At 54.7% G+C, this 56068-nt stretch carries 60 protein-coding genes and 1 pseudogene (2 of these 61 running past the window's edge); 29 read left to right on the top strand and 32 right to left on the bottom strand.

From position 1 onward, the window contains the following. The 9 genes from ACX9GU_RS03170 to mlaF form a co-directional block, all read right to left on the bottom strand. Positions 1 to 266, bottom strand: partial view of a hypothetical protein gene (locus ACX9GU_RS03170; RefSeq protein ID WP_473193820.1) — the start only. Its footprint begins 880 nt before the window's first position; the window shows 266 of its 1146 coding nt (coding positions 1–266); it begins with the start codon at positions 264 to 266; its stop codon lies off the left edge, out of view. Between the two features lie 21 nt (positions 267 to 287). Further along, positions 288 to 1004, bottom strand: coding sequence for a DUF4123 domain-containing protein (locus tag ACX9GU_RS03165; protein WP_473193819.1), 717 nt, complete (start codon positions 1002 to 1004; stop codon positions 288 to 290). 354 nt (positions 1005 to 1358) lie between these two features. Continuing rightward, complete coding sequence (gene murA / locus ACX9GU_RS03160) at positions 1359 to 2618, bottom strand: UDP-N-acetylglucosamine 1-carboxyvinyltransferase (protein ID WP_021180688.1); 1260 nt, start codon at positions 2616 to 2618, stop codon at positions 1359 to 1361. Between the two features lie 53 nt (positions 2619 to 2671). Then, the gene (ibaG, locus tag ACX9GU_RS03155; RefSeq protein WP_021180689.1) at positions 2672 to 2926 is read right to left on the bottom strand and encodes a BolA family iron metabolism protein IbaG; all 255 of its coding nucleotides are present in this window, start codon (positions 2924 to 2926) and stop codon (positions 2672 to 2674) included. 155 nt (positions 2927 to 3081) lie between these two features. After that, positions 3082 to 3384 carry a lipid asymmetry maintenance protein MlaB gene (gene mlaB, locus ACX9GU_RS03150; RefSeq protein WP_368438435.1) on the bottom strand — a complete coding sequence of 101 codons (303 nt, stop codon included), beginning with the start codon at positions 3382 to 3384 and terminating at the stop codon, positions 3082 to 3084. Further along, positions 3384 to 4013 carry a phospholipid-binding protein MlaC gene (gene mlaC / locus ACX9GU_RS03145; RefSeq protein ID WP_046808023.1) on the bottom strand — a complete coding sequence of 210 codons (630 nt, stop codon included), beginning with the start codon at positions 4011 to 4013 and terminating at the stop codon, positions 3384 to 3386. Before mlaC ends, mlaB begins: the two co-directional genes overlap by 1 nt. Positions 4014 to 4027: 14 nt before the next feature. Further along, positions 4028 to 4576, bottom strand: a complete 549-nt coding sequence (mlaD, locus tag ACX9GU_RS03140) for an outer membrane lipid asymmetry maintenance protein MlaD (protein ID WP_473193818.1) — start codon at positions 4574 to 4576, stop codon at positions 4028 to 4030. A 4-nt stretch (positions 4577 to 4580) separates the two neighbouring features. After that, a complete protein-coding gene (mlaE, locus tag ACX9GU_RS03135) occupies positions 4581 to 5363 on the bottom strand; it encodes a lipid asymmetry maintenance ABC transporter permease subunit MlaE (RefSeq protein WP_021180693.1) in 783 nt (260 codons plus the stop codon). A gap of 4 nt (positions 5364 to 5367) precedes the next feature. Then, a complete protein-coding gene (gene mlaF, locus ACX9GU_RS03130; RefSeq protein WP_473193817.1) occupies positions 5368 to 6183 on the bottom strand; it encodes a phospholipid ABC transporter ATP-binding protein MlaF in 816 nt (271 codons plus the stop codon). Positions 6184 to 6563: 380 nt separating this feature from the next. Here mlaF and ACX9GU_RS03125 point away from each other — a divergent pair, with 380 nt between their 5' ends. The 11 genes from ACX9GU_RS03125 (at position 6564) to npr (ending at position 14652) form a co-directional block, all read left to right on the top strand. Beyond that, positions 6564 to 7541, top strand: a complete 978-nt coding sequence (locus ACX9GU_RS03125; RefSeq protein WP_021806956.1) for a calcium/sodium antiporter — start codon at positions 6564 to 6566, stop codon at positions 7539 to 7541. A gap of 15 nt (positions 7542 to 7556) precedes the next feature. Next, entirely contained in the window at positions 7557 to 8543 is a 987-nt protein-coding gene (gene kdsD / locus ACX9GU_RS03120) for an arabinose-5-phosphate isomerase KdsD (RefSeq protein ID WP_024530620.1), read from the top strand. 17 nt (positions 8544 to 8560) lie between these two features. Then, complete coding sequence (gene kdsC / locus ACX9GU_RS03115) at positions 8561 to 9115, top strand: 3-deoxy-manno-octulosonate-8-phosphatase KdsC (protein WP_473193816.1); 555 nt, start codon at positions 8561 to 8563, stop codon at positions 9113 to 9115. Then, a complete protein-coding gene (lptC, locus tag ACX9GU_RS03110) occupies positions 9112 to 9690 on the top strand; it encodes an LPS export ABC transporter periplasmic protein LptC (protein ID WP_473193815.1) in 579 nt (192 codons plus the stop codon). The genes kdsC and lptC overlap by 4 nt, the downstream gene beginning before the upstream one ends. Beyond that, entirely contained in the window at positions 9659 to 10198 is a 540-nt protein-coding gene (gene lptA / locus ACX9GU_RS03105; protein ID WP_473193814.1) for a lipopolysaccharide ABC transporter substrate-binding protein LptA, read from the top strand. Before lptC ends, lptA begins: the two co-directional genes overlap by 32 nt. A 6-nt stretch (positions 10199 to 10204) precedes the next feature. After that, on the top strand, positions 10205 to 10930 hold the full coding sequence (lptB, locus tag ACX9GU_RS03100) for an LPS export ABC transporter ATP-binding protein (RefSeq protein ID WP_021806959.1): 726 nt from the start codon (positions 10205 to 10207) through the stop codon (positions 10928 to 10930). A 51-nt stretch (positions 10931 to 10981) separates the two neighbouring features. Then, positions 10982 to 12418 carry an RNA polymerase factor sigma-54 gene (rpoN, locus tag ACX9GU_RS03095; protein WP_021180701.1) on the top strand — a complete coding sequence of 479 codons (1437 nt, stop codon included), beginning with the start codon at positions 10982 to 10984 and terminating at the stop codon, positions 12416 to 12418. Between the two features lie 23 nt (positions 12419 to 12441). After that, complete coding sequence (gene hpf, locus ACX9GU_RS03090) at positions 12442 to 12729, top strand: ribosome hibernation promoting factor (RefSeq protein ID WP_021180702.1); 288 nt, start codon at positions 12442 to 12444, stop codon at positions 12727 to 12729. 205 nt (positions 12730 to 12934) lie between these two features. Further along, the gene (gene ptsN / locus ACX9GU_RS03085) at positions 12935 to 13396 is read left to right on the top strand and encodes a PTS IIA-like nitrogen regulatory protein PtsN (RefSeq protein ID WP_024483720.1); all 462 of its coding nucleotides are present in this window, start codon (positions 12935 to 12937) and stop codon (positions 13394 to 13396) included. Positions 13397 to 13525: 129 nt separating this feature from the next. Then, a complete protein-coding gene (gene rapZ / locus ACX9GU_RS03080; protein ID WP_021180704.1) occupies positions 13526 to 14383 on the top strand; it encodes an RNase adapter RapZ in 858 nt (285 codons plus the stop codon). Further along, positions 14380 to 14652 (top strand): PTS phosphocarrier protein NPr, encoded by a 273-nt coding sequence (npr, locus tag ACX9GU_RS03075; protein ID WP_473193813.1) that lies wholly within the window; start codon positions 14380 to 14382, stop codon positions 14650 to 14652. Before rapZ ends, npr begins: the two co-directional genes overlap by 4 nt. Before the next feature lie 38 nt (positions 14653 to 14690). On the opposite strand, the gene ACX9GU_RS03070 is transcribed toward npr, so the two are convergent. The 4 genes from ACX9GU_RS03070 to ACX9GU_RS03055 all read right to left on the bottom strand — a co-directional run bounded on the left by ACX9GU_RS03070 (position 14691) and on the right by ACX9GU_RS03055 (position 19147). Continuing rightward, a complete protein-coding gene (locus ACX9GU_RS03070; RefSeq protein WP_473193812.1) occupies positions 14691 to 16184 on the bottom strand; it encodes an aldehyde dehydrogenase family protein in 1494 nt (497 codons plus the stop codon). Positions 16185 to 16204: 20 nt separating this feature from the next. Further along, entirely contained in the window at positions 16205 to 16570 is a 366-nt protein-coding gene (locus ACX9GU_RS03065) for a cupin domain-containing protein (protein WP_202671964.1), read from the bottom strand. Between the two features lie 408 nt (positions 16571 to 16978). Then, positions 16979 to 18280, bottom strand: coding sequence for an NAD(P)/FAD-dependent oxidoreductase (locus ACX9GU_RS03060; protein ID WP_021806964.1), 1302 nt, complete (start codon positions 18278 to 18280; stop codon positions 16979 to 16981). 99 nt (positions 18281 to 18379) lie between these two features. After that, on the bottom strand, positions 18380 to 19147 hold the full coding sequence (locus ACX9GU_RS03055; RefSeq protein ID WP_021806965.1) for a response regulator transcription factor: 768 nt from the start codon (positions 19145 to 19147) through the stop codon (positions 18380 to 18382). Between the two features lie 286 nt (positions 19148 to 19433). Between ACX9GU_RS03055 and ACX9GU_RS03050 the strand changes: the two genes are divergently transcribed. Continuing rightward, complete coding sequence (locus ACX9GU_RS03050; RefSeq protein ID WP_473193811.1) at positions 19434 to 20561, top strand: iron-containing alcohol dehydrogenase; 1128 nt, start codon at positions 19434 to 19436, stop codon at positions 20559 to 20561. Positions 20562 to 20729: 168 nt separating this feature from the next. Here the strand turns inward: ACX9GU_RS03050 and ACX9GU_RS03045 are convergent, their stop codons facing one another. The 10 genes from ACX9GU_RS03045 to ACX9GU_RS03000 all read right to left on the bottom strand — a co-directional run bounded on the left by ACX9GU_RS03045 (position 20730) and on the right by ACX9GU_RS03000 (position 29956). After that, complete coding sequence (locus ACX9GU_RS03045) at positions 20730 to 22646, bottom strand: BglG family transcription antiterminator (protein WP_473193810.1); 1917 nt, start codon at positions 22644 to 22646, stop codon at positions 20730 to 20732. A 50-nt stretch (positions 22647 to 22696) separates the two neighbouring features. Beyond that, the gene (locus ACX9GU_RS03040) at positions 22697 to 23926 is read right to left on the bottom strand and encodes a lactonase family protein (protein ID WP_473193809.1); all 1230 of its coding nucleotides are present in this window, start codon (positions 23924 to 23926) and stop codon (positions 22697 to 22699) included. 425 nt (positions 23927 to 24351) lie between these two features. Next, a complete protein-coding gene (dagF, locus tag ACX9GU_RS03035) occupies positions 24352 to 25092 on the bottom strand; it encodes a 2-dehydro-3-deoxy-phosphogluconate aldolase (protein ID WP_473193808.1) in 741 nt (246 codons plus the stop codon). Beyond that, positions 25089 to 26207 (bottom strand): DgaE family pyridoxal phosphate-dependent ammonia lyase, encoded by a 1119-nt coding sequence (locus tag ACX9GU_RS03030; RefSeq protein ID WP_473193807.1) that lies wholly within the window; start codon positions 26205 to 26207, stop codon positions 25089 to 25091. Before ACX9GU_RS03030 ends, dagF begins: the two co-directional genes overlap by 4 nt. Continuing rightward, positions 26191 to 27330 (bottom strand): amidohydrolase/deacetylase family metallohydrolase, encoded by a 1140-nt coding sequence (locus tag ACX9GU_RS03025; protein ID WP_473193806.1) that lies wholly within the window; start codon positions 27328 to 27330, stop codon positions 26191 to 26193. The genes ACX9GU_RS03030 and ACX9GU_RS03025 overlap by 17 nt, the downstream gene beginning before the upstream one ends. Positions 27331 to 27384: 54 nt before the next feature. Next, positions 27385 to 28035, bottom strand: coding sequence for a DUF4310 family protein (locus tag ACX9GU_RS03020; protein WP_037376237.1), 651 nt, complete (start codon positions 28033 to 28035; stop codon positions 27385 to 27387). Positions 28036 to 28046: 11 nt separating this feature from the next. Further along, positions 28047 to 28823 carry a DUF4311 domain-containing protein gene (locus ACX9GU_RS03015; RefSeq protein ID WP_473193805.1) on the bottom strand — a complete coding sequence of 259 codons (777 nt, stop codon included), beginning with the start codon at positions 28821 to 28823 and terminating at the stop codon, positions 28047 to 28049. A gap of 86 nt (positions 28824 to 28909) precedes the next feature. Continuing rightward, a complete protein-coding gene (locus ACX9GU_RS03010; protein ID WP_024483731.1) occupies positions 28910 to 29206 on the bottom strand; it encodes a DUF4312 family protein in 297 nt (98 codons plus the stop codon). Beyond that, positions 29206 to 29571: a glycine-rich SFCGS family protein gene (locus ACX9GU_RS03005; protein WP_021180720.1), complete on the bottom strand. Its 366-nt coding sequence runs from the start codon at positions 29569 to 29571 to the stop codon at positions 29206 to 29208. Before ACX9GU_RS03005 ends, ACX9GU_RS03010 begins: the two co-directional genes overlap by 1 nt. Positions 29572 to 29608: 37 nt before the next feature. Beyond that, positions 29609 to 29956 carry a glycine dehydrogenase gene (locus tag ACX9GU_RS03000; protein ID WP_473193804.1) on the bottom strand — a complete coding sequence of 116 codons (348 nt, stop codon included), beginning with the start codon at positions 29954 to 29956 and terminating at the stop codon, positions 29609 to 29611. A gap of 421 nt (positions 29957 to 30377) precedes the next feature. On the opposite strand from ACX9GU_RS03000, the gene rnk reads away from it, so the two are divergent. Next, on the top strand, positions 30378 to 30788 hold the full coding sequence (rnk, locus tag ACX9GU_RS02995; protein ID WP_021180723.1) for a nucleoside diphosphate kinase regulator: 411 nt from the start codon (positions 30378 to 30380) through the stop codon (positions 30786 to 30788). A 66-nt stretch (positions 30789 to 30854) separates the two neighbouring features. Here the strand turns inward: rnk and cybC are convergent, their stop codons facing one another. Beyond that, positions 30855 to 31241 (bottom strand): cytochrome b562, encoded by a 387-nt coding sequence (cybC, locus tag ACX9GU_RS02990; RefSeq protein WP_473193803.1) that lies wholly within the window; start codon positions 31239 to 31241, stop codon positions 30855 to 30857. Positions 31242 to 31557: 316 nt separating this feature from the next. Next, positions 31558 to 32898 carry a metalloprotease PmbA gene (pmbA, locus tag ACX9GU_RS02985; RefSeq protein WP_473193802.1) on the bottom strand — a complete coding sequence of 447 codons (1341 nt, stop codon included), beginning with the start codon at positions 32896 to 32898 and terminating at the stop codon, positions 31558 to 31560. 201 nt (positions 32899 to 33099) lie between these two features. Here pmbA and yjgA point away from each other — a divergent pair, with 201 nt between their 5' ends. Continuing rightward, positions 33100 to 33648 carry a ribosome biogenesis factor YjgA gene (yjgA, locus tag ACX9GU_RS02980; RefSeq protein ID WP_021180727.1) on the top strand — a complete coding sequence of 183 codons (549 nt, stop codon included), beginning with the start codon at positions 33100 to 33102 and terminating at the stop codon, positions 33646 to 33648. A 33-nt stretch (positions 33649 to 33681) separates the two neighbouring features. Here yjgA and ACX9GU_RS02975 read toward each other — a convergent pair whose 3' ends face one another. From ACX9GU_RS02975 to aaeX, 5 genes are all read right to left on the bottom strand, one after another. After that, the gene (locus ACX9GU_RS02975; RefSeq protein ID WP_021180728.1) at positions 33682 to 33981 is read right to left on the bottom strand and encodes a barstar family protein; all 300 of its coding nucleotides are present in this window, start codon (positions 33979 to 33981) and stop codon (positions 33682 to 33684) included. Between the two features lie 4 nt (positions 33982 to 33985). Then, positions 33986 to 34435 (bottom strand): ribonuclease, encoded by a 450-nt coding sequence (locus ACX9GU_RS02970; protein ID WP_473193801.1) that lies wholly within the window; start codon positions 34433 to 34435, stop codon positions 33986 to 33988. Between the two features lie 206 nt (positions 34436 to 34641). Continuing rightward, positions 34642 to 36609: a p-hydroxybenzoic acid efflux pump subunit AaeB gene (gene aaeB, locus ACX9GU_RS02965; protein ID WP_473193800.1), complete on the bottom strand. Its 1968-nt coding sequence runs from the start codon at positions 36607 to 36609 to the stop codon at positions 34642 to 34644. Continuing rightward, a complete protein-coding gene (gene aaeA, locus ACX9GU_RS02960) occupies positions 36609 to 37544 on the bottom strand; it encodes a p-hydroxybenzoic acid efflux pump subunit AaeA (protein WP_021806979.1) in 936 nt (311 codons plus the stop codon). Before aaeA ends, aaeB begins: the two co-directional genes overlap by 1 nt. Positions 37545 to 37551: 7 nt before the next feature. Then, positions 37552 to 37755 carry a p-hydroxybenzoic acid efflux pump operon protein AaeX gene (gene aaeX / locus ACX9GU_RS02955; protein WP_021180732.1) on the bottom strand — a complete coding sequence of 68 codons (204 nt, stop codon included), beginning with the start codon at positions 37753 to 37755 and terminating at the stop codon, positions 37552 to 37554. 326 nt (positions 37756 to 38081) lie between these two features. Between aaeX and aaeR the strand changes: the two genes are divergently transcribed. Beyond that, the gene (gene aaeR / locus ACX9GU_RS02950) at positions 38082 to 38993 is read left to right on the top strand and encodes an HTH-type transcriptional activator AaeR (protein ID WP_024483740.1); all 912 of its coding nucleotides are present in this window, start codon (positions 38082 to 38084) and stop codon (positions 38991 to 38993) included. 104 nt (positions 38994 to 39097) lie between these two features. On the opposite strand, the gene ACX9GU_RS02945 is transcribed toward aaeR, so the two are convergent. Next, positions 39098 to 39388, bottom strand: a complete 291-nt coding sequence (locus ACX9GU_RS02945) for a hypothetical protein (protein WP_473193799.1) — start codon at positions 39386 to 39388, stop codon at positions 39098 to 39100. A 13-nt stretch (positions 39389 to 39401) separates the two neighbouring features. On the opposite strand from ACX9GU_RS02945, the gene ACX9GU_RS02940 reads away from it, so the two are divergent. From ACX9GU_RS02940 to ACX9GU_RS02875, 14 genes and pseudogenes are all read left to right on the top strand, one after another. After that, positions 39402 to 40304, top strand: coding sequence for an acetamidase/formamidase family protein (locus ACX9GU_RS02940; RefSeq protein WP_473193798.1), 903 nt, complete (start codon positions 39402 to 39404; stop codon positions 40302 to 40304). A gap of 10 nt (positions 40305 to 40314) precedes the next feature. Further along, entirely contained in the window at positions 40315 to 41658 is a 1344-nt protein-coding gene (locus tag ACX9GU_RS02935) for an APC family permease (RefSeq protein ID WP_065684759.1), read from the top strand. 130 nt (positions 41659 to 41788) lie between these two features. Then, positions 41789 to 42733: a uridine-preferring nucleoside hydrolase UriH gene (gene uriH, locus ACX9GU_RS02930; RefSeq protein WP_473193797.1), complete on the top strand. Its 945-nt coding sequence runs from the start codon at positions 41789 to 41791 to the stop codon at positions 42731 to 42733. Positions 42734 to 42834: 101 nt separating this feature from the next. Further along, the gene (locus ACX9GU_RS02925; protein ID WP_473193796.1) at positions 42835 to 43563 is read left to right on the top strand and encodes a MerR family transcriptional regulator; all 729 of its coding nucleotides are present in this window, start codon (positions 42835 to 42837) and stop codon (positions 43561 to 43563) included. A 97-nt stretch (positions 43564 to 43660) separates the two neighbouring features. Beyond that, the gene (gene uraH / locus ACX9GU_RS02920; protein ID WP_098929702.1) at positions 43661 to 44071 is read left to right on the top strand and encodes a hydroxyisourate hydrolase; all 411 of its coding nucleotides are present in this window, start codon (positions 43661 to 43663) and stop codon (positions 44069 to 44071) included. Between the two features lie 168 nt (positions 44072 to 44239). Next, positions 44240 to 44464, top strand: a pseudogene (locus tag ACX9GU_RS02915) (nuclear transport factor 2 family protein); the annotation flags it as partial. A gap of 10 nt (positions 44465 to 44474) precedes the next feature. Next, complete coding sequence (locus ACX9GU_RS02910) at positions 44475 to 45434, top strand: YbgA family protein (RefSeq protein ID WP_473193795.1); 960 nt, start codon at positions 44475 to 44477, stop codon at positions 45432 to 45434. 426 nt (positions 45435 to 45860) lie between these two features. Next, positions 45861 to 47402 (top strand): class I adenylate-forming enzyme family protein, encoded by a 1542-nt coding sequence (locus ACX9GU_RS02905; protein WP_473193794.1) that lies wholly within the window; start codon positions 45861 to 45863, stop codon positions 47400 to 47402. A 139-nt stretch (positions 47403 to 47541) separates the two neighbouring features. Beyond that, positions 47542 to 48897: an MFS transporter gene (locus ACX9GU_RS02900; RefSeq protein ID WP_024527954.1), complete on the top strand. Its 1356-nt coding sequence runs from the start codon at positions 47542 to 47544 to the stop codon at positions 48895 to 48897. 51 nt (positions 48898 to 48948) lie between these two features. Next, the gene (locus tag ACX9GU_RS02895; RefSeq protein WP_473193793.1) at positions 48949 to 50526 is read left to right on the top strand and encodes an acyl CoA:acetate/3-ketoacid CoA transferase; all 1578 of its coding nucleotides are present in this window, start codon (positions 48949 to 48951) and stop codon (positions 50524 to 50526) included. Between the two features lie 65 nt (positions 50527 to 50591). After that, the gene (gene fabG / locus ACX9GU_RS02890; RefSeq protein ID WP_473193792.1) at positions 50592 to 51329 is read left to right on the top strand and encodes a 3-oxoacyl-ACP reductase FabG; all 738 of its coding nucleotides are present in this window, start codon (positions 50592 to 50594) and stop codon (positions 51327 to 51329) included. A 10-nt stretch (positions 51330 to 51339) separates the two neighbouring features. After that, positions 51340 to 52524: a thiolase family protein gene (locus tag ACX9GU_RS02885; protein WP_473193791.1), complete on the top strand. Its 1185-nt coding sequence runs from the start codon at positions 51340 to 51342 to the stop codon at positions 52522 to 52524. 218 nt (positions 52525 to 52742) lie between these two features. Beyond that, a complete protein-coding gene (locus ACX9GU_RS02880) occupies positions 52743 to 53903 on the top strand; it encodes a CdaR family transcriptional regulator (RefSeq protein ID WP_473193790.1) in 1161 nt (386 codons plus the stop codon). A gap of 189 nt (positions 53904 to 54092) precedes the next feature. After that, positions 54093 to 54551, top strand: a complete 459-nt coding sequence (locus ACX9GU_RS02875) for a GNAT family N-acetyltransferase (RefSeq protein ID WP_473193789.1) — start codon at positions 54093 to 54095, stop codon at positions 54549 to 54551. 85 nt (positions 54552 to 54636) lie between these two features. Here ACX9GU_RS02875 and tldD read toward each other — a convergent pair whose 3' ends face one another. Next, positions 54637 to 56068, bottom strand: the 3' portion of a protein-coding gene (gene tldD, locus ACX9GU_RS02870; protein ID WP_021807011.1) for a metalloprotease TldD. Its footprint extends 14 nt past the window's final position; 1432 of the gene's 1446 nt are visible here — the last part of the coding sequence; its start codon lies off the right edge, out of view; the stop codon is at positions 54637 to 54639.

Raw genomic sequence — 56068 nt, 5'->3', positions numbered from 1 at the left:
GTCATGGCGACACTGATCGTGCCCTGTGTCAGTCCGGCATCCCGGCTTTTCATATCACCAATGCGGAGCCTCTGGTTCATGTTGAGCAATGGCCCATAAAACCAGTCGCCGTTTTCCTTCTTATAGCGTTCTATAACCTGGCTAAAATCGGCGATCATCGCCACATAGTCGTCCTCTTTCTGCGGCATTGTGGGTAGTGGGGGATTTCCGCGCATTGCACTGCGACCAGCGCTCAGCTTACGTTGCAATTCGAACATGTTATCCATGACATTGGCTCTCCATGATAATTATGATCCTTCGAGGGTGCGCAGGATCTCGGCCAGGATCTGGGGATCGTGACGCCGCTGCGGAGTCAGCAGGCGGCGTATTTTTTTATCCAGTATCGCGTTGGGCCAACGGGCAACCACTTCGGGATAGTTCTGACGCAGGGTCTGGCGGATATTAAGCACCAGAGGCAAGACGCTTTCGTCCAGCAACGCATCCAGTAATCCTTGCGGAATCTGCCACCAGGGGAATGCCTGTAACACGGCATCGGGCTTAACCGGGCAGGTAAAGGCTCGGCCATTGATCCAGTAATCGGAGAATACCGGCAGAATATCGCGCCACTGGTTGCCGTAATAATCAATATGGCCCGGCAGATATTGGCCATCCCAGTAGCGGAAAAACACGTCTTTGCCGTCAGGGAGGAGCACTTTGGTCAGGCCGCGAAGATGGTCCGTGATGGTAGCCTGCGGCAGCGGCGAACGCGCCAGCCAGCCCCAGTTGCGCAGGGGCGTTTCCGCTACCCAGCGCAGGAACGGGCTGCCGTCATCAAGCGCTACCAGCACCGGCATCACTTCAAACCAGTTGGCGTATTGCGTGTTGGCATAAAGCCCGAAAGGCGTGCGGCTGCCGTCCTCACGGTAATAGGCTTTGATGCCTTCAGCACCGTTGGTATTGGCCAGAACGGCGTATAACGGCGTGCCAGCAGTGTTCCTCAGCCAGTCCGGTAAGGTCTGTTGCATGTCTGTTCTTCCTTGACGACGCAAATAATGAGTGTGGCGGCCACGCAAATGGCAATGACCCGTCTTTCGCGGTTAAAACAGACCGAACTGGCGCTTTTAGCGGGAATAGCATTAGCATGACTGGAGTATTTGTCGCGAGCGTAGAGTAATGAGGATAAGAGCTGATATCAATGTTTCCAGACACTTAATAGCAAAAATGTCGTTGTAAACATTGAAATTTTTTATAGTAAAATTTTAATCATAAACCTGATTAATGATTTGAATCGGGCAATCAAAGAAAGATTGGGGAGAGGCACTAAGATGGTGAAGTACCTACGCCCCACTGCAGGGGGCATAGGTTATTAGCTGCTACAATTACTCGCCTTTCACACGTTCGATATTGGCACCCAGCGCACGCAGTTTGTCTTCAATGCGTTCGTAGCCACGGTCGATGTGATAAATACGATCCACCACCGTTACGCCTTCGGCAATACAACCTGCCAATACCAGGCTGGCAGAGGCACGCAGATCGGTCGCCATCACCTGTGCACCAGAAAGTTGCTCTACGCCGTGGCAAATCACGGTGTTGCTCTCGATTTCCGCGTGTGCGCCCATACGGATCAGCTCAGGCACGTGCATAAAGCGGTTTTCGAAGATCGTCTCGGTGATCACGCCGGTCCCTTCCGCTACCAGATTCAACAGGCTGAACTGCGCCTGCATATCGGTTGGGAAACCAGGGTGTGGAGCCGTGCGCAGGGTTACCGCTTTCGGGCGTTTGCCATGCATGTCCAGGCTGATCCAGTCTTCACCGACTTCGATATCGGCCCCTGCTTCACGCAGTTTGGCCAACACCGCATCCAGCGTATCTGGACGGGTATTGCGGCACAGCACCTTGCCACCGGAAACGGCAGCGGCAACCAGGAAGGTACCGGTTTCGATACGGTCTGGCAGCACACGGTAAACCCCGCCACCCAAGCGCTCAACGCCTTCGATGGTGATCCTGTCCGTGCCCGCGCCGCTGATTTTGGCACCCAGCGTGTTGAGGAAGTTGGCGGTATCGACGATTTCCGGCTCACGTGCCGCGTTCTCGATGATAGTGGTACCGGTCGCCAGGGTTGCAGCACTCATGATGGTGACGGTTGCGCCTACGCTGACCTTATCCATCACGATATGTGCGCCCTTCAGGCGCCCTTCCACAGAGGCCTTGACGTAGCCCTCTTCCAGTTTGATTTCCGCACCCAACTGCTCCAGGCCGGTAATGTGCAGGTCAACCGGACGTGCGCCGATGGCACAGCCACCTGGCAGCGATACCTGGCCACGGCCAAAGCGCGCTACCAGCGGCCCCAATGCCCAAATGGAGGCACGCATGGTTTTCACCAGATCGTAGGGAGCGCAAAACTCGTTCACGCCGCTGGCATCAACATAGACCGAGCCATTACGCTCGATCTTGGTGCCCAACTGGCTGAGCAGTTTGATGGTGGTGTCAATGTCCTTCAGCTTCGGGACGTTTTGCAGTTCGACAGGCTCTTCCGCCAGCAAGGCGGCAAACAGGATCGGCAGGGCGGCGTTTTTCGCCCCGGAAATGGTCACTTCACCGCTAAGACGGGTCCGGCCATGCACACGAAATTTATCCATTTAACTACTCTCTGTTATCTGTTCTGAGCTGCCTGCCCGCTGGGCAAACAGCCTTAAAATCCGTTGAGTTTGCGATCCCGCTGCCACTCTTCTGGGGTATATGCCTTGATCGACAAAGCATGAATGCGGTTGTCCGCGATGTATTCCATCAGCGGCGCATAGACGGCTTGCTGTTTCTTGACGCGGCTCATGGTGGCGAACAGTTCACCCACGGCGATCACCTGAAAATGGCTGCCATCGCCGGTCACATGCGCTTCTTCCAGTGCCAACGCCTTCATCAGCACGTCTTTAATTTCGCTATTTTCCATAGTATCCAATTCTGCATCGAAGGATCATAGTCACCCGGGGCGACTTCTTGGCGTCTATCTTAGTGGAATCCGCCGCTTTCTTAAACCAAAGAAAAAGCCCCTGAGCAACAGGGGCCTTTAACTGATTTTTCCCGGTCGAACAGCCATAAATGTGGCTAACTAGCGGTTTCGACAGGCATTATTGCTGACAAATTGTAGAGCGTGATCAGCGTTTGCAGCCGATCGGTGATGCCGGAAATTTTTATCTCAATTCCCTGCTGGCGCCGTTGCTCACGTAAATGCAGCAGCAGGGCCAGACCGGAAGAGTCCACGCGCTGCAGTTGAGCCACATCAATCACGGTTTTATCTGCCAACAGCGTCTCACGTTGCTGCCACAGCGGCAATAACGTCTCACGATCCAGCTCGCCGCTCAGCACCAGCGTTTGCTGTTGTGATACCCAGCTCAGCGCTGCGGCCATCAGTTTTTCTGATCCAGGGTGATCGGCTGTTTGGCGGCCGCTTGCAGCTGCTGGGTCAAGCCGTCTACACCTTTGAGGCGCAGAGTCGATGCCCACTCATTCTGCTTGGTCGTGATCATGCTGACGCCTTCGGCAATCATGTCATATGCCTGCCAGTAACCGGTTTTGCTGTTTTTGCGCCATTGGAAATCCAGACGCACCGGCGGGCGACCGCCTTTATCGATGATGGTCACGCGGATCGCGATGATATCGGCATTGCCTAGCGGCTGTTCCGGTTCGATCTGATAGGTCTGGCCCTGGTACATGGCTAACGCCTGGCCATACGCCTGCTCCAGATAAGCCTGGAAGGCGGCGAAGTAAGCTTCACGCTGGGCTGGCGTGGCATCTTTGTAGTAACGGCCCAGTACCAACGCACCGGCATATTTCACCTGTACGAACGGCATCAGCTCTTCATGCACGATGGTGCGCAGGTAGTTGGGATCCTGCTTGATTTTTGGCTGCTCGCTTTTCAGGCGGGTGAAGGTTTTCTGCGCAGCGTCTTGCATCAGGCTGTATGGGTTAGTCTGATCGACCGCATTAGCTAGCGGAGCAACTACCAGCAGGGCAACCATTAAAAAACGTTTAAACATGCAGGTTTCCTCGATTAATGAGTTGTAGCGGAATGCGCAGCGGCATCCGGTGCCGGAGCTGCAGCGGTGCCATCCGGTGAATTCGGGCTATCCTGACCACCGCTCTTGTAGAGGAACTGGCCGATCAAGTCTTCCAGCACCATGGCTGATTTGGTGTCCTGAATGGTCCCACCATCCTTAAGGATAGTCGTGCCCATCTCGGGATCTTCAAAACCGACGTTCAGCGCCAGATACTGTTCACCCAGCAGGCCGGAGGTGCGGATCGCCAGCGAGCTGGTGTCCGGGATCTGGTTGTATTGTTCCTGGATATCCAGCGCCACGCGTGGCGTGTAAGTCTTCGGATCGAGCGAGATAGCCGCAACCCGGCCAATCATCACCCCACCAATCTTCACTGGTGAACGCGCTTTCAAACCACCGATATTATCGAAGGTGGCGTAGATACGGTAAGTCGGTTCATTACCGATCGATTTAATATTGGCCACCTGGAGGCAGAGGAAGATGATGGCGCACAGCGCAATCAGCATAAACGCCCCAACCCAGATTTCACTTTTCTTCGTTTGCATCAAATCAATTCCCAAACATCAGTGCAGTCAGCACGAAATCCAATCCCAACACCGCCAGTGACGAATGTACCACGGTCCTTGTCGTTGCCTGACTAATCCCTTCAGAGGTCGGTACGGCATCGTAACCATTGAAGATCGCAATCCAGCTAACGGTAATGGCAAACACCACGCTCTTGATCAGGCAGTTAAGTAAATCCTGACGCCATTCAACGGCCCCTTGCATCGCCGACCAGAAGAAACCGCTGTCGATGCCTTTCCAGTCCACGCCGACAATCGCGCCGCCCCAGATGCCGATGGCCACGAAAATAATCGTCAGCAGCGGCATGCTGATAAGACCGGCCCAGAAACGTGGAGCAACAATACGCCGCAGCGGATCGATCGCCATCATTTCCAGGCTGGAGATCTGCTCGGTGGCTTTCATCAGACCGATTTCGGCCGTTAGAGCCGAACCGGCGCGGCCAGCGAACAGCAGAGCGGTCACTACCGGCCCCAGCTCACGCAGCAATGACAACGCCACCATCATGCCCAGGCTCGCCTCGGCACTGTAGGTGGTAAGGACGATGTAACCTTGCAGCCCCAACACCATGCCGATAAACAAACCGGAAACCATGATGATCAGCAGCGACTGAACGCCCACGCTGTGTAGCTGTTTGAGCAGCAGCGGCCATTGTTTACGCGGTTCCGGGCGCCCGATCAGCGCGTGGAACAGCATCAGCCCAGCGCGTCCAAAGGCTGCGCTGGTGTTGATGCCACGGCGTCCTAACGACGCTAACGCCTTTAAAAACATGAGGTTATTTACTCCCTTCCCCTAAAAGCTCTGTCTGATAATCACCGGCGGGGTAACGGAACGGTACCGGCCCATCGGCAATACCATCCAGAAACTGACGCACTCGCGCATCAGGATTGTTCTGTAATTGCGCTGCCGAGCCTTCGGCAATCACATGGTGATCCGCCACAATATAGGCGTAATCCGCGATACTCAAGACTTCTGGCACATCATGGGATACCACGATGCAGGTGATCCCGAGCGCGTTATTCAGCTCATCGATCAGCTTGACCAGCACGCCCATGGTGATCGGATCCTGGCCAACGAAAGGTTCGTCGAACATGATCAATGCCGGATCCAACGCAATGGCACGCGCCAAGGCAGCTCGCCGTGCCATACCGCCAGAAAGTTCGTTCGGCATCAGATCTGCCGCGCCACGTAGCCCTACGGCTTCCAGCTTCATCAGCACCGTGCTGCGCAGGATCGGCTCCGGCAGGCGGCTGTGCTCACGCAACGGGTAAGCCACGTTCTCAAATACCGTCAGATCGGTGAACAGCGCTCCCGACTGAAACAGCATGCTCATCTTCTTGCGCGACTCATACAACTGATGGCGCGACAGCGCCGGGATGTTGTCCCCATCAAACCAGATCTCACCGCAATCCGGGGTCAACTGGCCACCAATCAGGCGTAACAGCGTGGTTTTACCAATGCCGGACGGCCCCATGATGGCCGTCACTTTGCCACGGGGAACCGTCAGGTTGATGTCTTCGAATATCAGCCGATCGCCGCGAGAGAAGCTCATGCCGCGCACTTCGACCAGATTATCTGCCTTCTGGTGCATGTTTATTGATCCTGTACAGGCTATTTTTTTGCCAAATCATCCGTGATGGTAAAGCAATAGGGGCGATACGTCCCATTTTTACCGAAACTTACCCTCAATGCGCTACCAATGATGCCATAGGTTTTACTTTTAGGCTCCAGACGGTCAAAATTAGGAAATAACGCAAAAAAACAAAATTCAGACCGATGACAACGTGGCAATGCTACCGAGGGCGATGCATGCAACGCCCCTACCTAGCGAATGCGTAAAGATTTGTCACCGTCTTAGAGTTCGATCTTTAACCGGGAAATTCGTTGTTTTACACAACGTAGGGTAAGCAAGCTGGCCGATGATGGTCTTTAACCAACGAACCGGGATGATACCCCAATATAGGACCCTGAATGTTTCTCGCGATAGTGCTGTTGATCGTTGGTTTATTTTTACTGGTGTATGGGGCGGATAGATTAGTTTATGGTGCGGCGGTGATTAGCCGTTCGCTGGGGGTTCCCCCGTTGATTATCGGCATGACGATAGTCGGTATTGGCACTTCGTTGCCAGAATTGATCGTATCGGTCACCGCAGCCCTCAATGGGCAGACCAACCTGGCAGTGGGTAACGTGATTGGCTCCAACATCACCAATATTTTACTGATCCTGGGGGTGGCGGCCCTGATCCATCCGCTGTCGGTTCGCTCCGAAGTGTTACGGCGTGAACTGCCGCTGATGCTGGGGGTTATCCTGCTGTGCGGCTACGTGCTGATGGATAACACCCTGAGCCGCTTCGATGGCGTGCTGCTGCTGTTGGCCGCCACCGGTTTTATTCTGCTGATGCTGAAAATCGCCAGGCTGGCGCAACGTGAAGGCAACGACAGCCTGACGGTAGAGCAACTCGCCGAACTGCCGCAGGACAGCAGCAACACCGTAGCCATTCTCTGGCTGGTGCTGGCCTTCATTATTCTGCCGCTGTCATCAAGGATGATCATCGATAACGCTTCGGTGATTGCCCACTACTTTGGCCTGAGTGAACTGGTGGTTGGCCTGACGATTATCGCCATCGGCACCAGCCTGCCCGAACTGGCCACCTCGATCGCCGGAGCACTAAAAGGCGAAGATGATATGGCAGTAGGGAATATCATCGGCTCGACGATTTTTAACACGGTGATCGTACTGGGCGTCCCCGCCCTGCTATCGCCGGGCAGTATCGATCCCGCAGCCTTCCAGCGCGATTACTGGGTCATGCTGGCGGCCGGTATCCTGCTTGCCGCGCTGTGTATTGGCCGCAAACATCGTATCGGTCATCTGGCGGGAGCTCTGTTATTATGTGGCTTTATTGCGTATCTTGCAGTGCTGTTCTTTAACCCTTTCAGTACGTTCGGCTAACCGTTGAGAATGAGTATGTCATCTAACCAGTTGCAACCGGGCTTTGACTTTCAGCAGGCCGGCAAAGAAGTGCTTCAGATTGAGCGTGATGGCCTGGCCCAGCTCGATCGGTACATCAATGCCGATTTTACCCGGGCATGTGAAGCGATCGCCGGATGCTGCGGTAAAGTCGTGGTCATGGGCATGGGCAAATCCGGCCATATCGGCTGCAAAATTGCCGCTACGCTGGCCAGTACCGGAACCCCAGCGTTTTTCGTGCATCCGGCGGAAGCCAGCCACGGCGACCTGGGCATGGTGTCGGCGCAGGACATCGTGCTGGCGATCTCCAACTCCGGTGAGTCGAACGAAATTCTGGCGCTGATCCCGGTGTTGAAACGCCAGCAGATCCCACTGATTTGCATGACCAACAACCCGGAAAGCTCGATGGGCAAGGCGGCAGACGTACATCTGTGCATCAAGGTACCGCAGGAGGCTTGCCCGCTGGGTTTGGCCCCTACCACCAGCACCACCGCCACCTTGGTCATGGGCGATGCGTTAGCCGTAGCGCTGCTGAAGGCCCGGGGCTTTACCCCGGAAGATTTCGCCCTCTCTCACCCTGGTGGTGCACTGGGCCGCCGCCTGCTGCTGCGCGTTAGTGATATCATGCACAGCGGCGACGAAATTCCGCACGTCAGCCCCGAAGCCTCGCTGCGCGACGCGCTGCTGGAGATCACCCGTAAAAACCTGGGCATGACGGTGATCTGCGACGATCTGATGAAAATCGCCGGTATTTTTACCGACGGTGACTTACGCCGGGTGTTCGATATGGGCATCGATCTGAATAATGCCAACATCACCGACGTCATGACGCTGGGCGGGATCCGGGTGCGCCCGAACCTGCTGGCGGTCGATGCGCTCAATCTGATGCAGCAACGCCATATCACCGCCGTGCTGGTTGCCGATGGCGACCAATTGCTGGGTGTGGTACATATGCATGACATGCTGCGCGCTGGCGTCGTTTAATGAAAGGAACCCACTGCATGAGTCTGGTTGAAACCTGTTACGGGCCGGTAGCTGAAGAAGTCATGGCCCGCGCCGGGAAAATCCGCCTGTTGATTTGTGATGTCGACGGCGTGCTGTCAGACGGCCTGATCTACATGGGGAATAACGGTGAAGAGCTGAAAGCCTTCAACGTCCGTGACGGCTATGGCGTCCGCTGCCTGAAAACCTCGGGTATCGAGGTGGCCATCATCACCGGGCGTTCGGCCAAACTGCTGGAAGACCGGGCAAAAACGTTGGATATCACCCATCTGTATCAAGGGCAGTCCGATAAGCTTTTGGCCTTCCGTGAACTGTTGGATAAACTGTCCCTGATGCCAGATGAAATCGCCTACATCGGCGACGATCTGATCGACTGGCCGGTCATGGCCGAAGTCGGTCTGGCCGTCGCGGTGGCCGATGCGCATCCATTATTGTTACCTCGCGCCCATTATGTCACCCGTATCAACGGTGGCCGTGGTGCGGTGCGCGAGCTGTGCGACCTGATCCTGCTGGCGCAAAACAAGCTGGAGGACGCCAAAGGGCTGTCAATATGAGTAAAACCAAACTTTGGATCACCCTCTTGCTGACCGTGATCGCGCTGGCGCTGATTGGCTGGAACATGGCCGATTTCAGCGATGACGACAATTCGGTACCGGTCAACAACCAAGAGCCGACCTATCAGAGCCAGCATACCGTAACCGTGGTGTACAATCCCGCCGGGCAGCTAAGCTACAAGCTGGTGGCAGAAGAGGTTAAATATTACACCGCCGATGAGTTAAGCTGGTTCACCCAGCCGGTGATGACGCTGTTTGATGAGCATGCCGTGGCCACCTGGTCAATACGCGCCGATCGCGCCAAGCTGACCAAAAACCGCATGCTGTATCTGTACGGCCACGTGGAGGTGAACAGTTTGACAACCACCTCACAGCTGGAAAAAATTAAAACCGATAATGCCCAGATTAATCTGGTCACCCAGGACGTTTCTTCCGATGATGAAGTCACCCTGTTCGGCACGAATTTCACCTCTAACGGCATGAAAATGCGTGGCAATCTGCGGAACAAAACCGCTGAGCTGATTGATAAGGTCAAGACCAACTATGAAATTCAGAACCCAAAGCCAACTCCGTAATCTGTTGATCGTCAGCCTCGTTTTGACCGCCAGCTCCCCCGCATTGGCGTTGAAATCCGACTCTGACCAACCGGTAAGTATCGACTCGCTGAAACAGTCGCTGGATATGCAGAGCAACGTCAGCACCTTTACCGACAACGTGGTGATCAAGCAGGGCACCATCGAGATCAAGGCCGACAAGGTCGTGGTCACGCGCCCGGGTGGCGATCAGAATAAAACCTATATTGAAGCGTTCGGCAATCCGGTAACCTTCTACCAGATGCAGGACAACGGCAAGCCGGTGAAAGGCCATGCGCAGAAAGTTCGTTACGACGTCGCGCCGCAGCTGATCACCCTCACCGGCAACGCCTATCTGGAACAGCTCGATAGCAACGTGAAGGGCGACCGTATTACCTATCTGGTGCCACAGCAGCAGATGCAGGCGTTCAGCGATAAAGGCAAACGCGTGACCACGGTTCTGGTGCCATCACAGTTGCAAGACAAAAACGGTCAAAAGAAGAGTAACTAATTACTTATGGCAACACTCATCGCAGAAAACCTGGCGAAAGCCTACAAAGGCCGCAAAGTCGTTGAAGACGTGAGCCTGAAAGTGAAATCTGGCGAGATCGTCGGCCTGCTGGGGCCAAACGGTGCCGGTAAGACCACCACTTTCTACATGGTGGTCGGCATCGTTCAGCGCGACGCCGGGCGCATCGTGATCGATGACGAAGATATCAGTATCCTGCCGCTGCACGCCCGCGCACGCCGCGGTATCGGCTACCTGCCGCAGGAAGCCTCTATCTTCCGCCGCCTGAGTGTTTACGACAACCTGATGGCGGTGCTGGAGATCCGTAACGATCTCACCAGTGAGCAGCGCAACGATCGGGCTATCGAGCTGCTGGAAGAGTTTCATATCTCCCACCTGCGTGACAACCTGGGCCAATCGCTTTCCGGTGGTGAACGCCGCCGCGTGGAGATTGCCCGTGCGTTGGCCGCCAACCCGAAATTTATCCTGCTGGATGAACCTTTCGCCGGGGTTGACCCGATTTCCGTTATCGATATCAAGAAAATCATCGAGCACCTGCGCGACAGCGGCCTTGGCGTGCTGATCACCGATCATAACGTGCGCGAGACGCTGGACGTGTGCGAACGTGCCTATATCGTCAGCCAGGGCAAACTGATTGCCCACGGCACGCCGGACGCCATCCTGGCCGATGAGCAGGTGAAACGCGTTTATCTGGGCGAAGAGTTCCGCCTGTAGGTTCCAGCGGCAGGCCCAACAGGCCGCCGTTAACGGAAGTAGCAGAAGATTATGAAGCAAGGTTTGCAACTCAGGCTCAGCCAGCAACTGGCCATGACCCCCCAACTTCAGCAGGCGATCCGCCTGTTGCAGCTGTCCACGCTTGAGCTCCAGCAGGAGATCCAACTGGCGCTAGAGAGCAACCCGCTGCTTGAACAGACCGAAGACCAGCACGAAGAGATAGACACCAAAGAAAGCGTCGAGACCGAAGGGCTAGACACCCGCGAAGCGCTGGAACAGAAGGACATGCCCGAAGAGCTGCCTCTGGATGCCACCTGGGATGAGATCTATACCGCGGGCACCCCTTCCGGCACCGGTACCGACTATGGCGATGACGAACTGCCGGTCTATCAGGGCGAAACCACGCAAACGCTGCAGGACTACCTGATGTGGCAAGTGGATCTGACGCCGTTCTCTGACACCGATGCTGCCATCGCCACCTCGATCGTCGACGCTGTCGATGACACCGGCTATCTCACCGTACCGCTGGAAGACATTCTGGAGAGTATGGGTGACGATAATGTGACGATGGACGAGGTCGAAGCGGTATTGAAGCGCGTACAGCGTTTTGATCCGGTCGGCGTCGCGGCGCGCGATCTGCGTGACTGCCTGTTGATCCAGCTTTCCCAGTACGCCAAAGACACGCCCTATCTGGCGGAAGCCCGCCTGATCGTCAGCGAGCATCTGGATTTGCTGGCCAACCACGACTTTCGCAGCCTGATGCGAACAACTCGCTTAAAAGAAGATACACTGAAAGAAGCGATGGTGTTGATCCACTCGCTCGATCCGCGCCCTGGGCAGTCGATCAATACCGGTGAATCCGAGTATGTCATCCCGGACGTGCTGGTGCGCAAGGTGCAGGACAAGTGGGTGGTAGAGCTTAATGCAGACAGCATCCCACGGCTGAAAATCAACCAGCAATATGCGGCACTGGGCAACACGGTGCGCAACGATGCCGACGGCCAGTATATCCGCAGCAATTTGCAGGAAGCGAAGTGGCTGATCAAGAGCCTGGAAAGCCGCAACGACACGCTGCTCAAGGTGACCCGCTGTATTGTCGAACAGCAGGAGGCGTTCTTTGAACAGGGTGCAGAATTTATGAAGCCCATGGTGCTGGCGGATATCGCCCAGGCCGTGGAAATGCATGAATCGACAATCTCACGCGTGACGACGCAGAAGTTCCTGCACAGCCCGCGTGGTATTTTCGAATTGAAGTATTTCTTCTCCAGCCATGTGAATACCGACAGCGGTGGCGAAGCCTCCTCTACGGCGATCCGGGCGTTAGTGAAGAAATTGATCGCGGCGGAAAACCCTGCCAAACCGCTTAGCGACAGCAAGCTGACCACCATGCTTTCCGATCAGGGGATCATGGTGGCGCGGCGCACCGTTGCCAAGTACCGAGAGTCTTTGTCCATCCCGCCGTCCAACCAGCGTAAACAGTTGGTTTGACCTCTATAGAGAAGGAAGACATTATGCAGCTCAACATTACCGGACACCACGTCGAAGTCACCGAACCCATGCGTGAGTTCGTCAACACCAAGTTTGCCAAACTCGAGCAGTATTTTGACCGCATTAACCAGGTATATGTCGTACTCAGTGTGGAAAAAGTGCAGCAGATTGCGGAAGCAACGGTGCATGTGAATGGGGGCGAGTTGCACGCCACCTCGGAAAAAGAAGATATGTATGCCGCAATTGACTGCCTGATCGACAAACTGGCGCGTCAATTGAACAAACATAAAGACAAACTAAAGCAACACTGACATTCTGGGCCGTTATGCGATGCGTAATGGCCCACATCGTAGTCGCATTGGCTACACGGCAACCCTCGGCGCAGCACCTGTATAGGTATGCGCCGATCAGCCATCAGGGTTAAACAGGCGAAAAACCGTTTGATGAAGGTTCCCAATGCAGGCCCATCGCGGGCAGGCAAGAAAGCGACAGGACACGGTTTTAAGTGAAGATGAGATGAACAACGAAATAATGCAATTAAGCTCGGTGTTAAACATCGAGTGCACCAGAAGCTCGGTACACTGCACCAGCAAGAAACGGGCTTTGGAAATTATCAGCGAGCTGGCGGCCAAGCAGCTTAACCTACCTTCGCAGGTGGTGTTTGACGCAGTACTCACCCGGGAACGTATGGGCAGTACCGGTATCGGCAACGGTATCGCGATCCCACACGGCAAACTGGAAGAGGACACATTGCGGGCCGTTGGCGTGTTTATCCGCCTTGAGCAACCTATCGCCTTTGATGCCATTGATAATCAACCGGTCGATCTGCTGTTCGCCTTGCTGGTACCGGCCGATCAATGTAAAACTCATTTGCATACGCTGTCGCTGGTCGCCAAACGGCTGGCCGACAAAACCGTGTGCCGCCGCCTGCGCGCAGCGCTGAGCGACGAAGAGCTGTATCAGATCATCACCGAGTAACCAGCGGCTGGCGTGACTTTCCGCCATGAAAACGCTACTGTTTTACTTACGATATATCCGGGCCGTGGCCCGGATAATAGATCCTAACGGTGGCGATGAGCGCCATTGAGATGCCAGGGGAGTTACCACATGGTGCTGATGATTGTCAGCGGCCGTTCCGGTTCGGGGAAATCCGTCGCCTTGCGGGCGTTGGAAGACATGGGTTTTTACTGCGTTGATAACCTGCCCGTGGTGTTGTTGCCACAGCTGGCCCAGACGCTGGCCGAACGTAATAGCTCCGCTGCGGTAAGCATCGACGTCCGTAACATGCCGGAATCGCCGGAAGTGTTTGAATATGCCATGACCCAGCTGCCGGAGAGCTTCACGCCGCAACTGCTGTTCCTTGATGCCGATCGCAACACCCTGATCCGCCGCTACAGCGACACCCGTCGCCTGCATCCTCTCTCTGCCAAGAACCTGTCGCTGGAAAGCGCGATCGATGAAGAAAGCGATCTGCTTGAGCCACTGCGTTCCCGTGCCGATCTGATTATCGATACCTCGGAAATGTCGGTGCACGAGTTGGCGGAAATGCTGCGTACCCGTCTGTTGGGCAAACGCGAACGCGAGCTGACGATGGTGTTCGAATCCTTCGGCTTCAAGCACGGTATTCCGATCGATGCCGATTACGTGTTCGACGTACGTTTCCTGCCCAACCCGCACTGGGACCCTAAACTGCGCCCGATGACCGGTCTGGATAAGCCCGTGGCCTCGTTCCTCGATCGCCACACCGAAGTGCACAACTTCATCTACCAGACCCGTAGCTATCTGGAACAGTGGCTGCCGATGCTGGAGACCAACAACCGCAGCTATCTAACCGTCGCCATTGGCTGTACCGGCGGTAAGCACCGTTCGGTGTACGTGGCTGAACAGTTGGCGGATTATTTCCGTTCACGCGGCAAGAACGTGCAATCACGTCACCGCACACTGGAAAAGCGTAAACAACAATGACGGTCAAGCAGACGGTTGAGATCAAGAACAAGCTGGGCATGCACGCCCGCCCGGCGATGAAGCTGTTTGAGCTGGTGCAGAGTTTTGACGCCGAAGTGCTGCTGCGTAATGACAGCGGCACCGAAGCGGAAGCCAGCAGCGTGATCGCGCTGCTGATGCTAGATTCCGCCCAGGGCCGCCAGATCGAAATTGAAGCCACCGGGCCACAGGAAGTAGAGGCACTGGCAGCGGTGATTGAGCTGTTTAACTCAGGCTTCGACGAAGATTAACGGGAGCGGAGATCCTCCGCCCCAAAAAACAACGGTAATCAGTATCTGACCATCACCGACTTCAGCTCGGTATAGTGTTCGATAAACGCGCTGCCGAACTCTCTGCCCATCCCCGACGATTTCACCCCACCGAACGGCAACGCCGGATCGAGGAAGGTGTGCATATTGATCCACAAGGTGCCCACTTCAATCCGCGGGATCATGCGCATCGCCTTGCTGAGGTCGTTGGTCCACAGGCTGGCGGCCAGACCATAAGGCGAATCGTTGATCATGGCGATCATCTGCTCTTCATCCTCATAGGCCAGGAAAGTGCCCACCGGGCCAAAGGTCTCCTCACGCATTAACGCATCATGCGGCCCGTTAGCGCGGATCGCCGTCGGCGCAACGAAGAAACCAGGACCTGCCAACGCCTGACCGCCGCAGACGATCTGGCTGCCATCAGCCCGTGCCTTGTCAAACAGTGCCAGTACCTTGCGGTAATGCGCCTCGTTGGCTAATGGCCCCACTTCGGTACTCTCATCCAGCGGCGAGCCCACCTTCATGGCCGCCAAGCGCTGCGTCAGCTTTGCCAGTACCTCATCGATATGGCTAGCAGGCAGGTAGAAACGCTCTGCTGCGGCACAGATTTGACCTTGGTTCAGGTAGCCCGCCTCGATAATACCGTCGACCATCTTGTCGACCGAGACGTCCGCCAGAAACGCGGCGGCATTCTTACCCCCCAGTTCCAGCGTGGTACGCACAATCCCTTGCTCCATCGCCGCTTTCCCCACCGCGATCCCGGTAGGCACCGAGCCAGTGAAGGTCACTTTGGCACAGCGCGGATGGGCGATAAGCATAGGGCCAAGACGTGCGCCTGAACCGTTGATCACGTTGAGTGCACCAGCCGGGATGCCCGCTTGCGTTGCCAGTTCGGCCACCCGCAGCATGGTTAGCGGCGTGTATTCACTCGGCTTGAGCACCACCGTACAGCCGCAGGTGAGCGCCGCAGCCAGTTTCCAGATGGCGATCATGATCGAGAAGTTCCACGGAATGATGCCGACCACCACGCCCAACGGCTCGCGCCGGGTGAATGCGCTGTATTGCTCACCCTGGAAGGAAGGCAGCGAAACGTTCAACGTTTCCCCGCTGATTTTGCTCGACCAACCGGCAAAGTAGCGCAGGAACTGCGAGGCCATATCGATTTCCAGCCCGCGAGACAGCTGAATGGTTTTGCCGGAACACAGGCTTTCCAGCTGCGCCAGTTCCTCACGATGGGTTTGCAGCAGATCGGCCAGGCGCGTCAGGCAGTTGCCCCGCTCCAAAGGCGAAACCTGTGCCCAACTACCGTGGAAAGCGTCAAAGGCCGCCTGCATCGCCGCGTCAACTTCAGCCTGGCCGCCTTCATTCACCTGCGCGATGGCCAGCCCGGTTGCCGGGTTAACCACCGCAAACCTTTCTACGCCTGCCCCAGCCACCGCTTGGCCGTGAATGTAATGGCCCTGCTGGCGGTCCAGAAAGGCCGTGACCTGTGGCAACAGTGTGATATCCGTCATCGTATCGCCCTCCTTGCGGGTTAGCCTTCGACAATCGCCAGATAGTGCTTCACAAAACGATCCGAGGTGATTTCCCAGCGCACCGGGGTGCCCTTCTCAACAAACCAGGAATCTCCGGCCTGATACTTTACCGACTCGCCGGTGTTCTCATTGGTCAGCGTTGCCGTGCCTTCCCACACCGTGGCATGTTCCGCAAACGGGTATTCCATCACGAAGGTGCCACGGGTGCAGCTAAAGACTCCGCAGTTGAGGTTGTCCGTTGGGGCGCCGAAAATCATCGCCACGCCGACGTTGGGTTCACCGGAGACCACCGTGGCCCCCAGGTTGCTGACGCTGCCAATCTGTTGCAGTTCTGGTAGCGCTTGCTTAAGCAGTAATGGTTTCATGGTTTTTCCTTATAGATTAGTGGTAAGAATTACCCCTCACCCTAACCCTCTCCCACAGGGAGAGGGGACCGATCGAGTGTGCTTGAAATTGTAGTGAGTCACCTTGAATGAGAGGTGAACGAGGTACCCAAATGGCACATCACCTCGAAAATAACAGCCTTGTTACGGATTAACTCCTACACCTGATAACGACTCCGGACAGCTCCCTCTCCCTCTCCCACAGGGAGAGGGACCGATCGAGTGTGCTTGAAATTGTAGTGAGTCACCTTGAATGAGAGGTGAACGAGGTACCCAAATGGCACATCACCTCGAAAATAACAGCCTTGTTACGGATTAACTCCTACACCTGATAACGACTCCGGACAGCTCCCTCTCCCTGTGGGAGAGGGCTGGGGTGAGGGGCACAGACTAACGACGCCCCTTCCAGTAGCCGGAAGTCTGGTGCCAAACCTTGCCCGCGGTGGTCATCACACGGCGCAGCTTGTCTTTGCCAAAAATATCCACGTGCGGGATCGAGCTCATCAGGTCATAACGATCGGATCCCTCACTCATTCCTTCCGCCAACACCTTGCAAACGATATGGCTCGGCGTCACCCCAAAGCCGGAATAGCCCTGCACGTAAAACACGTTATCGTGCTGCGGCAAAGTACCGATCTGCGGGAACAGGTTGGCGCTGCAACACAGCGGCCCGCCCCAGGCCAGGTCGATCTTCACGTCCTTCAGATACGGAAAGACTTTCAGCATCAGGTTGCGGTTCCAGGCCTTCAGGTCTGAAGGAATATATTCGACCAGCCGGGTAGCGCTGCCGAACAACAGGCGGTTCTCGTTGGTGACACGGTAATAGTCGATCACCGGCCGGATATCGCTGTAAGCCCCGCGAATCGGGCTGATCTGGCGGATCAGCTCGTCAGACAGCGGTTCTGTCGCCAACTGGAAGGCGTAGGTATTGATGGTCTTTTTGTAGATAAAGGGATCCATGCCGTTGAGGAAGCCGTTGCAGGCCCACAGCATCTTGTTGGCGCGTACCGATCCCATGGCGGTACGCACGGTAATGCGCGGGCCGTATTCCACATTCAGCACGTTGCTGTTTTCGAAGATTTTCACCCCGTAACCACTCAGCGCCTGCGCCTCCCCCAACAATAGGTTGAGCGAATGAACGTGGCCGCCGCCCATGTGTTTCAACGCACAGGTATAAGCATCAGACCCCACCACCTGCTTCACTTCGGAGCCGGTATAGAGCTCGATCTCTTCATCCGGTGAGACCGCTTTGAATTCTTTGAGCCAGGAACGCAGGGTCTTTTCCTGCCTGGCGTTGCTGCCGAGGTAGCCATAGCCAAAACAGAAATCGGCGTCGATGGCATACTTTTTAATCCGCTCGCGGATAATCCCGGCACCGAGGTTGCTGATCTTGAAGATGGTTTCTAACCCTGCCGGGCCAACGTGACGTTTGATCTTCTCCAGATCGTGGCCGATCCCGGCCATCACCTGGCCACCGTTGCGGCCCGTCCCGCCGTAGCCCAGATGGCGGCCCTCCAGAATAGCGATATTGGTGATGCCTTTTTCCGCCAGTTCCAGCGCCGTGTTAATGCCGGAGAAGCCACCGCCGATGATCACCACGTCAACATCCAGATCCTCTTCCAGCGTGGGGAAGCGCAGATCGTATTTCTTGGTCGCCGCGTAGTAGGTTAACGATTCGATTTGATTATTCATTGCTGCACTCCCTTTACCCATTGCCTTAGCCTGGATTATCAGCAGAGCGTGGGCGGGCGGCTATGTCCCTTTAGGGATATTCGCAACACTTTTTTAACATTATGCCGTACGGCGCAGGGGGGCACTCAAGAACAGGCTGAACAACTCGGCCTGAGAGCCAATATTCAGCTTGCCGTAAATATTCTTGCGATGATTTTTTACCGTGCCCAGGCTGATAAACAGCCGTTCGGCGATCTGCTGCGATCCGTTGCCGCTCAGGATCAGATCGACGATCTCACGTTCACGTGGGCTTAACGCATAGCGCGCCTGGGCTGCACTATCTAGCAGTGGGGCAGAGGGAGTGGGTACATTAGCCGCGACCACTACTTCCCCATGCAGTCGTGCCACGCTTTTTACCAGCGTCAACGCGCCACGCAGGTCAGCCAGCTGGGGATAACGCACGCCGACCGTTTGCCGGGCCGAGCCGAAAAATATGCCTAGTCCGCGTTCCGGCGTCAGTTGCAGCAACACGCCAGCCTCGTCGTGCCAGCCGGTTTTACGGTAAAAGTTACGGTAGTAATCCGTCTGGTAAAAACCACAGGGAGCCAGTTGCCGCAGCGTAAACACATCGCCATGGCCGCCGCCGTTCAGCGCCTGGTAAAAGGGATCTTCAAGGTAAGCACCCTGCTGGTAAATCTGGTTTACCGCATCGCTGTTTTCTTTCTCGGTTTTCATCAGGCAGCGCGGTGCCTGACCATATTCGAAGGCATAGACGATGGCATTATCAAAGGCGAAGAAACCCTCTAGATAACCCAGCAGGCTGGCATAGAATTGGCGGGTAGCGACTGCGTCGATCACCGCCGATAATCTTTCGACCTGAATACTCATTTCGCCCCCACAGTCATTAATAAATTAACAATCAACCTTTCCCAACGAATCAGCGACCGATATTGGGCCAATAGGCTATAAAAAGCATTCAATTGGCCAGAATGCAAGGGTATTACTGTTTACATGTTAATCAAATCACAAGTTAGGTCCTTACAACGATTACCCACACAATCCGAGTTGGTTAATATCTTAACAATTTCGTGTTATACGGAGGAAAAGCGTTGGTTTGCCCAGGTAGGCTGAACTATGCTGTGGTTTCAATGCCCAAATGCGCCAAGGAGAGAGCATGACCACTAGTCTGATGATCGCCAACCGGCAAGCCTGGTTTGGCAAGGGCAGCATCCAGCACCTGATCCCACTGCTCCAGGCCGAGCCGCAGACCACGCTGCTGTTCACCTGCCGATCGTTCCTTAACGGTAACCTCTATGCTGAACTGGCCCCGGCGCTGACGCCGTTGCTGGTGGGCAAAGAAATTGTCGCCCATGAGGCCTCCCCGCAAGAAATCGACCAATGGGTAGCACACTGGCGAGGCCAGGTGCAAAGAGTGGTAGCCATCGGCGGAGGTAGCGTGCTGGATGCCGCCAAGGCGTTCGCTGCCCTGATCGAACACCCGCTGCCAACCCTGCGTTACATGGAAAAAGTGGGTGACAGCAAAATCAGTGGCTCAACGCTGCCGTTGATTGCCATCCCCACCACCGCAGGTACCGGTAGCGAAGTAACCCAAAACGCAGTGATCACCGATACTCAGGTCACCAAGGTGAAAGCCTCTTTGCGGCATAATAACTTTGTGCCACAGGTGGCGATCCTCGATCCTGACCTGCTGAAGGGAGCGCCAGACCATGTACTGGCCTATTGCGCTATCGATGCCTTTACCCATCTGTTTGAAGCCTACCTTTCCAAGACGGCCAGCAGCCTGTCGCGCGAGATGTCGTTGAGCGGCATCCATCATTTCCTGTCCGCCTGGCCGGTGCTGAAACAGAGCAATGAGGCCCGCGAAGCGATTATGCAGGCTTCCTATCTGGGTGGCCTGACGTTGAGTATGGCGGGCCTGGGTGTGATCCACGGCATCGCGGGCGAGATTGGGGCATTGCGTGATTACCACCACGGCCAGGTGTGTGGCCGCCTGCTGCTGCCGTTCCTTGAATTGCTGGGGGAAAGCGAGCAGCCGCAACAACGTGCATTAATGACCGAACTGGCCCTGCGGCTATTCCCTGAAGAGCAGGACAGCCCGGCGCGCTTTTTGATCGACTTTATCACGCGCCATGCCATCGCCCCGTTCTGGCAGGACGAGCTATCCCTTAGCAAGGCGGAACTGGCCATCGTACTGGAGAAGTCCAACAGCAAGAATTCCTGGCTCAGCTACACTAGCGAGCAACGGAGGTTAATGATCGATGGGGCGTTCTTGATTGAATGATAATATAATCAGAACTATAGGATCGCGGGAGCACAACAATGAGTTTGGTTGACTGGATTTTAGGCGGCATCGCCCTGGGGCTGATCGTCGGCGCGCTGATGAAGATATTCGGCAAGAAGAAAGACGATTGATGCGGTGCTCCCCCTCTGCATTCAGAGGGGGAAGCCGCTAAATGCGGCTCAGGCAGTCCAACGCCACCGCTTTGAAGCTGTCGAAATTGTCACTGCCCAGCAGGCGGGTCATCGAACGTTCGCGCACAAAGGTGACGAACAGATCGTAGATCGCCATCGCTTCTTCGTAATCGCTTTTGCTGATCGCCAGCAAGAAAATGACGTGTGCCACCTCACCTTCTCCCCACGGGATACCCTGCGGTGCCAGCAGCGTGACCACCACGGTCTTTTTCGCCAACAGCCCCAGAGAGTGCGGCAGAGCAATCCCCTCCCCCAGCAAGGTAGAAACGATGGCCTCCCGCTCAACGACCGAAGGGTAGAAATCGCTGCCCACATAGCCTTCCTGCTCCAACTGAGCGCAAACTTTACTAAACAGCTGCTCCTGCGTTAGCGGCTCGTTGACGATCATAAAGTGGCTGGCATCAAAGAATTTTTCCAACATATACGGCTTGGTGCGATCGACCAGCACCAGCTTGCCCAACTGCTCTAGCTGATACTCCGTAGGGAACGGCGACATCACTACGATCGGCTTGTTCTTCTCGCTGATGCGCGCATTGGAAACGATAAAATCTTCGTCGATACTGGCGAGAATTTCGTAATCACGCAGCGAAACGATGCGCGTCACCACCAGTTGCGGATACTTGCGCGCAATCTGCGCCTGGATCATCCGCACCGTAGAGTTACCGGTATCGCATACCAGCATCACCTGCGGATGGCGCTCATAGCCAATGTTGTAGTGCCGCTCCAGGCCAACGCCAATATGCAGCACCAGGTAGCCGATTTCATTCTCGCTCAGGGTATAAGGCGTGTGTTTACCCCAGCTCGAGACTGCTGCCAGCGTCACATCATAGGCCATCGGATAATGCTGCTTGATATTGGCCAACAGCGGGTTCGGGATGTTGATCTGGTATTTCACCCGGGTGATCATGGTTTTGATATGGGTGAGCAGATCGGCCCGCAGCTGCTTGTCGTTCTGCAGGTTGTAGTTATAGTGCGAGTTGATGTAGGACAGGATGTAATCCACCAGCGCCTCTTCGTCATCGGCGTTGATTTTGGTCGGCTGCACTTCCTGCACCCTTCTGGCCGCGATGTTGACCCGCAAATAGGCCTCTTCCGCCGCCGCAATCTCTTTGCCCGTGGCCTTGCTCAGTTCACCCGCCAGCCAGGTTGACGCTTTGCGTACCGCATCATCACCGTCTTCCACGTCAAAATCCTGCAGCGGATAGCCGTCCGTAATGCGCCGCAGCGCCACGGCACAGTAGAAGATCAGGTATTGCTCGCCCTCATCGGTCAGGCGAATGGCATATTGTGACAACAGTGGGTGCAGCAGCCCGGCAAAGGTCAATACCTGCGGCTGATGAAGGATGTCATTGTTCAGCAATGGGTTTTCCGCATCCGCCAGATGCAGTTGAAACAGCAGATCGGTCAGGCAGGAGCGGATCGCCATTTCCGCACCAAACAGCTTCATACCGTAGCGCGGCTTGGTCTCGATGGTTAACTGGTAATGCGCCAGGCGCTCTCTCACCTCAGCCATGTCGTTTTGCAGCGTACCTCGGCTGACAAACCATTCATCGGCCAGATCTTCCAGCTTCATCGAGAAGGCTGAGGTCAAAAAGCGAATCAACAGATAATGCACCCGCTCCTGCGCACTGCGCGGCGTGGCGTGCTGTTTACGTTCCCGATGCTGGAGTGCGCTAAACCGGGCCTCATCATCAACCTGCAGGCGATATCCGGCCCCGCGGCTGTGGACAAACTGCGCACCATAACTCTCCAGGATATCGTTCAGCGCGGTGATATCGGCGCGTACCGTGCGGGTAGACACGGCAAAACGCTTTGCCAGCTCGTCCTGCGGCAAGGTTTCGGACTGCAAAGCATCGAACAACGATGCCAAACGTGGGTAGGGAAATCTCACCATTCTCTTTCCGTTATGAACGTGCCCGCCAGAGGGATCAGGCGGGCAACTGGTTACTTCGCAGCTGGCAAGAACACCATTTGTGAAGGGCTGCCCACCGGGGTGTAGCCTTCAACAAAACTGAGCTTGCCGCTGAGTTGGTCTACGCTAAAGCGGGTTACGTTATCGCTACGCTGATTCATGGCATACAGATAACGGCCACTCGGCTCCAAGGTGATGGTGCGGGGGTAGTCGCCTCGCGTCCAGATCTCTGCCACCGGTTTCAGTTCGCCCTCGCCGCTTACGCTGAACTGCGCAATGCTGTTGTGCAGGCGATTGGCGACATACAGATTTTTACCATCCGCAGCCAAGGCCATGCCAGCGGCAAAGCTGGTACCCTTATAATCGGCAGGCAGGGTTGAAACTGTATGTAACTGTTTCAGCGTCCCCTTCAGGCTATCAAAGTGGTAGCTGGTTAGTGTAGATGCTTCCTCGTTGATTAGTAGGACAATTTTACCATTTGGATGAAATATGAAGTGGCGCGGGCCAGCTCCGGCGGAAGAGGCGGCAATCCACGGCGGATCGTTTGGCGTCAGCTTGCCGCTGGCGGCATCGAAACGCCACTGGTAGATACGATCCAGCCCCAGATCGGTAGAGAACACGAACTTGCCGCTCGGATCGCTGGCGATCATATGCGCATGCGGGCCATTGTGATCGCTGATGGCAAAGCTGCCTTCCACCGCGGCGGCGGGTTTGGCCGCGCCCGCAGGGCCAATATCTTGTTGCACAGAACTGGCGGCTCCCAACTTGCCTTCGTTGTCGACCGGAAACGCCGCAACGCTGCCGCTGACATAGTTAGCCACCAGCAGATGACGGCCATCCGGCGTCAGAGAAAGGTAAACCGGCCCCGCGCCTTGTGAATCCACCTGATTAAGCGGCGTCAGGCTGCCGTCCTGAGGGTTGATGCGATAGGCGACAATGCCCCCGTGCTGGGTGCCATTAAAATCTGCTACCTCGCTGGCAACGTATAGCGTCCTCCCTTTGGCATCGGTAACCAACTGGGCCGGATTAGGCAGGCTGCTGACCAGCGTCTTGGCACTCAGCGCCCCGGTTTTCGCATCCACCTGCATGCGATAAACTCCCTCACCGTTCGGGTTATAGGTACCAATATAGGCAAAATGAGACGACGTGGGTTTCATTGCATCCTCAGCATGTAACGCCGGGCTGGCGATAGCCAACAACGCCAGGGACAGCGCGCTCCACAGCGGAGCGATTCGTAATTTCGAAGCCTGCCAGTTTCGCATAGTTATCCTTTTGACCGATAGATAGGGACAAAAAGATGCCCCTCACCCTAACCCTCTCCCGAAGGGAGAGGGGACCGAACGTGCCACAACTTGACTCCAGTATCCCACCGCCACATCAAATCGAAGGTGAGGGGACCGAACGTGCCACAACTTAACTCCAGTATCCCACCGCCACATCAAATCGAAGGTGAGGGGACCGAACGTGCCACAACTTAACTCCAGTATCCCACCGCCACATCAAATCGAAGGTGAAGGGACCGAACGTGCCACAACTTGACTCCAGTATCCCACCGCCACACCTAACTACAACACCGTACCCCCGCTCAAGAGAGTTAAACAAGCTATAGACTCACTCCTGCACCTGATAACAGCTCCGGACAGCTCCCTCTCCCTGTGGGAGAGGGTTGGGGTGAGGGGTCGCGGATTTACCCCACCAGTCGCTTGGTGATCTCCAGCAGCGTTTTGACATCTTGCGGGCGAGTATCGCCACTGGCGGAATCAATAATGGAGCTGTAGATATGCGGGATCACCTGCTTCACACCGGCTTTCAACGCAATCTCCAGGATCGGTTCGAAGTTTTCCAGATCGATGCCCCCGGTCGGCTCCAGCATAAAGTCATGCTCGGCACAGGCTTTCGCCACGTACTCATATTCGTCCTGATGCTTCAGGCCGCCCATAGGGAAATACTTAATCGAGCTACCGCCCATGTCTTTCAACAACGCAATCGCGGTCTCTACCGGCACTATGCCATCCGCTGCCTGAGCGCTCAGCGGCCCGGTGGAAATCTTCACCCAGCCCACGCGACCGGTTGGGGAGACCAGACCGTTCACCACGGTTTGGTTTTGCTTCAGCAATGCACGGCTGGCACCAACGCCGGTGAATACCTGGTTCACATGCTGGGGTTGGACGTGCTCGGAGATCAGGCTGACCATATTCGACTGCTTGGGATCGCCAGCTCCCAGGCCCACGGAAAGCGCGTTCTCGATCAGGCGTGCATAACGCGACATATCCGCCACGGCACTCTCAACGTCTGGATAGTTTTTGGAAAGAACGCCCACCAGCACGTGCCCCTGCGCCGCATTATAGATGTCCTGCGCGTTGGCTTTTGAGCCAGCCAGCACGTTGAGGCAAACGCGGTCTTTATAGTAATTAGGCTTCAGCTTCATGCTTGGTTCTCCGTAAACAGATTTTTAATACAGGTAAAGACGGTCATCAGCTGCTGCTCGTTCACGCTGCGGACATCCACCTCAATCTTGCCTTCGTTGGCCTTGTAGCCACGGAAATAGATGGCGATATCACCGGTTTTCAGCCGCTGGACAATGTCTACGGTCGACATCCCCAACACCGCTTCATCAAAGGTGATTTCAACGCGGGCAATATCGCGCCCTGCGCTGTCCCAGACGGTTTTGGCACTGATGCCATTCAGGGTATTCAGTTGGCTGATAAACGGCGTCATGCGCTCTACCATTTGCGCACCGGTGGTTTTCTCCGATGTCAGGTAGCTTTCAATCGCCTGCGTCAGGCCGAGGATGCCCTCTTTACCCACCTTCATCGCCCGGCCAATACCACCAGACTGCTGCTTCACCCACTCTACGTATTGCTTCTTGCCGATCACCAGCCCGCTGGTTGGCCCTTCAATAGCCTTGGCACCGCTGTAGATCACCAGATCGGCCCCCATCTGGTAGTAACACATCAGATCTTCTTCGGCAGCGGCATCGACGATCAGCGGCAGGTTATGCTTACGTGCCACCACGGCAGCCTGTTCGACGGAGAGCATGCTTTTCTGCACGCAGTGGTGAGACTTTATGTACAGAATGGCCGCGGTCTGCGAGGTAATGCAGGCTTCAATCTGCTCAGGAGAACATTCGTTGGCATAGCCCGCTTCCACCACCTTGCCGCCGCCAAGGGCGACCATGGTATCCACCGGTGCGCCAAAGTTGACGTTATGGCCACGCGGCAACACGATCTCGCGCGGCTCATTCACCGTAGCGGAATGCAGGTTGACCAACAGATTGGCGTTGTCCTTGACGATCACCGCCGCCACCGACTGGGCAATACCGGCAGAAGCGCAGGAAACAATCACCGCGTCTTCCACATTCAGCAGGCCAGCAATATAGGCTCCGGTCTTGTTGACCAGATCTTTGATTTCAAAGTAATGGTTGAGGCCATAACTCACCACATCAACCACCTCCTGGCGTGGCGTAGAAACGCCAAGTGCGGTCATGCGACCGGAAGTGTTGATCACCTGCTTTAAATTATATTTTTCATAGAGTGAAGACATGAGCGGCTTTCCCTTGTTCGGTTAATAGGATTTCCCCGGCCACCACGGCGGCCAACGGCACCAACAGTTGTTCGCCATTCACGGACTCCCCTTCGGAGTCGGCAAACACCTGCGGCCCCTGGCGGAGATCAAAAATGGTCAGGTCGGCATCAAAGCCGGGTTTCAGCTGCCCCTTGGTGGTCAGGCGCAACGCCGCAGCGGCATTTTCCGTTACGCAGCCAATGACCTGCGCCAGAGAAAGCCCAACGGTAAAGAATTTGGACATCACCGTCGCCAGGCTATGTACCGGGCCTGCCAGGCGGTTGCGGCAGTAGATATCGGAGCTGATGGTGTGCGGGAAGATCCCCAGTGCGATGGCCTGACGGGCAACCTCAAAGCTGAAGCTGGCCGAACCGTGGCCCACATCAAGCAGCACGCCACGTTTTAACGCACGTTGGATCGACTCGCGCAGCGTACCTGCCGGGGTCAGAATGCGGTTCGGTTTGCCGTTGTAGCAGTGAGTGATGATGTCGCCCTGGGTCAGCAGATCGGCGATCTCGTCCAGATCCGGCGGGTTATTGCCGATGTGTACCATCAGCGGCAGTTGCTGGTTTTCCTGCTGGATCTCTTTGGCCAATACCAACGGTTTGGTGCCGTTCTGGCCCACAACGCTGCTGCTCATGCGCGCCTTGATACCAATGACAAACCCAGGCTTGCCGTCGATAGCCTGTTTAACCTGCTGCTTATTGATATCCGCCATATCGGCCAGTTCATTCTGCCTTAGCAGACCGATACGCGAGATATTGAGGAAGGCAAAGACGTTGGTTTTGGCGCTGCGCGTCAGGGCATAGAATTCATCGATATCGTCAGTGCCGGTGCTGCCAGCATCCACCACAGAGGTGACGCCGCTGCTCACGCCCACCAGGTCCGGGTCGTCATGATAAATCGGTGAAGAGGGATAACAGTGTACGTGAGAGTCGATCCAGCCAGCGCTCAGGCGGTAGTTCCCCGCCAGATCCAGTTGTTTGTGGGCACTGGCATCAGCCGCCAACTGCCCGACGACGGCAATCTTACCCGCCGCAATAGCCACATCGGCCAGGGTGTCGTCCACCAGCCTGGCGCGCCGGATGATTAGGTCATACATACTTCGCTACTCCTTGCCAAACCCTGGGCAGTTAACCCAGGGCTTGGGACTTGATTAAGAAATGGCTACCGGGAAGAATGCCCCCAAGATCATGGCCCCCAGGATCGCGCCGCCGGTGATCGGCTTGCCCCAGATGTAGAACAGCAGCGCACCCAGCAGAGAACCCAGGCCGATCGGGATCGACGCGGCCATGGCAGACAGGATGATCAACGGCCCAAGGAAACGCCCGGAAGAGTTACCTGCCCCCATCATCACGTCCGCCCCGTAGGTGGAGTCGCTCTGGCTGATGGTAAATTTGCGCGCCAGGATAATCAGGTAACCAATCGCCAGGCCAATGACCAGGCCAGTAACCAGCGAGGCGGCAAAGTTGGCTACCGGGAAGACAATCCCCGCGCCCAGCAACAGCGCAGGAACACCCAGGCCAACCCCTGTCTGGATCGCACCGCCAATATCCAGGATCCCCACCAGAGAACCTTCGATAATGCGGGCAAACAGGAAGCTGGCACCGAACGCCGCCACCGCACCGTAAACCCCGGTGTCCATCCCGGCACGCAGCATGGAAACGAAGGCCACTTCGTTAAACGCGCCTATGCCATACAGGTAATACATGTGTGTCCCGGCGAACACGCCGGACGAGAGCAGGCCAACAAAAATCGGGAACGACCAGTCGGCATACCAGAAGCCTTTGTCTGCTTGTGCTTCCATCATTCAGCTCCTTATTTTCCGCTCAGGGTGTTATGAATGGCATCCAGCCAGCCAGGCACGCCCAGGCTGAAGGATTCGAGAACTTTCATATCAAAGCCGCGGAAGAAGCCGCTCAGCACGAACAGCAGCACAATCGCCACCATCATGATCTTGGTGACTTTATTCCAGCCGCTTTCTTCAACGCCCTTGCCAATCAGGATACCCAGCACCAGACCCGGTACGGCGTTACCCATGATCAGCTGTGCCAGACCACCGAAGATGGTGCCCCAGAAGCCAGAACGTTTGCCCGCTTCGATCGCCGCCAGCCAGAAGATCACCGGCATGACGGTATTCACCAGCAGGTTGGCCGCCGGAACCAACACTTTGATAGCCGTGACCTGCAAGGCCGCAGGCACTGCCGAAGCGGTGGTATTAAGGAAGGCCACGACCAAAATGCCGATGATGCCGCACGCAATGGCCATCTTTTTTGGATCGTGCATGGTTTGTGCGACGTTGCGGTTTTTGATCATCAGGGCTGCAGCGCCCCAGTTAGGAATGATGCGATGGTCAACGTCCTGCGTGAAGGCACCCGCCGCCACTGAAGACGCCCAGGCGTTGAAGAAGAAGCCCAGACCAAATGAGAAATGAGAAGCCGGATCGCCTTCGCAGGAGTTCAGCTCACCCAAGGTACGGAACGCTCCCATACCCTGCGTCGTCGGTGCGTGGAACATACGTGCAGCACCGGCCCCTACACCGACGCCAACCAGCCCGCCGATAATAATCGACTTAAATAAGATGATTAAAAACATCAGAATATCCTTCTTATGTCATGCCCAGTGGATCCCAAGACGCAGCCATAGCGGCTGTAGCTTGAAACACGACGGATATAACGTTTTTATTTCTGGGTGAAGACCACCTTTTCGGTATTGATGATCGTCACGTTCACGGTTATTTCTAATGAAACGGCATAGCTTTTTCTTTCACGCGCCAGGAAGAAGAAAAGAAATTTTTCTTTGGTGGTTCTCTCTTCCGCCTTTAATATTTTGACATCCTGCGGTTCGATACGCAGCAGAACATTATTGGTGGATTTTAAAATCACGCCCTGTACATTCGCTAATGCACCGGCAAAGGCTTTAGCTTTACTATCGCCTTTGCCTTCCACGTTAACCGAGGTAGTATAAGTTTCTTTCATTACGGATTGCCGTATTTTTTGACATACGCTTCCACTAGCCGCTGGCCTAATTCTTCTTTATCCATAAAGCCAAAGCCTAATACATTGCAGCCTTCGTTAATTGCCGTCACGCCTTCTTCGATAGAACGCATACCATATCTGGATTTATAACCATATTTGGTTTGTGCAGTGATCGCCCCAGCGCCGCCGCTGCCGCAGAAGGAAATGCCTAGTTGCGCATTCTCTGCTTTCATCACGTCACCCAGTTTCATATCCGCCGCCATGCCAGGGATCACAATCACCTTGGCACCTGCATTTTCAACGCCTTGGCCCACTTTCTGGCCTTTACCCAGCCGATCGCCGATCACTACGGTAATTTGTCCCATGGGGTTTTTCTCCTGAATAATTTTAATGAATTAAACGTTATTGGTCGTTATCTTTAGCCACTTCAAAATGAACCGAAAGCAGATACGCCTCTTCAATCGGTAATGTGGCAAACTTATTTACCACTCGCTCTGCCAGTTGCATCGATCCGGCAGAAATTTCATCAAACAGTGATTTATCAACTTCCGGCAAGGGTTCACCCGTTATTGAGCGCAACACCATCGCGCGGATATGGGATTCCAACATTTGTTGTTGCACCGCATTGGTGTAAATATTCTCTTCACCCAACATGGCGGTAATATCGGCCAGCAGTTGAGTGGTAATCGCTGCGGCCTCACTGATGTCAGTCTGTTCCCTGTTATTTACCGAAGCAGTTCCGTCATTCACTTTGCAGTCACCTCTGGATCCAGCTATTTATCCGTTAACGGTAAAGCGCTTTACCTTTACCCGCTTTCTTTGATGTCTTTACCCTAACCCTTGGGGCATTGCTTGTGTAGCGCGTTTTTTTCCAGTTCGAACTGGAAATTAAGTGACGCCAGGGGATCCATTTCGCAAAATCGGGGGTTTTTACGCTAACTAAATGAGATTGCAAAAAGAGTTTGCAACGCAGAGTTGCCAGTTGGCATCGCGGCGCAAAAAACTTCGTGATCGAGATCTCTTTCTTTTCCGGCCCTAACAGCCTACTATCAGTAGGACAAACCGACATTTTTCACACCCCCGCTCCCAAAGGTGCGGGGGTGTTGCTTTTGTGTTGTTTTCCGAATTTATGGCGCAGAAAGGGCGCCCTTTGATTGGACTGGAGAGTGGAATGACCAAACCAACCATTACCATTAATGAGCTGGATGCGGAACGCCTGGATGCGCTACTGGCACAGCCAGCCTTTGCCAATACTGACGTCGCCGCCGCGCTGAACGCTGAACTGGATCGTGCTGACATTGTGCCGGCATCGCAGATCCCTGCACACGTCGTCACCATGAACAGCCGCGTACGTTTTCGCGATCTGCATACTTCAGAAGAACATGTGCGCACGCTGGTGTACCCTGCCTCTCTCAAAGACAGCGCTGAACAGTTGTCGGTGATGGCACCTCTGGGTGCAGCACTGCTGGGAATGCACGTGGGTAAACAGATCAATTGGCAGTTGCCAAACGGCGAAGAAGCGCGCATTGAAGTGCTGGAATTGCTGTATCAACCTGAGGCTGCGGGCGAGTATCACCGCTAAGTCAGGTTTCCGGGCGGCCATTCAGCCGCCCTTTTTGTCAACGCTACCTTGATTACCGCAGTACGCTTAACGGAATTTCTTGTGATTGGCATCGCGGGTTTGCTTGAAGCCCTCCGCCACTTTGCGCGCGTCCTCCAGCTTGCCCTGATTCGCCAGCGCCATTGACTGATCGATCTGCCCGATCAGCTTCGCCAGCCCTTGACGAAACTCCTTCATCTCCGGGCTGTCTGGCGCTTTGTTTTCCAACTTCGGCGGTGTGCCTTTCTGGGCATCCGTAGCCGCAGCGCGCATATTCTGCAGGCTCTGTTTGAAGGTATCGGTAGAATCGGTTTTCAATACAATTTTGTAATTGGCGGCCAGGGTATCCATGTCATCGGCCAGTTCGACTGCCATCACCCATGAACTGGCTCCCAGCAGCGTCAGTACTGCCAACACTTTCAATGTCTTCTTCATGCTCACCTTCCCGTTATTGTTTTATTTAACTCGTAATTAACATAGGCACAGAACGGCAAAACCGATACCTGATATTTGTAAGGAAGGTTGAAGCGGAGGAGTTGGGAGGAGCTGAGATACCCCCTCACCCTAGCCCTCTCCCAAAAGGAGAGGGAACCGATCGAGTTGAACTGAAAGTATCATGATTCTTCATGAGCACCGGCTGATTTACCTTGGATGAGGGGACGAGCGAGGTTGCTGATATTGCCTCTACTTCCAAAAAAAGCAGAGGCTAACAGCTCCCTCTCCCTGTGGGAGAGGGTTGGGGTGAGGGGTCTTACTGCCCAGCGATCTTCATTTCTGGCAGCAGCACGGAACCGCACTGGATATTGCTGCGCAGTTCGATATCGCTGCCGATGCTGACGATATTGCGCAGCATATCTTTCAGATTGCCAGCAATGGTGATTTCGCTGACTGGATACTGGATCTCACCGTTTTCTACCCAGAAGCCAGAAGCTCCACGTGAGTAATCGCCGGTAATACCGCTGACGCCCTGCCCCATCAGTTCGGTGACCACCAGACCGGTGCCCAACTGTTTGAGCATGCCGGCAAAGTCATTGCCCTGACCGGCAATACGCCAGTTATGGATCCCGCCCGCATGACCGGTGCTATGCAGCCCCAATTTACGCGCCGCGTAGCTGGTCAGCAGCCAGGTTTCCAGCACGCCGTCTTTAACGATGTCGCGGCGCTGGGTGCGTACGCCTTCACTGTCGAACGGCGTAGAGGCCAGCCCTTTCAGCAAGTGCGGATGTTCTTCAATGGTCATCCACTCCGGCAGGATCTGTTTACCCAACGAATCCAGCAGGAAGGTAGACTTGCGATAAACGCTGCTGCCGCTGATAGCCCCAACCAGGTGGCCAAACAGACCGGTTGCCACTTCTGAAGCGAACAGCACCGGCGCTTTCATGGTTGACAGCTTGCGTGGGGAGAGACGCGCCAGCGTGCGGCGGGCACATTCCTGGCCAACCCACTCAGGGCTGGCCATATCACCCATAGCCCGACCAATGGTGTAGGCATAATCCCGCTCCATATCGCCATCATGTTCGGCGATCACACAGCTGGAGAGCGAGTGACGGCTGGAGCAATAGCTTTGCAGCATGCCGTGGCTGTTGCCGAAGACCTTGATACCGTAATGGCTGTTGAAGCTGCCGCCTTCGGTATTGGTAATCCGCTTGTCGGCCGCCAACGAAGCCTGCTCGGCACGCGCAGCCAGCTCGATACCGCGTTCGGCATCCAGTTCGGTGGGGTGGAACAGGTCCAGATCCGGTGCGTCAAACGCCAGCAGATCTTTTTCCGCCGGGCCAGCATGAGGATCAGGTGAAGTGTAACGAGCGATATCCAGCGCCGCCTGCACGGTACGGGCAATGGCATCCGGATTAAGATCGGTGGAGGAAGCACTGCCTTTGCGGTTTTGATAATAGACGGTAATGCCTAACGCGCCGTCGCTGTTGAATTCGACGTTCTCCACTTCGCCGAAGCGGGTGCTGACGCTGATACCGGTGGTTTTGCTCACGGCAACTTCTGCCGCATCGGAACCGGCGCGTGCCAGCTCCAGCGCCTGTGAAACGGCGTGTTCCAGCGCTTTGCGCTGCTCTGCAACTTGGGTGACTACTTTCATCAATCGGCCATAGTTAATCAGAATATCGTTGAGAAAAGTGCCGTGTCGGCATGGTTTTGCGCGCAATAACGCGCCAAAATACTTTCAGGCTGCACCCGCTGGCCACAGCCCGATGTACTTTTGAGTCTAACAGGAACCGCGTGGAATTTCGCATAAAGCCGGCAACCTGTTAGGATTAGCCTCTTTTTAACGGAGCCTACCATGAACAAACAGCCTGAAGACTGGCTCGACGAAGTCCCGGAGAACGAAAACGAGGACGATGACGAGATTATCTGGGTCAGTAAAAGTGAAATTAAACGTGATGCCGAAGCGCTGAAAGACCTGGGAACCGAACTGGTTGAACTGGGTAAAAACGCCTTGGAACGCATCCCGCTGGATGAAGATCTGCGTGCCGCCATCGAACTGGCGCAGAAGATCAAGAAAGAAGGCCGCCGCCGCCAGATCCAACTGATCGGTAAAATGCTGCGTGCTCGCGATGTCGAACCGATCCAGACCGCGCTCGACAAGTTGAAGAACCGCCATAACCAACAGGTTTCGCTGTTCCACAAGCTGGAAGCGCTGCGCGATCGCCTGGTAGCAGAAGGTGATGACGCAATCCCGTCCGTGCTGGATCTGTATCCACAGGCCGATCGCCAACAGTTGCGCGCCCTGATACGTAACGCACAGAAAGAACAGGCTGCTAACAAGCCGCCAAAATCATTCCGCCAAATCTTCCAGTACTTGCGAGAGCTGGCAGAGGCACAACAGTGATCGTCAGCGGCATCGCTGCGGGATGGACTCCGTTCATCCCCGCTGATGCGTCGCTGTGCTGCTCGTTTCACGGATATTGAACCGCAGGTTGCCCTCCAGCTCTTCCTCCGCTTCTTCAAACAACAGAATAATGGCACCAAAGCGGCGTTTGCTGCGGGCGTTGAGATTGAGAAATTCAATCTCGACCGGCAGGCTGATGTCGCCGGTCACCACGTCCCACAGCGCGTCCAGGTTGGCGCCAAATCCTTCACCCAGTGCAAACCGCTCGGCAAAGTGGCGATAGAACGCTGGCAAGTCCGCAATCTGGTTAAAATCGAACTCTATTTTCCCCATCGGCTCACTCCATCCGCATGAAGTTCTTATAATGGTCGCGCGTGACATAAATCAGACCGTCACTGGAATACAACAGCCGATCGGCACCGCGTCGGCCGCATTGGTAGTTGATATCCGCTTCGCGCCATACCCGGTTATTGGCGGTCGGTAACTGCCCTTCACGGTTGGAAAAACGGTCGCCGCCAATGGCCTTGCCTGGCAATACCTTGCACAGATTACCGTCACGCGCATCCCAACCCTGCTCACGAGCCTGTTTTTTGGTGATGTAGTAGTCAGGCAGACGCTGGTGCTTTTGCACATAGCTGACCACCCGCTGCTGCTGCGTCAGTTGTTCAATGCTCTCTGCCGCCGGGGTCGAATCGTTGGTCAGAGCCCGATTGCCATCCCCCTGCAGCGCACTGAACCCCGCCACCAGCAAAGCAATCAACATCGCAATAAGCGTACGTTTATTCATACCGTCCCTGCATATATAGCAAAAATTAATGAATCAAAGATGACCAAGATGTAACCATTTCGCATCCAAAAGGCCTGACGCCCGAGCAAAAACCGCAATTGATACGGAATTATTATGGTTTGTGAGGCCTTCCTGCATGCATTTTAGCCCCCGTAGTCGGGGGACGTAAACCATGCAGTTTAGCCTTTGGCGGGAAAGTGAAAATATCAATCAATCAGCGCGTGACGGTAGCGATGCAGCATATCGGCCAGGCGTTTTACCGGCCCGGTGACGCTAAGCGGAGCGAGGTTATCCACCAGCTTTTGTTGATATTCATTCATCTCTTTGAGTAACCGATCGTAGTAGTAAGCCCGCTTCACATCGTTCTTGGCGGTGACCACGTGGTCGGCGGTGCTGCGGATCTGCTTGTGGAACACCGAAAGCTCTTCCCGCTCCGGGATCTCGGTCATCTGCATCCGCTGGTGGGCAATAATCAGGTTGAGCGCCAGCCGGTATTTGGCGATGTCGTTAGGGAACATCATCAGCAGCTGGTTCAGGCGCTGATATAGCGCGGGCAGATGGTTTTCCTTACGGCGCGCCGCCTTGGTGGTCAACGCCGAAACGGCGCTGCTGACCAACTGATTCATCAACGTGCGGCCGGTACGTTCACGTGAGGTATCACGGATCAGGAACAGCACGATCATCGCCACAAAACAGCCGATAATCTGGCCGATGGCGCTGTCGATAAACGAGGAGACATGGAAACTCATCGGGTTACTCAACACGATGATGTTAATGGTACTCGCCAAGGTGCCCAACGATCCCAAACGGCGTTTCTGCACTTCGATACCGATGACAAAGGACATGATGCCCAGGCTCAGACACAACAAGAACATGCTTTGCTGGGTTTCCGGCAGAATAAACATATAAAACAGCGCACCGAGCGGCAACGCCACCAGCACGCCTAGCAGGAAGTCGAGCGCCATCATTTTTGGATTTGGCGTACGCATCGCCAATGCGGTCACGACGGCGATCATCACCATACAGCCGCTGCCGGATGTCCAGCCGGTCCACAGCCAGAACAGGCAGCCTATCGAGGTCGCCGCCCAGGCTCGCAGCCCGTTGATCATCGCATGGTGGCCTTCCGCCGACGGCCTCTTCACCACCACTTCCCCGGCCAGTATCTCGTTTTCTACCGCGTTGATGCCGCTGTTGGTATGCACGCCTTTTGCCACCAGCAGATAGCGCGTCGCTGCGCCCACCCAGCCGGTGACCGTTTGCAGATGTTCATCGCTACGGTTGGTTGCCAGCACCTGGCGCACCAGCTTCAGGCGTTTATGCACTTCCTGCGCGGTTTCTGCCGGGACCATCAGCAGCTCACGGATATTTTCCTTCACCGCATCCGGATGATTGAGCAAAATCAGGTAGGTTTCACAGGCCTGGGTGATCAACGTCAGCGAAAGCGTATGTAACGCATGCAAGCGGCTGTTGACCCGCTGCCAACGTGACGACTCCAACATCAGGTTGCTGCGCATCCCGTTGATAGCGGTGGTGCTTTTAACCAGATCGCTCCAGGCACGGTCGATATCTTCCTTGCCGGCATCGCTGATACACATTTGCATCAGCTTGTACTGCCCCACCAGCAGTTGATCCACCGCACGATCGATATCCTGTTTGATCGAACGCGGGGAAAACAGCAGGTCGGCCAGTACCGCACTGAGAATACCGAGCACGATCTCGCTACAGCGCTCTACGGCGAACTGTGGCGCGTCCAGCAGTGAGGTGGTGGTCGTTGCGGAGGTGACGATGATAATCAGCGCCGTGTAGCCCGCCAGCCCCCAGGCATAAGAGTTTTCGACCTTCACCAGCGAGGAGATCCAGGTACAGACCCCCAGCCAGACGCAGCAAAGCATCAGCATCACCACCGGTGCACGAGCGCAGGTAACGATAATCAGCAAGCCGACAAAGCAGCCGATAAAGGTGCCGATAATACGCAGCCAGCCGCGATAGCGAATGGCGCCAGAGAAAGGTTCCCCCCCGGCGGCAAAGGCCGGGCCGGCAGCCACAATGGCCGCCGTCAGCACCGACCAGCGCGGGGTTTCCAGATTGAGGTGGAAACCGACAAACAGGGCGAAAACGATCGCAAAGCTGAGCTTGCAGGCAAACCGTAGCCGCAGAAAGGTTGGGTTGTTCATTAGCCGAACTCGCGCAACCGATGCATCAGCCGGATAAACGGCGAGCCGCTGTCGATGCTACGATCGTTCTTGCCGGTTATGACCACGGTCGCGGTGGTACCCGCCGGGTAAGAGTGTTGCTGATCTTTCTCATCGAGGATGATTTTCACCGGCACGCGCTGTGCCAGACGCACCCACTCCAGATTGCTGTCGATCGACGCCAGCCCCTTGCTGTTTGGGGTGCTGCTGCTGTTATTCACCGCCGCGGCCAGGCTATCGACGGTGCCGTGCATAATACGGTTGCTACCCAGCGGGGTGATCTCGGCACGGTCGCCTTTGCTCAACCCTTCAAGCTTGGTTTCTTCCAGATAGGCGATGACATAGAAACTGTTTTTCTTCACCAGCGCCACCGCCGTAGAACCACGGGTGATAAATTCCCCTGCGTGGACGTTGAGGTTGGTGACCCAACCGTCTGCTGGCGCACGCACCGTGGTCCGTTCCAGATCCAACTGCGCCAGATCGCGCACGGCGATCGCCTTGGCCAACTGATGCTGCACGGTTTGCAGCACGTTATTGGATTGGTCGATCTCTTCTTGTGACATCGCCTGGATCCCCAAGCGCACACGGCGGCCCGCTTCACGCTTCTTCTCAGCCGCCAGCGTCTGATAATAGGCCACATCGGCGTTGGCTTCGGCCAGTGCCTGTTGGTAACGTGGCTGGTCGATCACCATCAGGATCTGGCCCTGTTTCACCAGTTGGTTGTCGGTGATCGGCACGTCGGTCAGCAAACCGCTGACGTCCGGGGCTATCGCCACCACGTCGGCAGTGAATTTGGCATCACGCGTCCACGGCGATTCGGTGTAAAACGCCCAGGCCTTGAACACGGCGATGGCCGCCAGCAGGACCAGCAGCAAGGTGATGGCGATGCGGAGTATTTTTAATGACAGAGTTTTCACAGCAGCCTCAAACGAAAAGACACGAAATCAGATAAAACAAACAGCAATACAGCGCGGTATTGAACAACGCCGGATGCCAGACAAAATCGTAAATCCCGGTCGGCTGCAACAGGCGGCGTATGACGAAGAACAGGGCCAACGACGCTAACAGCTCAAAAAATACCGGTGGGAACGACAGTCCAAAAATGACCATAACCGGAAGCAAACTCATCACTTTATCCTTAATTGTTTACTACACCGGGGTTTTCCCTGCTGATTTCACATTCCATTTACATTCTAGCGCACGGACGCCAAACGTTATGATCTGGTAGTTGACCAGGCCACAAACCTGAAAAAGGGTTAAGCTAACAGCAGGCTTCCGCGAGAGGGAATGTATGGATAACCGGAGGGATCGTGCGGCCACGGCAGTTTACCGCGGCATAGCTGACCACGCTCAAGCGTTCAGAAGATCTTTACACCCGACGCGTTATATTAGCCTGCTTACTATCAACTCATCTATAATCTGTGATCTAAATCACTTTTAAGCCAGAGTGAACAATGGAAAGACTAAAACGGATGTCCGTGTTTGCCAAAGTCGTTGAATGCGGGTCATTTACCGCGGCAGCACGCCAGCTCGACATGAGTGTTTCATCCATCAGCCAGACAGTGTCCAAACTGGAAAATGATCTACAGGTGAAGCTGCTTAACCGCAGCACGCGCAGTATCGGCCTGACCGAAGCCGGTAAAATCTACTATCAGGGCTGCCGCCGCATGTTGCAGGAAGCCGCCGAGGTCCATGAGCAGCTTTATGCGCTGAACAATACGCCCATAGGCACGCTGCGCATCGGCAGTTCGTCCACTATGGCGCAAAACGTCCTGGCGACCATGACCGCCGATATGCTGCAAGAGTATCCTGGCTTGACGGTTAATCTGGTCACCGGCATTCCGGCCCCGGATCTGATTGCCGATGGCTTGGACGTAGTGATCCGCACCGGCGAACTGCAGGATTCCAGCCTGTTTTCCAAACGTCTGGGCTCGATGCCGATGGTGGTCTGCGCCGCCAAAAGCTACCTGACTCAACACGGGACACCGCAAAAACCGGCGGATATGGTGAATTTTTCCTGGTTGGAATACAGCGTACGGCCCGACAGTGAGTTTGAATTGATGGCTCCCGAAGGCATCAGCACGCGTATTTCCCCACAGGGGCGCTTCGTGACCAACGATTCACAAACCATGATCCGTTGGCTCAAGGCCGGGGCCGGGATTGCCTATGCGCCACTGATGTGGGTCATCGAAGAGATCAAACGCGGCGAGATTGAGATCCTGTTCAAGCGCTACCATTCAGAACCCCGACCGGTTTACGCACTGTACACCGAGAAGGACAAGCTGCCGCTCAAGGTGCAGGTGTGTATCAATTACCTGACGGAATACTTTAAACGCGTGGCGGAAGTGTATCAGGGCTATCGCTGAGGCTCCCTTATTACCCTGGAGTTCACTCCAGGGTAATAAGTTTGCTCTAGCTGATATATAGCCTTTACTGCTATAAAAATGGTTACTCATTTTATTAATGCTAATTATCGAAAGCATTTACCTTCATTTGATTGCCATTCTCTACTGAGAACTCTGCTGTATTCATTCGGGTTAACCGATCGGTTATGCGGAAATTTCCGCCATAGTTGCGGGTAATAAACCACCGCGATAATTGTTTGGAGCATATCCTGCCAATCCAACCCAAATGCCCATTCTGCTACCGCTTTCGCGCACTTGCTTACGCCCCTGCGGGTGTGATTTATTGATGAATTGGCGCTGGTGCGCCCAATTATCATTATCGCCATAAATAATAAAAACTCGGCTTCATTATTCATTATAGGAATCACCATGGAAAAGATCTCACGTACGCACCTGGTATATGCCATGTCGCGCGATAACGCCCCTGTGGCCACCGTTGCCAGCGGCAGCGACGTTTGTTTTGAAACCTGTGACTGCTTCGAAGATCAAATCGCCTCCGAACAGGCCGCCTTCACCGAACTGGACTGGAGCCGCATCAACCCGGCTACCGGGCCGGTTTACGTGCAGGATGCGAACCCCGGCGATGTGTTACGGGTAGAGATTAAACGTATTACCCCAACCAGCCATCAGGCAGTCATGGTCACCGCTCCAGGCCTGGGCGTCATTGGCGATGAGCTGCAACAGCCACAGATCCGCACCGTGCCGCTGGAAGACGGTTTCGCATTGCTGCCCGGCGGCGTGCGTTGGCCGTTAAAGCCGATGATCGGCGTGATTGGCGTCGCCCCGGCCGAAGAACCTATCTCTTGCGGCACACCAGATGCTCACGGCGGCAACATGGACTGCAAAATCATCACCGAAGGTTGCACGCTGTGGCTGCCGGTTAACGTTCCCGGTGCGCTGTTTGCGCTCGGCGATCTGCATGCCGCAATGGGCGATGGCGAAGTCTCGGTATGCGGGCTGGAAATTCCCGGCGAGGTAGTGGTGAACCTGAGCGTAGTCAAAAACCGCGCGCTGCCAACCCCGATGATGAGCACCGCCGATACGCTATATACCCTGGCATCCGCCAAAACGCTGGACCAAGCGGCCGAATTGGCAACGCGCAATATGGCGCACTTCGTGGCGGACTATAGCCAGGTCTCGCTGGCCGACGCCATCAACCTGCTGAGCATCACCGGCGATCTGCAAATCTGTCAGGTGGTCGATCCGCTGAAAACCTGCCGTTTCGCGCTGCCACGCAGCGTTGCCGAACAGTTAAACCTCCAGCTGGATTAGGGATAGCGCCATGTCTGTAGAACAATTTGGTTATAAGCAGGAACTGCACCGTACCCTTACTCTGAAAGATCTGGTGATATACGGCATGATCTTTATGGTGCCGATTGCGCCGTTTGGCGTGTTTGGCTACGTGTGGGAAGGCGCACAGGGCATGGTAGCGCTGGCCTATCTGATCGGCATGGTGGCGATGTTCTTCACCGCCATGAGTTACTGGTCAATGTCCCGCGCTTTCCCGGTTTCCGGCTCGGTCTATGCCTATGCCCAGCGCGGCATCCATGAAACCGTCGGCTTCTTTGCCGGCTGGCTGATCCTGCTCGATTACATCCTGGTACCGTCGTTGCTGTATATCGTCAGCGCGGCGGCGCTCGGCCCGATCCTGCCAGAAGTACCCGCCTGGGTGTGGATCGTGACCTTTATCGTGATCAACAGCGCGATCAATCTGGTGGGGATCCAGTTCACCGCCAAGGCCAACCGCTACATTCTGGTGGCGGAGATCGTGATCCTGACCATCTTTGTGGTGATGGGCCTGACGGCACTGTATTCCGGCGAAGGTTCCGGTGGCCTGACGCTGAACCCGCTCTACAACGCCGAGAAATTCAGCCTGCCGTTGGTGATGGGTGCGGTGTCGATTGCAGTGCTGTCGTTCCTGGGTTTTGACGGTATTTCAACGCTGTCCGAAGAGAGCAAAGGCGGGGCCGATGCCGTGGGGAAAGCCTCGCTGTATGCGCTGCTGTTGGTAGGGTCGCTGTTTATTCTGCAAACCTGGATTGCCGCCGATCTGGCTGCGGGCCAAAACTTCACTAATCTGGATACCGCGTTCTACGATACCGCCAATCTGGCGGGCGGCTCCTGGTTAAAGCAGGCCACCATCTGGGCGACGGCACTCTCCTGGGGGATTGCCAATGCGTTAGTCGCGCAGGCCGCCATCTCCCGCATTCTGTTCGCCATGGGGCGTGACCGCCAATTGCCGAAGATCCTGGCCAAGGTACATCCACGCTTTAAAACCCCTTACGTCAGTACCCTGCTGGTCGCGGTGATCTCCCTAGGTTCCGGGCTGTACTTCAACGGCAGCATCGACAACCTGAGCCGGTTGGTCAACTTCGGGGCGCTGATGGGCTTTTTGATCCTGCACCTGTCGGTGATTAACCACTACATCATCCGCCAGAAGTCCAAGGCCTGGGTAAAACACCTGCTGTTCCCGCTGGTCGGCCTGTCTATCATCGCCTTTGTGCTGTACGAGATGGATATCGAAGCCAAAATCCTCGGCCTTAGCTGGCTGGCGATCGGCATCGTGTATTACTTTGTGCTGCGCGTAGTGCTGAAGAGAGAGCCGGTGCTGAAGCTGGAGGACTAAGCCAGCAATCTGCCCCTTCTGGGGCAGATTTATCCAATCCTTTGATGATGTTAACAAAACGGCCCGCTGGTCATACCCCTCTACCCGCCGCTAGGTTATGCTCGAAAAAAAACCTGTATCAGGAAAAATCATGAAGAAAATCATACTGGACTGCGATCCGGGGCATGACGATGCGATCGCGATGCTGCTGGCATGGGGCAACCCAGATATTGAACTGCTGGCCGTCACCACCGTCGTCGGCAACCAGACGCTGGAGAAGGTCACGCGCAATGCGCTGGCCGTGGCACGCATTGCCAACATCACCGGAGTGCCCTTTGCCGCAGGCTGCTCGCGGCCGCTGGTACGACAAATTGAAGTCGCACCCGACATCCACGGCGAATCGGGACTCGATGGCCCAGTCTTACCGGAACCCACCCTGCAACTGGCCGATATCCATGCCGTCGACCTGATCATTGATACCATCATGGCGCACCCACCAGGCACCGTAACGCTGGTGCCCACCGCAGGCCTGACCAACATCGCCATGGCAGTGCGCAAGGAACCCCGCATTGCCACACGCGTGAAGGAAGTGGTGCTGATGGGCGGCGGTTACCACGTGGGTAACTGGAGCGCAGTGGCTGAATTCAATATCAAAATCGATCCGGAAGCCGCGCATATCGTGTTCAACGAACCCTGGCCGTTAACCATGGTTGGGTTGGATCTGACGCATCAGGCGCTGGCTACACCAGAAGTTAGCGCGCGCATCGCCTCCATTGGCACCGGTCCTGCGAAGTTTGTCGTCGAACTGCTCGAGTTCTTCGGCCATATGTATAAGCAGGCGCAGGGTTTCACTTCGCCACCGGTACACGATCCCTGCGCGGTCGCCTATGTGATCAACCCCAACGTGATGACGGTGCGTAAGGTGCCCATCGATATTGAGCTGACCGGCACCCTGACGCTGGGGATGACGGTCGCGGACTTCCGCTTCCCGACCCCGGCGGATTGCCATACCCAGGTGGCAGTGAAGCTTGATGAAACCGCCTTTTGGGATCTGATTGTGGATGCGTTGGAAAGAATTGGTGAAGTTGAGGTTTGAGGCACGGCTTGTATGAAGTGTCGTGCAAACGCCCGACACTTCATACAAGCCGGCATTATGCGTAGTATATTGAAAGTGTTCTTTGTTATCGGATGTCTATCATGGCTTACTCTATCGGCGAATTTGCCCGGCTTTGCGGAATAAACGCAACCACATTGCGCGCCTGGCAGCGTCGTTATGGCCTGCTTAAACCGATGCGCACCGATGGTGGGCATCGCCAGTACAGTGATGATGATGTCCAGCAGGCGCTCAAAATTCTCGACTGGGTAAAAAAAGGGGTAACCATCAGCCAGGTGAAACCCCTGCTGGCTCGTCCGGTAGAAGGTCAGACAAACAACTGGCTCACTCTGCAAGAGAAAATGCTGCAGTTGCTTAAAGAGGGAAAAATCGAATCGCTGCGCCAGCAGATTTACGACTCTGGCCGCGAATATCCTCGCCCGGAGTTGGTCACGGAAGTGCTGCGCCCGCTGCGCAGTAAATTCTCTGCCAATATTCCGGCGATGATGACCCTGCGCGAGATCCTGGATGGCATTATCATTTCCTATACCTCATTTTGCCTCGAAAGGGACAAAAAAGCGGCAGGGGATAACTATCTGATCACCGGCTGGTACCTGTCAGACCCGTGTGAAATCTGGCTGGAAGCCCTCAAGCGTACTGGTCAAGGGCAGCACATTGATGTCCTTCCCGTTCCGCCTGCCAGTCTGGCTCCGGAGCTGTTTCCTGAGCGAAAATGGCTGCTTGTCATGACAGGTAAACTCACCCCCGTCCGCAAACAACAGATTGAACTGTGGCAACAACAGGTGATGTCTCTTGAGGTCATTACACTTTGACGTTGTTCTTCCGTTAATTATCACAAAAGGTTGAATAGTTATTTTTCACCGGGATGCTACCTTTTTCCTGTTTGTTTAACCCCTACAGGAAATCATGATGAAAAAAGCTACCGGTCTTATTCTGTTAACCTCTCTGGCAATGGCTCCTGCCGCATTCAGTGCCCCTGCAGGCACGCTGAGCGTCCACATTCTGAACCAGCAGACTGGTATTCCCTCGCCGAATGTCACCGTCACGCTTGAAAAAGAACAGCAAAACAGCTGGGTCACGCTGGCTAGCGGTAAAACGGACGAAGACGGGCGTATCAAATCTCTATATCCACAGGACCAGGATATGCTGCCGGGAATTTACAAAGTGACCTTCAAAACCGGTGACTACTTCCACCAACAGAAGCAAACGTCGTTCTTCCCAGAGATCCCGGTGATGTTCACCGTCACCAAGACCAATGAAAAACTGCACATCCCGCTGCTGTTAAGCCAGTATGGATACTCTACCTACAAAGGAAGTTGAAGATAAAGCATGCTCATGTTGCGCAGTTAACAGCATGAGCATGCAAACTTAATACGTTGAAGCTACTGAGAAAATAATTATCACCCTGCCAAAGTTGGACAAATAGAAATAATTGTGTAAGTTTTAACTATGCAATAACGCTACGTTGTTCACTTCCAGGTGAGACTCATGAGCTCTATGCCATCCATCATCAACCGGTTTGTTGATTACTACAGCAAGCTGGATAACCAGCCGCCATCTGCGTTGGCGGAGATCTATCATGCTGATGCCAGGCTGAGCGATCCGTTTGGCGAGCATCAGGGTCTTTTGGCGATCCAGCGTTACTTCACTCATCTATTGGCCAACGTAAAGCATTGCCGCTTTACCATCGATCCCCCCCTCTGCGAAGACCAAGGACCGCGATATGAATAAGCAACCCGTCATTGGGATCAGCGGATGTTTAACCGGCTCGACCGTACGGTTTGACGGCGGACATAAACGCATGGGCTTTGTCATGGATGGGCTGGCGCAGTGGGTGACTTTCAAACCCGTCTGCCCGGAGATGGCCATCGGTCTGCCCTCTCCCCGTGCGGCACTGCGCCTGGTTGAGACCGCCGAAGGGGACTTCCGGCTGCGCTTCAGCCAAGCGCCACACGACGATATGACGGAGAAAATGGCCGAATTCACGGATTCCTATCTCTCACGTCTGGACGAACTGTCGGGCTTTATCGTCTGCGCCAAATCGCCGAGCTGCGGTATGGAACGCGTGCGGTTGTACGATGAAAAGGGCAATCGCGGGCGTAAAGAGGGCGTAGGCATCTTTACCAAGGCGCTGCTGGAGAAATACCCGTGGTTACCGGTCGAAGAAGATGGCCGCCTGCACGACCCGGTGCTGCGGGAAAACTTTGTCGAGCGCATCTTCGCCCTGCACGAGTTGAACACCCTGAAGGCCAACGGCCTGACCCGCCATGCGCTGCTGGACTTCCACAGCCGGTACAAACTCCAACTGCTGGCGCACCACCAAGCGGGCTACCGAGAAATTGGACCGTTTGTCGCCTCGTTGCACGAGTGGGAAGACCTGGACGCATTCTTCGTGGCTTATCGCGAAAAACTGATGACGATCTTGAGCAAACCTGCTTCGCGCAAGAATCACACCAATGTGCTGATGCATATTCAGGGGTATTTTCGTAACCAGCTGAACTCGCGTCAGCGCGGCGAGCTGAATAACGTGATCCTCCACTATCGTGAGGGACTGCTGCCAATACTCGCGCCGTTGACGCTGCTGAAGCATTACCTGGGCGAATACCCAGACCGCTACCTGCTGACGCAAAAATACTTTGACCCCTATCCGCATAATTTGGCTTTGCGGCTGGCGGTTAATTAAGTGCGTATGATTTGTGGCCGAACTGCTCGAGTTTTTCGGCCATAGGTTTAAGTTGCCTCAGGGGAGACACTTCTCCGCCGGTACAGGATCCTGGTGCGGTTACCTGTGTGATCCATCCCAACGTGATGACGATGCGCAGGTGCCGATGGGGATTGGCCCGAGCGTCATCCCCTCCCCCTTCTTTTTATGCATCTGCATAAAAGCAAAACCCGTAACTCACCTTTTTCATCATAATTTTTATCATTTTCGATAACATTTGCTAACCAGCACGTCATAACATCGATTTTTTTGCCCTCCCAGGGTTGGCATTTTATACAAAGCGTCAGCCCCGTTTGCCGAAGAAAGATGTGAAATTTTGCGCATTCTTGCACCGTTGCCTTTCCCTATACTCACCACCATCAGTAAATGTCGGTGAAGGGGCAACCTATGCAGCAGGCAAAAATCACACACCTCTATCAGAGTTTACAGCAGAGCGTTAACCGCCGAGCTGAGCATACCGCCCTGTTCTTTGAAGGCCATAAATACAGTTATAATCAGTTAAATCATAATGTTAATTTATCAGCTAACTGTCTGAAAGAGAGTTTTAACCTCGCCAAAGGCGATGTGATCGTCCTGGCTCTGGGTAACAGGCCTGAATTCTGCTCGCTGTTTTATGCAGCCATGGCGCTTGGGATTATCGTGGTGCCGTTAAGCACCAAGTTAAAATCGCAAGACAGCCATATCATCCTGTCCAGTGTTAATGCCAAGGCGGTTTTTTACGATCCCAACAGCCAGCCGTGGATGGCGACGCTGGAACCCGTGAAGCAAAGCCATGTGGTGTCGCTGGCCGATTGGCAACTGATGCTCAGTAATGCAGATGACCAAAAGGTGATCCAACCCGTAGAGCCTGCCGCCATCGTAGGGGATGACATTGCCGCAATTATTTATACTTCCGGCACCACTGGCTCCCCGAAAGGAGCTGCGCTCACTCACGGTAACTTTATTGCGGCTATCACGGCTTACCAACAGGCTCTCAAGTTAACCGAACAAGACAGCGCCATCCTGCCGATCCCCATTTGCCACATTACCGGCCTGTCGGCTCTGCTCTGCCTGTTTATTCACCTTGGCGGCACGTTGCATTTGCAGCAAAGATTCAATGCAGAAGAGATTTTGAAAACCGTCAGCAGCCATAACATTACCTTCCTGCATGGTTCGCCAACGGTGTTTATCCTACTGTTGCAAGAAGCGGAAAAGTATCCACAGGTGGGCAACTACGCCAGCTTGCGGATGATCGCTTGCGGTGCCGGGCATTTGAACGTGGGCATTATCGAAAGGCTCGCGCAGTTGTTCCCAGCCACGGAAATCAGGCCGATCTATGGGCTGACAGAAACCTCTTCACCGGCCAGCATTTTCCCGGTCGATGTGCGCAGCAGCGATAAGATAGGCAGTTCTGGCTTACCCATTCCCGGCCTGAGTTGCCAAATTCGCGACGATAATCACCAGGTGCTTGCTGCCGGTGAGATTGGCCATCTATGGCTGAAAGGGCCAGTGGTGATGAGCCAGTACTGGAAGAACCCGGCGGCCAATCAGCAGTTCTTCCACGACGGCTGGTTCTACACCGGCGATATAGCCTGCCTCGATCAGGATAACTACCTGTATATCAAAGATCGCAGCAAGGACATGATCAACCGTGGCGGTGAAAAAATATACTGCATTGAAGTGGAAAACCTGATCTCGAATTATCCTGGCGTCAAGGAAATTGCCATAGTTCCCAGCAGCAGCGAAATCTACGGAGAAGAAGCCGTCGCTTTTATTGTGGCGCACCGGAATAAACCCTTGGTGAGCGATAATATTACTCATTGGCTCTCCAATAAAATTGCCAAATTTAAAATACCCTCAAAGATCGTCTTTACAGCAGAATTACCGAAAAATGCCAATGGCAAAATAGACAAATTAGCTTTACGACAAAAATTGACACCACCAACATAAAAAAAGCGCTATCCAATAAACGCGCCAACGTCAGGAAACGTGAAGCGCAATCATTAAAATAATAGAGCACCTGTACCTCTAATAATACAGAGCAGCTCTACCCTGTTTAATCGCCTCATCATGAGGAGGAGTCCTTATCATGTCAAACCGGCCGTTAGATATTGCATCGAAAAGCCAGGCGGCAATAACGAATGCAAAAATATATAAACACCTGATGCCATTACTGATCATTGTTTATATCATCAGCTTTATCGACAGAACCAATATCGGCATTGCCCGAGCCTCGATGTCCATCGATCTTGGGCTTTCCGCTACCGCTTACGGGTTGGGAGCCGGTCTGTTCTTTCTGACCTATTCCACCATGGAGATCCCCAGCAACCTGATCATGGCGCGGGTCGGAGCCCGCTTCTGGATCACCCGCATCATGTTCACCTGGGGGGTGATTTCCGCAGGCATGGCCTTCGTCACCGGCCCCACCTCTTTCTATGTCATGCGCCTGTTGCTAGGGGCGGCAGAAGCGGGGTTGTACCCCGGCATCATCCTGTATCTTACTTACTGGTTTGGCCGTGAAGATCGCGCCAGAGCCGTCGGCATGTTCCTGCTCGGTGTCTGTATCGCCAATATTGTCGGGGCACCATTGGGTGGCGCATTGCTCATGCTGGATGGCCTGGGTGGACTGCACGGCTGGCAATGGATGTTTATCGTGGAAGGGCTCCCGGCGGTGCTGCTGGCGTTTTATGTGTATGCCGTACTCCCCAATAAACCACGCGATGCCAAATGGCTGACCCAAACCGACATTGAGTATATTGAAAACAAGCTGGCCGCGGAGCAACCGGTTGGGGTGGATAAGAACCAGAAATTTTCCTTTAAAACGGCGTTTACCAATAAAACTTTCATGCTGATCGTGGCGATTTACTTCACCCATCAGATTTCGGTCTACAGCCTGACCTATTTCCTGCCAAGCATTATCAACAGCTACGGCAAAATGAGCACCCTGATGCTCGGTCTGCTAACCGCCATTCCGTGGATTGCAGCAGCCTTAGGCGGCTTCTTCCTGCCCAAATATGCCAATACCGCCTCCCGCTCACGCATCATGCTGGTGTCCGGCTTTATGTCGATGGCCGTCGGTTTCCTGATTGGCGTGCTGGGTGGCCCAGTATTAGGGCTGATCGGCTTCTGTATCGGTGCTTCGATGTTCTTCGTCGTGCAATCCATCATCTTTACCTATCCGGCCACGCTGATGAGCGGCCCTATGCTCGCTGGCGGGCTGGGATTACTGGCTTGCCTTGGCATTACCGGCGGGTTCTTTGGACCATATGTGTTCGGTCTCCTGGAGGATAGAACGGGGTCACCTAGCGCAGGCCTGTGGTTTGCCATCGTGCTGCAGACCCTTGCCATTATCGGGGCTGCACGGGTGAAACAACCCGCAGGCAGCAAAGATAAACCGGCCAATCAATGCCCCCCGGCAGCAATGAATAGCGTGATTGAGAAATAAAGCCTAAACGCGGTGCCATGGTGCACCGCCGCACAGACGTAAGGTAGCAATATGAGAAATAAAGTCATTTCGGCTCAGCAGGCCGCAGAGTTAGTGAATAACGGCTCGACCCTGTGCACCATCGGCATGACATTGATCGGGGCCGCGGAGTCGATCTTGAAAGCTCTGGAAAAGCGCTTTACTGAAACGGGAGCTCCGCACGGGCTGACCTATATTCACTCTGCCGGGCAGTCAAATCGTGAGCGCGGCAATCAGCATTTTACTCCCCCAGGGATGGTAAAACGCATTATTGGTTCGCACTGGGGGCTGGCACCCAAGTGGATGGAAAAGATTGCCGCCAACGAGGTTGAAGCTTTCTGTCTGCCACAGGGGCAGATTGTCCATCTGTATACGGCCATGGCGGCAGGTCAGGCCGGTTACCTGTCCAAAGTAGGGCTGGGTACCTTTATCGATCCCCGCCTGGAAGGCGGCAAAATGAATGCGTTGACCCGCTCCCTGCCAGATTTGGTGGAAGTGGTCAGCCTGCGCGAGGAGGAATATCTGTTCTATCCGGCACTCCCGCTGGATACGGTGATCATTCGTGGCACTACGGCGGATACCGCTGGCAATCTCACCTGTGAGGAAGAGGCCATGAAACTGGAGATCCTGCAGGCGGTGCTGGCGGCCAAACGCTTTGGCGGCAAGGTGATAGCCCAGGTAAAAAATCTGGCGGAAAAAGGGAGCCTGCACCCGAAACAGATCGTGGTGCCGGGGAATTTTATTGATGCCATTGTGGTATGTGAAGACCCCGAGCAAGACCATCGTCAGACCTCCTCCTGGTTCTATGACCCGGCCTATTGCGGCAACCTGGTGACTCCTGCCAGCGAAGTGGAAACGCTGCCGCTGAACATCCGCAAGGTGATTGGCCGCCGCGCTTGTCAATTCCTATCCCCGGACTGTGTGATCAATCTGGGCACCGGTATTCCCAACGATGTTATTGGCACCATCATCCATGAAGAGGGGGTGAGCGAAGCGGTCACCATCACCGTTGAATCAGGTATCTACGGCGGCGTACAGGCCGGTGGCGTTGATTTTGGCATCGGTAAAAACCTGACCGCCATGATTAACCATCAGGAACAGATGCTCTATTACAACGGTGCGGGGGTGGATATCACCTATATGGGAGCGGGCGAGATGGACGCCAACGGGCATATCAACGCCACCCGTATGGGGGACCGCTGTACCGGAGCCGGAGGGTTTATCGATATTACCCAAAATGCACACCACGTGGTGTTTTGCTCCACCTTTACCGCCAAGGGGTTGGAGGTGGCATTCCAGCAAGGGCAATTAACTATCCTGCAGGAAGGCTCGGTTAAAAAACTGGTGCGGTCGATTAACCAGATTTCCTATAACGGCGAAATAGCCCGCCAGAAAAAACAAAAAATGCATTTGGTGACGGAACGAGCGGTGTTTGAACTGACGGCGCAGGGCCCGATACTGATAGAAATCGCCCCTGGCGTCGATCTTGAGCGGGACATCCTGCAACAAATGGAATTTATGCCACTTATTTCCCCCTCATTAAAACAGATGGATGCTGCGCTATTTTGTGACGCCCCTTTTGGCCTGAAGGAAATGCTGGCCAGACAGTAAAAACATATTTGTTATCTCTGCGCTAATTCAGCGTGGTCAGGAATTAAAACGATAAGGAGTACCCTATGTGTTTAACGAATAAAGTGGCTATCGTCACCGGGGCCAGCCGTGGTCTTGGGCGAGGCATTGCCCAGGTATTGGCTGAGAAAGGGGCCGCGATAGTCATTTGTGATGTCGACCAGGAAGGTGGCAATAAAACTGCCGCCGAATTGGTGAGCGCGGGCCATAAAGCCATTTTCATCGCCTGTAATATTGCCAACCGCGAAGAGGTTAACCAGTTATTTATTGCGGCGGAGCAGCAGCTAGGGCCGATAGATATTCTGGTCAATAACGCCGGGATTAACCGTGATGCCATGTTACACAAGCTAACGGAAGAGAATTGGGATCTGGTGATGGATATCAACCTGAAAGGGACCTTCCACTGCATGCAGGAAGCCGCCGTACGCATGCGTGAACGTGCCAGCGGGCGGATCATCAATATCTCGTCGGCCAGTTGGTTAGGCAATGTTGGGCAAGCCAACTATGCTGCTTCAAAAGCCGGGGTGATCGGCCTGACCAAAACGGCCTGCCGGGAGCTGGCAAAAAAAGGGGTTACCGTTAACGCCATCTGCCCAGGATTTATCGAAACCGATATGACCCGTGGAGTACCGGAAAAAGTCTGGGACATCATGATCGGCAAAATCCCTGCTGGATATGCTGGCGATCCGGTTGATGTCGGCCATTGCGTCGCCTTCCTGGCTTCCGACGAGGCACGCTATATCAATGGCGAAGTGATCAACGTCGGCGGCGGCATGGTGCTGTAAGGAGAATAGAATGAAAAATGCAAATGACATTGTCGTCGTCAGCGGCGTACGCACGGCGATCGGTACCATGGGCGGTAGCTTTAAAGATACGCACCAGCATGATTTGGGCGCAGCGGTGATCCGTGAGGCCGTGGCCCGTGCCGGGCTGCAACCCGCACAAATTGATGAGGTGGTGGTAGGTAACGTAGGGCAAATCGCGGAGAGTGGTTTTATCGCCCGTATTTGCCAGTTGCGCGCGGGGTTACCGAACGAAACGACGTCCTATTCGGTGAACCGCCAGTGCGGTTCGGGTCTGCAAGCGATTGTCGATTGCATGCTGGAACTGCAAACCGGTAACGCCGAGATCGCCGTCGCCTGTGGGACAGAGAATATGACCCAACTGCCCCACTATATTCGCAAGGCTCGTTATGGTTATCGCCTTGGGCACGGGGAGCTGGAAGACGGCATTGTCTCTATCTTGACCTGGCCGGAAGGACCTTATCACAACGGTATGACCGCCGAGTTCGTCGCGGAACGTTTTAACATCAGCCGTGAGGCGATGGACGAGTTTGCCTGGTGCAGTCAGCAAAAAGCCTTGGCAGCCATCAAGGAGGGGCATTTTACCTCGCAAATCCTGCCGCTGGAGGTTCGTGAAGGCAAGAGCAGCCGTCTGTTTGCCACCGATGAACACCCAAGGGATACGCCGAAAGAAAAGTATGCGCAGTTGAAACCGGCGTTTAAAAAAGACGGCACGGTCACAGCAGCAACGTCATCAGGTATCAATGATGGGGCCGCCGCGTTGGTTGTCACTACCCGAGCCAACGCTGAAAAACTGGGGCTACCCATCCGGATGGTGATCCGAGGCTGGGCAGTGGCAGGTTGTGAGGCAGAAATCATGGGCTTTGGCCCGGCTCCGGCAACTCGTAAACTGATGCAAAAGTTGAATATGTCGGTGCACGATATCGATCTTATTGAGCTTAATGAGGCCTTTGCGGCCCAATCATTGGCGGTGATGAACGATCTGGAGCTGGATCCGGCGAAAGTGAACGTCAACGGGGGAGCCATTGCGCTGGGGCATCCTGTTGGGGCCAGCGGTGCCATCATCGCTGTAAAACTGATGTATGAGATGGAGCGCCGTGGCGTCAATAGCGGTTTAGCCACCATGTGTATCGGTGGAGGGCAAGGGATCTCAATGCTGTTTGAGCGGGAAAGGTAGTCTCTTAAGTTAGCGCAATAGATATTTCCGGCCCTCTGCCAAAGAGAGGGTCGGATGGCAAACATCGGCTTACGCGTTGAGTTACCTGAATTGTATTAAGTTTAATAGGTAGATCTGTTGAAGGGGCAATAAGCTTACCGTGAAATTGGCAAGAAACATTCGATATTATATTTACCCTCCCTCACTACAATAGAGGTTTATATCATAAAGGTATGAGTATGCTGATCACCTTAGAGCTGGCTAATACCATTGTGAAACGAGCGATGAGTATTATCCATTATAATGTTAATGTTATTGACCATCAGGGCATAATTATCGCTTCGGGCGAACCACATAGGATCGGTGAACGCCATGAAGTGGCATTTGAGGTGATAAAGAGCCGCCAGCGGATGACGATAGAAAATGCTCAGCAGGCGGCCAGGTACAAAAATGTGCAACCCGGTATCAATCATCCAATTATCGTCGATGATCAGGTAGTTATGGTGATAGGTATCAGTGGAAATCCTGCCGCGATTGCGCGTTATGCCGAGCTGGCGATTCTGGCGGCAGAGCTGTTGATCAAACAGTCTTTAGCTATCCGGGAAATGAACTGGCAATACCGCATCAGAGATCTGTTGCTAAAACAGTATCTTGAAGTGGGCGATACTGACAAAGGTAAGGAAATACTTCACCAGTTGGTACAGCAAGAGATCGACCTGTCACAACCCCTGTTGCCGGTATTGATCAATATTGAAACCGGCGGGCATTTATTGGGGCAAACCATCGATCACATCCTCAATAAACTCTCACATATTTTAAAATCCCAACGGGTAATATTGCTCAGCAATGATGAGATCCTGTTAATTATCACCACGATCGAACAGACCGAAGCCACGGTTAAAGCTATGAACGCCTTTATGGAAACTCAGCTGAGCCATTACACTATTGGCATTGGGGTAGAGTCTGGCTCTGCCGGGATTTTCCGCCAATCGGTATTTATGATCAAAGAGATGATAGAACATGCTCGGGAGTCGTTACCACAACCGCGGGTCATTAACGGCCAGCAGTTTGCCTTCAGCGGGTTGCTGAATGAAGCCAGAAGCAGCTCATTTACCCTTTATTTCAAACAGAGAATCGATAAATTACTGATGCTGAGCACGGGTCAAATGCTGCTCAACACGTTAAGTACCTATATCGCACACAATGCCGAACTGGCAAACGCTGCGCGGGAACTTGGGGTACATCGCAACACGCTCACCTATCGGCTTAACCAGATAAAAGAAGCGACGTCGTTGGATCCATTTAATTTCAAGGAACTTAGCCAACTGATGATTGCACTTTACTATCATCAGGGGACCCAGCTGTCTAATGCGGCGGCTGTCACCAACGATCCCCAATGATGTGTCTGGAGAGGTTGCTACGATCCAGACTCACCCTCTTTGTCAGAAAACTTCATGATTCATCCAGCTAATCGCACAGTATAATTCAGTATATTCATTAAGTTATGGAGTGATATTATAACTGAATGACAGGCCGTCATCAGCCCAGAGTCGTCATTTCATGGTTAATAAACAACGTAAGGGTTAAAGATGGAAATAAGCTGGCAGGCATTGAAAGGCAACGGCCTCAGCGCGCAGCAGTTGCATGATATTCTGTCGCTGCGCATGGCAGTGTTTATCGTCGAGCAGACGTGCCCGTTTCAGGATATTGATGGACAGGATTTGCTTAATAGCACCCTTCACGTTGCCGGATACAGCGACGGCAAGCTTGTCGCCTACGCGAGAGTGCTGCATGTGGACGATTCTCCGGATGCGGCCAAAATCACGCGAGTGATTGTTGATGATTCCGTCAGGGGTCAGAAGCTGGGTGTCAGGCTGATGGAAAAAACGATGTCCTTAATCCACGGCGATGAACCAGGCAAGGCGATAAAGCTCTCGGCACAATCTCACCTCGTCAAATTCTATGAAGGATTCGGTTTCAAAACGGTATCAGGCGAATACCTTGATGATGGCATCCCCCATAAGGATATGGAGTATACGGAGGCGTAATCCTGGCTGGGCCTTATCCGGTTTCACAAATTAGCTTTGGCCCCAACCCGCGAGGGTCAGGGCTTGATACATTAAACCGCGCTTATTACGCCGTACCGCCCACGGTAAGTGAATCCAGCTTCAGCGTCGGTTGGCCAACGCCTACCGGCAGGCTCTGCCCTTCTTTACCGCACACGCCAACGCCCTTATCCAGCGCCAGATCGTTACCCACCATCGAAATCTGCTGCATCGCCTCAATACCTGAACCAATCAACGTGGCACCCTTCACCGGTTTGGTGACGCGCCCATTTTCGATCAGATAGGCTTCAGAGGTGGAGAAGACAAATTTCCCGGAGGTGATATCGACCTGACCACCGCCAAAGTTCGGCGCATACAGGCCATACTCCACACTGGCGATAATATCTTCCGGCGTCGACTTGCCCGCCAGCATGTAGGTGTTGGTCATACGCGGCATCGGCAGGTGAGCATAAGACTCGCGGCGGCCGTTGCCGGTAGGCGCTACGCCCATCAGCCGTGCGTTGAGCTTATCCTGCATGTAGCCTTTCAGGATGCCGTTCTCAATCAGCACGTTGTATTGGCCCGGCACGCCTTCGTCATCGATAGCCAGTGAACCACGGCGGCCTTGCAAGGTGCCATCATCCACCACGGTGCACAGCTCAGAAGCCACTAGCTGGCCCATCTGGCCGCTGAATACCGAGGTGCCACGGCGGTTGAAGTCGCCTTCCAACCCGTGACCGACCGCTTCATGCAGCAACACGCCCGGCCAACCCGCGCCCAGTACCACAGGCATGGTGCCCGCAGGAGCCGCCACGGCAGAGAGGTTGACCAGCGCCATACGCACCGCTTCTTTGGCAAAAGCATCGGCACGCACTTCGCCATCCACCACTTCCAGGAAGTAGTCATAGCCAAAACGGCCACCGCCACCGCTGGCTCCGCGCTCACGCTTGCCGTCTTCTTCCACCAGCACGCTGACGGAGAAACGCACCAGCGGGCGAACATCCGCCGCCAAGGTGCCATCCGTTGCCGCAACCAGTATCTGCTCATACACGCCAGTGATGCTGGCCGTTACTTCCTGCACGCGCTTGTCTTCAGCACGTGCGACCTTGTCTACCCGGTGCAACAGCGCGATCTTCTCTTCCCGCGGCAGGCTTTGCAACGGATCGAGTAAAGGGTACAGCGCCTGATAGCCGATCTCTCCCAGCGTATGGACTTTGCCATTGCCGCTGTCACGCACAATGCTGCGAGCAGCCTGAGCACTTTGGTTCAGGGCGTTCAGGGTGATTTGGTCCGCATAGGCAAAGCCGGTCTTTTCACCGCTGACCGCGCGCACGCCAACGCCCTGGTCGATATTGTACGAGCCATCTTTGATGATGCCGTCCTCAATCACCCAGGCTTCGTGGTAGCTGGACTGAAAATAGAGGTCGGCGTAATCGAGGCGGCGTTCGGCCAGTTGACCCAATACGGAGAACAGGTCTTGATGACTCAGCTTATTCACAGCGAGTAACTGCTCACTGACA

The sequence above is a fragment of the Serratia sp. K1WW1 genome (assembly GCF_055790865.1).
Note: the sequence above shows the minus strand (reverse complement) of the source record. Positions and strands in the feature narration are given on the sequence as shown.

Excerpts from the sequence above, each read along its gene's own strand:
- ACX9GU_RS03165 (WP_473193819.1), bottom strand. The coding sequence starts at position 1,004 with ATGCAACAGACCTTACCGGACTGGCTGAGGAACACTGCTGGCACGCCG.
- murA (WP_021180688.1), bottom strand. The coding sequence starts at position 2,618 with ATGGATAAATTTCGTGTGCATGGCCGGACCCGTCTTAGCGGTGAAGTG.
- ibaG (WP_021180689.1), bottom strand. The coding sequence starts at position 2,926 with ATGGAAAATAGCGAAATTAAAGACGTGCTGATGAAGGCGTTGGCACTG.
- mlaB (WP_368438435.1), bottom strand. The coding sequence starts at position 3,384 with ATGGCCGCAGCGCTGAGCTGGGTATCACAACAGCAAACGCTGGTGCTG.
- mlaC (WP_046808023.1), bottom strand. The coding sequence starts at position 4,013 with ATGTTTAAACGTTTTTTAATGGTTGCCCTGCTGGTAGTTGCTCCGCTA.
- mlaD (WP_473193818.1), bottom strand. The coding sequence starts at position 4,576 with ATGCAAACGAAGAAAAGTGAAATCTGGGTTGGGGCGTTTATGCTGATT.
- mlaE (WP_021180693.1), bottom strand. The coding sequence starts at position 5,363 with ATGTTTTTAAAGGCGTTAGCGTCGTTAGGACGCCGTGGCATCAACACC.
- mlaF (WP_473193817.1), bottom strand. The coding sequence starts at position 6,183 with ATGCACCAGAAGGCAGATAATCTGGTCGAAGTGCGCGGCATGAGCTTC.
- ACX9GU_RS03125 (WP_021806956.1), top strand. The coding sequence starts at position 6,564 with ATGTTTCTCGCGATAGTGCTGTTGATCGTTGGTTTATTTTTACTGGTG.
- kdsD (WP_024530620.1), top strand. The coding sequence starts at position 7,557 with ATGTCATCTAACCAGTTGCAACCGGGCTTTGACTTTCAGCAGGCCGGC.
- kdsC (WP_473193816.1), top strand. The coding sequence starts at position 8,561 with ATGAGTCTGGTTGAAACCTGTTACGGGCCGGTAGCTGAAGAAGTCATG.
- lptC (WP_473193815.1), top strand. The coding sequence starts at position 9,112 with ATGAGTAAAACCAAACTTTGGATCACCCTCTTGCTGACCGTGATCGCG.
- lptA (WP_473193814.1), top strand. The coding sequence starts at position 9,659 with ATGAAATTCAGAACCCAAAGCCAACTCCGTAATCTGTTGATCGTCAGC.
- lptB (WP_021806959.1), top strand. The coding sequence starts at position 10,205 with ATGGCAACACTCATCGCAGAAAACCTGGCGAAAGCCTACAAAGGCCGC.
- rpoN (WP_021180701.1), top strand. The coding sequence starts at position 10,982 with ATGAAGCAAGGTTTGCAACTCAGGCTCAGCCAGCAACTGGCCATGACC.
- hpf (WP_021180702.1), top strand. The coding sequence starts at position 12,442 with ATGCAGCTCAACATTACCGGACACCACGTCGAAGTCACCGAACCCATG.
- ptsN (WP_024483720.1), top strand. The coding sequence starts at position 12,935 with ATGAACAACGAAATAATGCAATTAAGCTCGGTGTTAAACATCGAGTGC.
- rapZ (WP_021180704.1), top strand. The coding sequence starts at position 13,526 with ATGGTGCTGATGATTGTCAGCGGCCGTTCCGGTTCGGGGAAATCCGTC.
- npr (WP_473193813.1), top strand. The coding sequence starts at position 14,380 with ATGACGGTCAAGCAGACGGTTGAGATCAAGAACAAGCTGGGCATGCAC.
- ACX9GU_RS03070 (WP_473193812.1), bottom strand. The coding sequence starts at position 16,184 with ATGACGGATATCACACTGTTGCCACAGGTCACGGCCTTTCTGGACCGC.
- ACX9GU_RS03065 (WP_202671964.1), bottom strand. The coding sequence starts at position 16,570 with ATGAAACCATTACTGCTTAAGCAAGCGCTACCAGAACTGCAACAGATT.
- ACX9GU_RS03060 (WP_021806964.1), bottom strand. The coding sequence starts at position 18,280 with ATGAATAATCAAATCGAATCGTTAACCTACTACGCGGCGACCAAGAAA.
- ACX9GU_RS03055 (WP_021806965.1), bottom strand. The coding sequence starts at position 19,147 with ATGAGTATTCAGGTCGAAAGATTATCGGCGGTGATCGACGCAGTCGCT.
- ACX9GU_RS03050 (WP_473193811.1), top strand. The coding sequence starts at position 19,434 with ATGACCACTAGTCTGATGATCGCCAACCGGCAAGCCTGGTTTGGCAAG.
- ACX9GU_RS03045 (WP_473193810.1), bottom strand. The coding sequence starts at position 22,646 with ATGGTGAGATTTCCCTACCCACGTTTGGCATCGTTGTTCGATGCTTTG.
- ACX9GU_RS03040 (WP_473193809.1), bottom strand. The coding sequence starts at position 23,926 with ATGCGAAACTGGCAGGCTTCGAAATTACGAATCGCTCCGCTGTGGAGC.
- dagF (WP_473193808.1), bottom strand. The coding sequence starts at position 25,092 with ATGAAGCTGAAGCCTAATTACTATAAAGACCGCGTTTGCCTCAACGTG.
- ACX9GU_RS03030 (WP_473193807.1), bottom strand. The coding sequence starts at position 26,207 with ATGTCTTCACTCTATGAAAAATATAATTTAAAGCAGGTGATCAACACT.
- ACX9GU_RS03025 (WP_473193806.1), bottom strand. The coding sequence starts at position 27,330 with ATGTATGACCTAATCATCCGGCGCGCCAGGCTGGTGGACGACACCCTG.
- ACX9GU_RS03020 (WP_037376237.1), bottom strand. The coding sequence starts at position 28,035 with ATGGAAGCACAAGCAGACAAAGGCTTCTGGTATGCCGACTGGTCGTTC.
- ACX9GU_RS03015 (WP_473193805.1), bottom strand. The coding sequence starts at position 28,823 with ATGTTTTTAATCATCTTATTTAAGTCGATTATTATCGGCGGGCTGGTT.
- ACX9GU_RS03010 (WP_024483731.1), bottom strand. The coding sequence starts at position 29,206 with ATGAAAGAAACTTATACTACCTCGGTTAACGTGGAAGGCAAAGGCGAT.
- ACX9GU_RS03005 (WP_021180720.1), bottom strand. The coding sequence starts at position 29,571 with ATGGGACAAATTACCGTAGTGATCGGCGATCGGCTGGGTAAAGGCCAG.
- rnk (WP_021180723.1), top strand. The coding sequence starts at position 30,378 with ATGACCAAACCAACCATTACCATTAATGAGCTGGATGCGGAACGCCTG.
- cybC (WP_473193803.1), bottom strand. The coding sequence starts at position 31,241 with ATGAAGAAGACATTGAAAGTGTTGGCAGTACTGACGCTGCTGGGAGCC.
- pmbA (WP_473193802.1), bottom strand. The coding sequence starts at position 32,898 with ATGAAAGTAGTCACCCAAGTTGCAGAGCAGCGCAAAGCGCTGGAACAC.
- yjgA (WP_021180727.1), top strand. The coding sequence starts at position 33,100 with ATGAACAAACAGCCTGAAGACTGGCTCGACGAAGTCCCGGAGAACGAA.
- ACX9GU_RS02975 (WP_021180728.1), bottom strand. The coding sequence starts at position 33,981 with ATGGGGAAAATAGAGTTCGATTTTAACCAGATTGCGGACTTGCCAGCG.
- ACX9GU_RS02970 (WP_473193801.1), bottom strand. The coding sequence starts at position 34,435 with ATGAATAAACGTACGCTTATTGCGATGTTGATTGCTTTGCTGGTGGCG.
- aaeB (WP_473193800.1), bottom strand. The coding sequence starts at position 36,609 with ATGAACAACCCAACCTTTCTGCGGCTACGGTTTGCCTGCAAGCTCAGC.
- aaeX (WP_021180732.1), bottom strand. The coding sequence starts at position 37,755 with ATGAGTTTGCTTCCGGTTATGGTCATTTTTGGACTGTCGTTCCCACCG.
- aaeR (WP_024483740.1), top strand. The coding sequence starts at position 38,082 with ATGGAAAGACTAAAACGGATGTCCGTGTTTGCCAAAGTCGTTGAATGC.
- ACX9GU_RS02945 (WP_473193799.1), bottom strand. The coding sequence starts at position 39,388 with ATGAATAATGAAGCCGAGTTTTTATTATTTATGGCGATAATGATAATT.
- ACX9GU_RS02940 (WP_473193798.1), top strand. The coding sequence starts at position 39,402 with ATGGAAAAGATCTCACGTACGCACCTGGTATATGCCATGTCGCGCGAT.
- ACX9GU_RS02935 (WP_065684759.1), top strand. The coding sequence starts at position 40,315 with ATGTCTGTAGAACAATTTGGTTATAAGCAGGAACTGCACCGTACCCTT.
- uriH (WP_473193797.1), top strand. The coding sequence starts at position 41,789 with ATGAAGAAAATCATACTGGACTGCGATCCGGGGCATGACGATGCGATC.
- ACX9GU_RS02925 (WP_473193796.1), top strand. The coding sequence starts at position 42,835 with ATGGCTTACTCTATCGGCGAATTTGCCCGGCTTTGCGGAATAAACGCA.
- uraH (WP_098929702.1), top strand. The coding sequence starts at position 43,661 with ATGAAAAAAGCTACCGGTCTTATTCTGTTAACCTCTCTGGCAATGGCT.
- ACX9GU_RS02910 (WP_473193795.1), top strand. The coding sequence starts at position 44,475 with ATGAATAAGCAACCCGTCATTGGGATCAGCGGATGTTTAACCGGCTCG.
- ACX9GU_RS02905 (WP_473193794.1), top strand. The coding sequence starts at position 45,861 with ATGCAGCAGGCAAAAATCACACACCTCTATCAGAGTTTACAGCAGAGC.
- ACX9GU_RS02900 (WP_024527954.1), top strand. The coding sequence starts at position 47,542 with ATGTCAAACCGGCCGTTAGATATTGCATCGAAAAGCCAGGCGGCAATA.
- ACX9GU_RS02895 (WP_473193793.1), top strand. The coding sequence starts at position 48,949 with ATGAGAAATAAAGTCATTTCGGCTCAGCAGGCCGCAGAGTTAGTGAAT.
- fabG (WP_473193792.1), top strand. The coding sequence starts at position 50,592 with ATGTGTTTAACGAATAAAGTGGCTATCGTCACCGGGGCCAGCCGTGGT.
- ACX9GU_RS02885 (WP_473193791.1), top strand. The coding sequence starts at position 51,340 with ATGAAAAATGCAAATGACATTGTCGTCGTCAGCGGCGTACGCACGGCG.
- ACX9GU_RS02880 (WP_473193790.1), top strand. The coding sequence starts at position 52,743 with ATGCTGATCACCTTAGAGCTGGCTAATACCATTGTGAAACGAGCGATG.
- ACX9GU_RS02875 (WP_473193789.1), top strand. The coding sequence starts at position 54,093 with ATGGAAATAAGCTGGCAGGCATTGAAAGGCAACGGCCTCAGCGCGCAG.